Source organism: Algoriphagus ratkowskyi (assembly GCF_002150505.1).
Taxonomy (GTDB): domain Bacteria; phylum Bacteroidota; class Bacteroidia; order Cytophagales; family Cyclobacteriaceae; genus Algoriphagus; species Algoriphagus ratkowskyi.
This window is the reverse complement of sequence record NZ_MSSV01000031.1, coordinates 1-44,382: the sequence shown is the minus strand read 5'-3', so window position 1 is coordinate 44,382 and position 44,382 is coordinate 1. Positions and strand designations below refer to the sequence as shown.

The following is a 44,382-nucleotide window of genomic DNA, read 5'->3' as shown; positions in this document are numbered from 1 at the left end:
GTGTAGCCAAAATTCGAGCTTTTTCATAAAGTCATTAGCAGCTTAAGTACAATAATACGGTTGGTCATTAATTCGTTTTTACAAGTTGCTAAATTCTTTAAAAATAGACTGCGTGCTTCGAATATAACGCTGAGCCTTCTGAAGTGAAAAACAAAAAAAGTCGTCCGCTTTCGCAGACGACTTTTTTATTATTTTGAAATAGTTCAGTTTGTGTTTCACCACAAACCTGAATCATATTATTTGCTAGCGATGAAGCTTACAAGGTCAATTACTTTGTTAGAATAACCCCACTCGTTGTCATACCAAGAAACTACTTTCAAGAAGGTATCAGAAAGTGAGATACCAGCACCTGCATCGAAGATAGAAGTTCTAGAATCGCCTAAGAAATCTGTAGAAACAACATCATCTTCAGTATATCCAAGAATACCTTTCATTGACGTCTCAGAAACTTCCTTCATTTTAGCACAAACTTCAGCGTAGGTAGCTGGGTTTTTCAATCTAACAGTTAAATCGACAACTGAAACATTTGGAGTTGGAACTCTGAATGCCATACCAGTCAATTTACCATTAAGCTCAGGAATCACTTTACCTACCGCTTTAGCAGCTCCAGTAGAGGAAGGGATAATGTTCTGACCTGCGCCACGTCCACCTCTCCAGTCCTTCGCAGAAGGCCCATCAACAGTTTTTTGAGTTGCAGTAGTCGCGTGAACTGTAGTCATCAAGCCTTCTTCAATTCCCCAGTTGTCATTCAATACTTTGGCGATAGGTGCCAAACAGTTTGTAGTACAAGAAGCATTAGAGACGAAAACCATGTCAGAAGTATAAGTATCCTCGTTAACGCCCATTACGAACATCGGCGTATCATCCTTAGATGGTGCAGACATTACTACTTTCTTTGCGCCAGCATCGATGTGACCCTGTGCAGTTTCCTTAGTCAAGAAAATACCAGTAGATTCGATTACATACTCAGCTCCTACTTCACCCCACTTAAGGTTAGCTGGGCTTTTCTCAGAAGTAACACGAATGCTATTTCCATTCACTACCAATGCACCGTCTTTTACCTCTACAGTACCTTTGAAGTTACCGTGAGTAGAGTCGTACTTAAGCATATATGCCATATAGTCCACATCGATCAAGTCATTGATCGCCACTACTTGGATATCTTCTCTTTCTTGTGCAACTCTGAACGCCAAACGTCCAATTCTACCGAATCCGTTTATTCCTACTTTAATTTTGCTCATGATTATTTTTGATTTTATTGTATAGGTTTGATTCTAAAAACTCCCTCATCAGGGTCTATACTGACCTAAAAACTCTGAGGGATGGCTAAGTTATTACAATTATTTGGCTAGCCCAAAATATCTGTTGAGCCACACGCATTCAATCGATTCCGAGGAAAAATAGTTTCTTAAAAATTCTGAAATAACTCATTTCACGTTGATTTTATCTATTTAGAGTGCTGGCTCAATCATTTTTTTTATTTTCGAAAATGCAATTCTCATAACTACGGGCTATATCCGCGAGGTACAAATTATCTCCAAGAAGGTTTAGGAAAAGTAAAAAAATGGAATTAATGGACCGAATTGATTCTATACTTTCTGAATTTAATTTTTTGAGAGATATTAAGCGTTTAAAAATTGATCCATTCAAAATTGCAAAATATCGACATTATTACTCACATTTTTATGAAGAGGACTTTCAATATCTATATAAAACTGACGACTTAATTGACGTTACTTTTGACTTGCGAAAGCTATTATATTGCTGGCTTCAATTCCACTCTTTCCTTCCTTTTTGGTCCAACCTCTTCAGAGTTGCCTTTCCCATCTCCTGTATCCTTAACCCACGGTTGCCCCGAGGGCTATTTAAAGGTTAGACGGCTTTGCCGTCTTTTTTAAACCCAATCTTGACTGGTGATCATCTTAACTTCACTGTTCATTACCATCCCCGAAGTCGCATGGAACTTCTACATCGGCGGCTACCAACCCGCCCAAAAATGGCTTAAAGACCGAAGGGAAGAATCTTAAATTTTGAAGATACTTTGCATTATCAAAAGATTATGAAGGCATTGACCGAGGCGGATAGGGTAATTAAGAAGATTGATGGAGTGAAAGTTCTATAAAGATTATAAGGCCATGGTCACATAAGTTATCTCAAAACATTGAACCAATAACTCCAACTTAAAAGAGGAAGACTATGAAGTTGAACATGAAATCCAGAAAAAAAATGTTCGAATCTGACACTCCACAAGAATGATCTTTCTTTAAACTACCAATCTATAAATGAAATCCCCAATCCTATTGTTGTTTGCCTATGATTATAATCAATCAAAGTCTCACCGTATCCATCAAAAATCTGTAAGTGACCCCTGAGGTTGTTTTTGATCGGAAATACGTAGTTGAACTGTGCCGAACCTCTGTTGGGATTGAAACTTAGGTTGTTTCTAGCAGTCACATACAAACTGTGATTTTTGACAGTATAGACTACAGTGGCCTCCCCTCTTCCGATAAAATCTGTGGCCAAAGGATTTTCATCCTCTTCATCAGGCAATCTGATCCAAGGTCTCAGTACAACCATCCACCTATCTCTTTCCAAGCCCATATGGAAAATTACCCTGTTCCAGCTTCTGGATCTGGGCAGGTCTCGTCCATTGGATTGATGATTTAAGGATACACCGACTGTCCGCCATTTGAAGCCTAACACATTGGCATTTAGGCCAAAATTCAGCATCAGTTCAGGCTCATAATTGAGTTCACGAAATGTACGCGAGAGTTCAGTATTGAATATCTGCCAATGCGCCACTTGTGTATAAGCAATCCACAGGTCTCCATGTCCCCAAAACAGAGACTGTAATACTTTGCTTTTGAAACTCAACTGAAACTTTGCCTCATAATTGTTGTAGGGACTGGCCACCGGAACAGAAAAATCAGGGTTTTCACTTTGAGGCTGAAAGTTGGGATTATTGGACCAGCGACCTGCAGTAATATAAAATGGTTTATAGTAGTTGAGCCTGAAAGTCCCCTTCTTGTCTGCCGAATCCAATTCCCATCTTTGGGAAAGTGTCTGAGAAATGATTTTTTTTTGGGGAGTGATAATTTCCTGCGCCTCTGTCTGGATGGCCGAGAATAATAAAAATAAATAAAATAGATATTTCATGTGTTTATAATTTGTCTTTTATGGCCACATGGAATTTCGCATTATTGATAATCATCCCAGTGTGTGTCGCTAGTGACATGCTCGATTTCATAAATTTTAAATTTTATCCCCCAAAAACTGCAATTCCATTTCGCTGAAGCACATAGCCTTTCCAGCTGATCAATTTATAGTCACTTCCTGCCCAATTTCCCTCATTGGTTTTTTTGATAACCTCAGTTGTCATGGTCGAAACAAAGAAAATCTCCGCTTGTGATTTGTCCTCGTTAAATAGGATATAAACAGGAGATCCTTGAGTAGTTGCACCGTCTTTAAGTGGATTCAACTTGATTTCAAGTTTGGATGGCTCGATGCAATCTCCGGTTAAACTGGACTTTATTCTGCCAAAATCAACAATACAGGAAGCAGCTAACAATTCGCAGTCAGTTGTAGTAAGTGTTATTGAGCCATCAAAAGTTAGGGATTCCGGGACCTTGAATTTGGCAGCATTACCTTTGGTTTCAATTTCTCCAAATCCTTCAATTAGCATCCCATCTTTTAGTAAAAAAATACTTTCGCGGGTGCTTTCTATTCCTTCTGAATGAAAAGTATAAGTCCCAGTCAATTTGTCCCCTATCAATAAACCAGAAAAAGAACCTTGGTTTCTATCTTTTCCAGAAAGGGAATAAATTAATTTGCCTGTAATTGGATTTGCTGCATGTTCTATTTGGAAAGCGATAATGCCAGCATTTCCTTCCATTTTATAACAAGATGCTAAAGCTTGGGATTTAAGATCCTCTTTAGTTTCTATTGATTCCTCTTTAGGGCTTTTACATGAGTAAAAAAATAGAAGAATGGAAAAGAAAATGAGCTGCTTTTTCATAGTTGATTATTTATTTCTCATCATGACAAGTCAATTTTGTTTAATATGTATATCCGCAATTGCACCAGTAAAAAGTCAAAAGCGACTTAATGAAAGGTAAACACTAGCATCGCTGGTACTTCGGTCACCCGTCATCGGTCTTCCAGCCAGTAAGGCAAAGAAAAAGAGGTCACTGGCATCATTATGCGGATAATCAGATTGTTTAAAATCGTCCTCTTATAAACAAATCAGTATTGATATCACCCAAAAGAGATGAATTATCAACAGCAATTCCAAAATGTAATGTTTCTCCAACTTGAGTTCCCAAAGTGATGATACTCCGCAATTCTTCGATTCTCAGCAAATACGAAATGTCTATTTTTTTGGAGAAATTTAAGTTTAAACCAACATCTGTTATCAGGGATCTTTCTTGGGATAGAAAAACTAAAGGAGCAATTCCGAATTTCTCTCCAAGGTAAAACTGAAAGGAAAGCAAAGTATTGAATTCCCTTTGGTTTTGGATGATTGGCTCACCTTCAATATTTACTGAATTTTTAAACAGGTTTTTTCCGGAAACAGCTAAAATCAAACCTTTCCATTGATATTGGATCCCGAGATCGAGATCCGGGGAAAAATAACTACCTCCGATGCTGGATTCAACATCCTGACTTATATTTTCTTCATTGATATTGTCAATATAAAAAGCCGCCCTTGCTCCAAATGTAATCCTGCTGTTTGAAGAAAACTCTTTTGTTTTAGCATATCCAGTATAAATTAAATTTCGGGTATAGAAAGAATAGGAATCATACACATACCCAATACTAATATGATTGTTGGCAGAAATACTTCCTAAATAATTAGCAAAAACATTGATTGGCTTATCATAGACAATATTATCCACCCATTTTTTCTGAAAGTAAAGAGAAATTTCTTGACTCTCCTCATTACTTTCCCAACCTAAAGCTGGATTATAAAAATTCAAATTTCCAAAATATATGCTAGGCCTGAAATCACCTTGACCCTGCGCTCGAAAGGCGAGGCAAATCAAAAATAAGAGTAGGATTTTTTTCATTTTAAAGCGTTAAAATCAATGATTGTATTCAAAACAAAATTGCCCACTTCAGTGTCGTGGTCGCCTCCTGGATAGCTATATAATTTGATATCTCCTCCTCTTTCTCTCAAACCATTAAATGCATCCACAGAATTAAAATACGGGACTATCCTGTCGGCGTCTCCATGGTGTAAAAAAACTTTTCCCAATGGCAGCCAATTGTCATGAGTTGAGTTGTCTTTTAAAACGTTAACCATCTCAATATCTTTTCCGCTGGTAATTCGATCCATAAAGAAAGGATTAAATACTTTTTCGGGTATTTTAGATGGTGCCAAAACAGCTGCGATCTGGCCAAAAACCGGATAGCTGAAGAGTTGATCTGTCGGTCTATTAAGTAGAACTGAAAATTTATTGACAACGTAAACTGTCCAGGTGTAAAGTCCAATATATTCTGCTTGCTTTTCCCTGTTTACAAAAACAAAATTGACGAATTCATAAAAATTATAAGGTCCTGAGAGATTTGAACTTGCCACCACTTCGAATTCATCGCTAAATTCTCTTTCCAAATTCTTATGAGCAGATAAACTTGCTCCAGCACCCTGAGACCAACCTGCCAAAAAGACCCTTTTTTCCGGTTGATAGCCTTTTTCTTCCAAAACATTTCTTGCCGCCCTTATTCCATCTATTATAGAATGAAACAACTCCGGATAATAAACATAAGGATGCTCATATTCACGACTTTTCCCATATCCGATATAATCAGGCATAAACAATGCATAGCCATTGGAAGCGAGGGCGAGACCTATATTCCTAACCTCAACAAAATCATTGCTTCCTCCTCTATAATTGGATGGAATGTTATTGTTTACTACAGAAACATCTAGTGGGAAAAGGGTGCCATGAGTATAATTTATTAGGGGAGGCTCAGCAATATCATCTGGCAGTATCATCAAGCCAAATGCATCGACCGGTTCACCCATATATTCGGTCACATAACTGACAGCATAATAAGTCACATTATGAAGAGCAATATCTTTAGCATCAAAGTCCTCTACCCTTTCTACTATCTGTGCTGCTGTAAGCTTTCCAATTTCTTTGACCTCTATAGCACTTCCTCTTGGTAAAGATGATGGCTCATTGATGTCCTGCTCACAACCAAAAATAAAGACGAAAACAATAATCAGATAAAAATTAACCAAAGATTTTTCTTTCATGGCACTGAATTTTTGGAATTAGGGGGAGGAAGGAACTTATAATTAAAATTTATCTTAATACATCAACATGAAAAAACAACAAAGTAAATCTATTATTTAAAAAAATATAAAAATGACTTTTTGAAATTTACTTATGAATTGCCCGGATGATGGACACTCGGTGTAATCCGCCATCGGGAGTAATTCTATTTCTCAAAATTTCAAATGTTGATATGTACCTCGCGTAACTGATCAAAAAAAAGCCATCCCATTTACTCAGGATGGCTTCTATAGTTTTAAAACAGTATTACACCAAGGTCATCAACACATCATTTAACGTACCACTTGGTCGCATCGCCTGAGAAGCCAAAGCTCCATCTGGTCTGAAATAACCTCCTATATTTAGCGCTACTCCTTGTGAAGTATTCAATTCATGGACAATTACTTGTTCGTTAGCTTCTAAAGCAGTTGCCAGTGTTGAGAATTTAGCCTTCAATTCTGCATCCTTATTTTGCGCAGCAAGAGCTTCTGCCCAATATAATGCGATGTAGAAATGGCTTCCTCTGTTGTCCAACTTTCCGACAACTCGTGCTGGAGACTTATCGTTCTCTAGCCATTTGCCAGTGGCCTGATCAAGCGTTTCTGCAAGTAGTAATGCTTTGTCATTATGGAAAGTTTGTCCCAAATGCTCCAAGGAAACTGCCAAGGCAAGAAACTCGCCTAAGGAATCCCAACGTAAGTGACCTTCTTCTACAAACTGCTCAACGTGCTTAGGTGCAGATCCACCAGCTCCGGTCTCAAACAATCCTCCACCATTCATCAATGGAACAATAGAAAGCATTTTAGCAGAAGTACCCAATTCTAAAATCGGAAATAAATCTGTAAGGTAATCTCTAAGCACATTTCCTGTGACAGAGATGGTATCCATACCTTCTTTTATTCGTGCCAAAGAAAGATTAGTAGCTTCAATTGGAGAAAGGATAGAAATTTCCAATCCAGTCTGATCGTGATCAAGCAAATAGGTATTTACTTTTTTGATCAATTCTCTATCATGAGCACGCTGTGGATCTAACCAGAAAATAGCAGGTGTTCCAGAAAGTCTAGCTCTTGTCACCGCTAGCTTCACCCAATCCTGAATCGGTGCATCTTTTGTCTGGCACATTCTCCAGATATCTCCAGCTTCTACAGCGTGTGAGAAGATCTCCACTCCATTTATATCTAGTACTTTCACAGCTCCAGCATAAGGAACTTCGAATGTTTTATCGTGAGAGCCATACTCCTCAGCTTTTTGCGCCATCAAGCCTACATTCGGAACAGATCCCATGGTTGAAGGATTGAATGCGCCATGTGCCTTACAGAAGTTGATTGTAGCTTCATAAACGCCAGCATAAGATCTATCTGGAATAATCGCTTTAGTATCCTGCAGTTTGCCGGCCTTGTTCCACATCTGACCGGAAGTTCTGATCATCGCTGGCATAGATGCATCGATGATCACATCACTTGGCACGTGTAGATTGGTGATTCCCTTATCTGAATTCACCATAGCCAAGTCTGGGCTATCGGCAAGACAAGCAGCTATATCCGCTTCTACTTCAGTTCTCTGTGGAATGGACAGCTTATCTAAGTTGGCGATTAGATCTCCAAATCCGTTGTTTACATCAATTCCTACTTCATTGAACGTAGCAATATGCTTCGCAAATACTGGCTCGAAAAACACTTTCACAGCATGGCCAAAAATGATAGGATCAGACACCTTCATCATGGTCGCTTTCATGTGAATAGAAAATAGCACGCCTTGCATTTTGGCTTCAGCTTTCGCTTTTCTCAAAAATGCAGTCAAAGCAGAAATGCTCAACGTAGAAGCATCGATTACTTCACCCGCAAGAATCTTCAAGCCAGACTTTAGAATCTCTTTCTGTCCATCAGCTCCATGTAGCTCTATAGAGACTACCGTCTCATGAGCCATCGTATGTGACTTTTCGCTTCCGTAAAAATCACCTTCAGTCATGCTGTCCACGTGAGTTTTAGACTCAGCAGACCATTTGCCCATAGAGTGTGGATGCTTTCTGGCATACTCTTTCACCGCAAGTGGCGCTCTACGGTCAGAGTTACCTTCACGAAGTACAGGGTTCACCGCAGAACCTTTGATTTTATCGTATTTACCTTTTACAGTTTTTTCTTCGTCAGTTTTTGGCTCCTCTGGATAATCAGGAAGCGCATATCCCTGCGATTGAAGCTCCTTGATCGCAGCTTTAAGTTGCGGAACAGATGCAGAGATATTTGGAAGTTTAACAATGTTGGCTTCTGGAGTTTTAGCGATATTCCCAAGCTCTGCCAAAGTATCTGGCAACTGCTGCTCGGGAGTTAAATACTCAGAGAAGTTTGAAATAATTCTACCAGAAAGCGAGATATCACGCGTTTCCACGGACACTCCGGCGGATTTAGTGAATGCTTCTACAATTGGCAAAAGGGAATACGTTGCCAAAGCTGGTGCTTCATCGGTCAGCGTATAAAGGATTTTTGGAGTTTGGTTACTCATGGTTATAAGTTTTCAAAAAGGCTAGTTATACCCCGAATCTTCAGTTGACCGTTCTTAGGTCATATCCATTTCCTTTACTAAATGAATTGGAAAAAGAGGTTCAGGGTCTTAAAATATCGGGGCTAAAATACGGAAAATATCCTTGTTTCAAATTCCACTCGCGTAAAGTGCTGAGTCTCTGAAAAAAGGATTGTTTTACCTGGAAATACCCGCATTTACAAATTGATTACTATTCCCGATTTTGCAGACCGAAGACGGGAGACCGAAGACCGAAGTGGCATCTAAGTAAGTGTATGCAATATTTAAGATGTTTTCTTTTTTCCGGTTGAGAAAAAGAACCTAGATATTATTGGTTATATCACGAATTTAATGGTGTTGACACTTGTTTGTTTTAGGATAACCGTTACCGGAGGTTAGTATCCGGATGGCTGAGCCGTTCGGGATTTTCGGTTTTGGGCTGGTTTGCAAACCGTCAAGAAAATGACTTAGCTCCCGAGGTACGAGAGGACAAGTCGTAAAGAAAATACCCATAGGCATTTTTTGACTTAGGCCAGGCTGTGGGAGGGAGTCACTTTTAGGTGCGCAAGGCAGCACAAAATTCCGCTGTCACATCATTTCAACTTAAAACAAAAGCTGCCTGCGGAAATCGAGCATGACCAGAACGTCACACGCTGTGATGATTACTAAACATGCGAGATTCCATATGGCAATTGAAAAACAAATTACAAACACATGAAAGAAAAGACCGCGGCTCGGTTTTTTTTGCCTGCCCGCCTGTGTGCGGGGTTACTTTTTGGCCGCCAAAAAGTGACAAAGATAAACTTGTAGAAATTGGCTATATGCGCTCGGAAAGTTGAAACTTCGATTAAGTAAAATAGGAATATACCTGTCTATACTTATAGAGTTTTAATATAATACTCTTTTTGCTTCTACACTAAAGTCAAAGTAGAACCGTCTTATTTGACAATAAAGTCATCTGAATCCATCCAAGCTGGGAATTTCTCGCGATAAGAATCAAGCGCTTCCGCATCCAAAGTCAATGAAGAGATCTTATCGCTTTCACCCAAAAACTCGAGCTGAGTTCCTTTAAAATCGTATGCGGCCGAATGTCCATTATACTTTACACCATTCCCGTCCTCTTCTATCCGATTCACTCCTATGGAATACGCCAAATTCTCAATTGCACGAGCTGGCAAAAGTGCATCCCAAGCCGAAACTCTCGCAGCAGGCCATGAAGCCACATAAAAAATCAGATCGTAAGCCAGTTGTCCATCCACCAATCTATTTCTAGACCAGATAGGAAAGCGGAGATCATAACACACTTGTGGGCAAATCTTCCAACCATTGAGCTCAAAAATCGGCAATCTATCTCCTGCGGAAAATGATTGATCCTCATCCGCCATTCGGAAAAGATGTCTCTTGTCATAATGTTGGATAGATCCATCTGGGCTCACCCAAAGCAAGCGATTGTAATATTTTCCATCCACTTTGATGATCGCACTCCCGGTGATCGTAGCCTGTTTTTGTGCTGCCATCTGCTTCATCCATTTACAGATAGTCAGATTCATCGGCTCCGCAAGTTCAGCTGCATCCATGCTAAATCCTGTCGGAAACATCTCTGGCAAAATGATCAAATCCACACCTTTTTCTATCTCCCACAGCTTCTCCTCCAACATCGCCAAATTTGCCACTTTATCTTTCCAATAAAGTTGCGTCTGTACGAGTGCGATGGTGAGTTGGGGAGATTTAATCATTTCAGCGGGTAGATCATTCGGTAATCAGTAGAAACTTTACCCTTGCTGACATCGATCAGCTTGGATTTTACAAGACGTTTTTTCAGGCCTTTTAAGTAATCTATAAATAGAATCCCTTCTAAGTGATCGAATTCATGCTGAATCACACGAGCGGTCATTCCAGAGAACTCTTCCTCTTTCAGATTCCAGTTTTCATCGTAATACTCGATAGTCAAGGTATCTGGACGCGTGATATCTGCATGAATATCAGGAATACTCAAGCATCCTTCCTCAAAGCTGTAATCATCTCCATATTCCTCCAAAATAATCGGATTAATAAACGCTCTTCGAATACCAACTTCCGTGTCATCTTCATCCAGCATCAAGGTGCTGTCGATCACAAAAAGGCTTATTCCTTGGTTGATTTGAGGAGCCGCTAGACCTACGCCCTTGGCATTGTCCATCGTGGCATACATGCTCTTAATAAGCTCATCGAGCTCGGTTCCTTCGGTAATTTCCTCGGCTACTTTCTTCAAAATAGGGCTACCGTAAGCAACTATTGGGTAAATCATTGTTTCTCTAAATAGGATTGTAATATAATCGCCGCGCTTACCTTATCCAGATTACCGGCCTTTTCTTTTCTGTCTTTCTTTTTACTTCCCATGGTGATCATACTCTGCATGGCCATCTTCGAGGTGAACCGTTCATCGACGAGTTCTATTTTTTTATCTGGAAAAGCTTTTGAAAGTCTGTCCTTCATGGTAATCACTTTGGGCGTCATCTCATTATCCTGACCATTCAAACGAGTCGGATATCCAAGGACTAACGTATCTACTTCCTCTTTGTCACAATACTTCTTCAGGTAATCGAGCAAGGTGGAAGTTTCTATGGTCTCCAATGGATTAGCCAACATTTTCAAAGTATCGGTAACGGCCAGGCCAGTTCTTTTGGTTCCCAAATCAATCGCTAGTATTCTTGGCATCAGTTCTTTCTAGATATCTTATGAAATTGGCGCAAAGCCTCTCTCTCCAGCTCAACAGCTTTGGGAAAAAGAAGTTCATCTTCGATTTTTGCATGGATTCGGAGCTCTTGTTCGAAGTTTTGCAGTTCGTGATAAAGAACTTTCATGGTGAGCGGCGCTTCTGCATCTAACGAGTAATCAGCCGTCAAATTTCTGATTCCTTCCATTTCATCGTCGTGTATCTCATGTTGATCTGCCAACTTATGGATGGGGTCTCTTTCTAAAATAGTAATTGCATCAATAAGAGAAAATCTATTTTCCTCAATATCCTGAAGCAATTCGATTCTCTTAAATAGTCTGCTTTCTTCCTCGTGAATATGATGGATAAAATCCTCCACAAATAATGGGAACATAATCCGAAGATCTGCCATCAGGGACGCGAACTTAGGCTCTGGATCTATCCCTGAGATGATATTGGAGAGAAAAGGCAATTCCTGCCGCACAAAATAGTAATGTTTCTTTTTCAAATACGCCACCAAAACTTCAATGGGGTTCAGGTACAACTCCTCATTGGATGGCTCCTTCCTATGCGCCCATGATTCCAATTCGGTAATAAGCTGGCTAGCATTCACTTTATGCTTTTTACAAACCTCCACAAGTGATTGTGTGGGGTATTGATAAAAGCTGATTCCGAAATAATGAAGCACCGATGCAAAGACATAGTTTTCAGAAACTAAGTCCCCCACTAGAGCCTTTTCAAAATCATCCGCAGTTCGCATGTTGCAAAAATAATTTTTTTTAACAGAAAAAAGGGGAATAAATTGAGCCATTATACCTTCCCCTCGTATAAACATTTGTTAGCTTTATCAAAAGACTAGTCTAAAAGAGGGCATTTTTGGGTAAGTTAGAACAACATTAAGAACATATAACCAACTGAAAGAGAAAGTCGTGAGCGAGACAAAAAATACAAAATCCCAAATTCGTCTGCCTATTATTTTGGCATTGGCTATTTCCGCAGGTATCTGGATTGGGGCAACTTTTGCAGAACCCAAGGGAAATCAAAATGACCTTAGAGCTGCACTTTACAGGCTGCAGGAGATCATGACCTATGTCGATAGAGACTATGTGGACAGTGTGAATTCTGGAGAATTAATAGAATATGGCATTACAAAAATGCTTGAGCATCTTGATCCACACACGAGTTATATTCCTGCTAGGGATGCATCCATAGTACAATCTCAACTTGATGGAGAATTTGATGGCATTGGAGTGGAATTCGGTATCATTCGAGACACTATTTATGTCGTGGCACCACTTACTGGTGGCCCTTCAGAAGCACTTGGGATCCAATCCGGAGATCAAATCATCCGTGTAGATGGTGAAACCATGGCTGGCGTGGGCGTAACCAATCGAGACGTATTCGAAAAACTGCGAGGTCCAAAAGGATCTGTAGTCGTAGTGGATATGAAGCGAAAAAACCAAAAGGACCTGATTGAATTTAAGATCACTCGTGATAAGATCCCGCAATACAGCATCAACGCGTCTTATATGGTGGACAACGAAATCGGTTACATTAAAGTGACCAGATTTGCTGCGACTACTTATGAAGAATTTAAAGAGTCAATCGCTGATCTTCAAAGCAAAGGCATGAAGAAATTGGTCATTGACCTTCAAGGAAATCCTGGTGGATATATGGGCGCAGCCATCTACATGGCTGATGAGCTTTTGGGTCAAAAGGCAATCATAGTATCTCAAGAAGGAAAAGTAGAACAATACAATCAAGTAGTCACTGCTTTCAGGCCTGGTATGTTTGAAACTGGACCTGTAATCATCCTTGTAAATGAAGGATCTGCATCAGCATCTGAAATTTTAGCAGGGGCTATTCAGGACAATGATCGCGGTCTGATCGTAGGAAGAAGATCCTTCGGAAAAGGCCTCGTTCAAATGCCAATAGACTTGTCTGATGGTGCTGAGTTAAGATTGACAATAGCGAGATACTACACTCCTTCCGGCAGATCTATACAGAAACCTTATGGAGCAGAATTTGAAGCTTATGAAAACGACTATATGAATCGCTTTAAGCATGGAGAGTTTTTCTCTGCGGATAGTATTACGTTCAATGACAGCTTAAAATACGAAACTGTTAAAGGCCGCACAGTTTATGGTGGTGGAGGAATTATGCCAGACTACTTTGTGCCATGGGATACTACGATGTCTTCAGCTTATGTGAACAGACTTTTCAACTCTGACACACCAAGGGAATACTTACTTGAATTTGTGTCTGAAAACAAGTCCAAATTCAATAATATGACCATAGATCAATACTATGCTGATTATACAATAAGTGATGCGATGCTAGACGAACTAGTAGAATTTGGCAAAAAAAATAAGGTAGAGTTTAATGCAAAGGACTTTAACAAAGCTAAAGAGTACCTCAAAATATTGGTGAAGGCTCACCTGGCAAGACAAATCTATGACGATAGTGCTTTCTATAAAGTGGTCAATGACATCAATGAAGTTTATCAGCAAGCCATAAAACTATTTGGTGAAGCTGAAAAAATAGCTTCTGCTACTGACCTGCGAAAAGCTGCCGAAGAAGAAGAATAAAATTAGTTTTACTTATCAGAAGTAATATCTGAAAGCATCCGCCACGACGGATGCTTTCTTTTTTTTTATACATATTTACTTTCAATCTACCCTCAAATGAGCTAACATTAAGCCCAATAAACAAACCTTAAACCCATGAAAACCTTATTAACCATATTACTAGTAGGAATTACCATGAGCACTTTTGCCCAAATCAAAGTAAATCATATTGCTGTCCACGTGAGTAACCTGAATTCCAGCAAGGAATTCTATCAGAAAATAGTGGGACTAGAGGAGATCGAAGAACCATTTAAAGACAACCTTCATGCATGGTATGACATCGGAGGAGGAGCTGCACTTCATATCATCGAAGCTGCAAATGTTCCTACACAAATCTCAAAAGTGAATCACCTTTGCTTCAGCATGAAAGACATGGATTCATTTATCAAAACCCTCGAAAACACAGATTACCCTTATGAAAGCTGGGTAGGAGAAAAAGGAAAAATAACGGTCAGAGTAGATGGAATCCGTCAAATATATATCCAAGATCCAGATGGGATGTGGCTAGAAATCAATGATGATTATTGATTTTTTACAAAAAAAAACATTTTAAAGCCTGGACTCAAATCCAGGCTTTTTTTTTCGAAGACCTGACTTTCAAAAAGGGCCAAATTTGAATCCTTTTTGAAAAAGCTGAAAATCTAAATTTTGCTGATTAATAAACCGTAATATTCTGCAGTGGATTTCACACTTAAACTTCACATACTTTTTGCTAGAATAGTGTTGGCTAAGCCAAAAAAACTCTTAAAATTAATTTAAAAAACACAGCTATCTCACCGATTCATTTAAGCAGCAACACAACCTCTGCTAGAGATTGTAATTGATATTACCGCATTTTTATTTTTCAGGTTTTTAATATAACAAATTGAAAACCTCGTTTCTCGGCCATCCTTTCTCGACTTGGATACTTTTGTGCCTTGATGTCAACATAGCCTGAACACGCAGCCATATGTACTGACTATCAAATAATTAAAATTATTCTCAAATTTTAAAACCAAAAAATGAAGAAGACTTTTACAGTTTTTGCTTGGCTGATGCTACTCCTCCCTACAGTATTGTGGGCGCAGGTACAAGTCACAGGAAAAGTATCAGACCCGACGGGAGAAGGACTCCCAGGCGTGACAGTATTGGTGAAAGGAACCAATAAAGGAACCATTGCCGATTTTGAAGGCAACTATAACATCATGGCAGAAGAAAGCTCCATACTGGTGTACAGTTTCATAGGATTTGAAGCTCAAGAAGAGGCTATCAGCGGAAGAAGTATTATCAACATTACATTGGCAGATGATAGCAAGGCTTTGGACGAAGTGGTCGTGACCGCGATCGGGATCAAGCAGCAAAAAAAGAAATTGGGCTATGCAACCCAAGAAGTGCCAATGGATGTAATAGCAGAAGCATCGACCTTGAATCTTGGAAATGCACTTTCCGGTCAAATTGCCGGATTGACAGTCAACAATCCAACTGGAATGTTTCAGTCACCCTCTTTTAGCTTGCGAGGCAAAACTCCCCTTATTGTCTTGGATGGGGTTCCTGTGGAAACTGACTTTTTTGACATTTCTCCAGAAAATATTGAGAGCATCAACGTCCTCAAAGGAGGTTCTGCATCTGCGCTTTATGGTGCAAGAGGGAAAAACGGTGCGATTTTGATCACGAGAAAAAATGCCAAAAATGAGGGCTTAACCGTGACTGCCACGACCAATAATATGGTGACGGCAGGATTTACAGTCTTTCCTGAAACGCAGACAGCATATGGTAATGGCTCGAATGGAAAATATGAATTCTGGGATGGTGCCGATGGCGGTATTTCGGATGGAGATATGATCTGGGGACCAAAGTTTGAACCAGGCGTGCTAGTTCCTCAGTGGAATAGCCCAATCAGAAATAAAAACACGGGAGAGGTAGTAGAATGGTACGGAAGTGTCACAGGAACAGTCTATGACGACAAGTCTACCTATGAGCGAGTGCCGACCGAATGGAAACGTCATGATAATTTGAATGATTTCATGAGGACTGGAGTAGTCACTAAAAACGATATTTCTATCGCATATCAGGGTGAAAAAGCTCAGTTGATGTTCTCGGCTAACTACGCCTACCAGCAAGGTCAAGTACCTAACACCTCTGTAAATACCGGTGGATTCAACTTCAACTCCTCTTTTAAACTCAGCGAAAAACTTCAGTTGGATGCAACCTTAGGTTACAATAAAGTATACTCTCCTAACTATCCACGCTATGGATACGGTCCAAAAAATCACATGTACACGATCCTTATCTGGATGGGCGATGATGTAAATGGACAGGATTTGAGAGACCATATGTATGTACCGGGACTCGAAGGTTATAGACAAGCAAACTATAACTATGCATGGTACAACAATGTCTATTTCGCAGCAAATGAGCTTAACCAGGTGCATAACAGGAATGTAATGGACGGTAAGCTGAAACTGAAATATCAAATCATGCCTAACCTGTACGTACAGGGCAGAATCTCTGCTAGACAAAGGACATTATTTGAAGACATGCAAAGTCCTAAGTCATACATGAACTACGGAGACTCTAGAAATGGGGATTACAAGTTTTGGAATGACGATCAGCTAAATCTCGATACTGACTTCTTGGCGGCCTACAACAAAGACTTCAATGAAAAAATCGGATTGACGGTCAATGCAGGTGCTTCCAGTTTTTACAGAAGCTACAAGCAAGCCTATTCTTCCTCAGATGGATTGATCGTGCCTTATGTCTATAGCTTAAACAATACTCAAGGACCGGTACAAGCTTCCAATTACCTGGAGGAAAAAGAAATTCGAAGTGTATATGGTTCCATGGGCGTTGATCTTTGGCAATCCATTTTCCTTAATGTAACTGCAAGAAATGACTGGTCTTCGACTTTGCCTAAAGCAAACAATTCCTATTTCTACCCTTCAGCATCTATCAGTGCGATTGTTTCTGAGTTTATGAACTTGCCAAAAGCGATAGACTTCATCAAAGTATATGGTTCATGGTCTGAGGTATCAAGTGATTTGAGCCCATACAGTATCTACTCTGCTTACAACAAAGAGGTGACTTACGGATCGACTCCTTCAGTTAGTTACCCATCTAGCTTGGTGAATTCGGAGATAATGCCTCAGAAGTCCACGACTTTTGAAGCAGGTTTATCTACTTCATTTGCTAAGAAACGACTGACCTTAGAAGGTACTTACTATAGAATTCTGGACGAAAATCAGATAATTGATCTAAGCATTTCTGAAGCTTCAGGATATTCTTCCAGAAAAGTAAACGGCAATGAATACACCACCAATGGATTTGAATTGATGATGAATTATGCTGCGATTCAGAAGGACAAATTCTCTTGGAACATCGGCGCAAACTGGACGAAATTTGAACGAAAAATCACTGGTATTTATGGTGATGAAGACAATTTTGGAAACCTAAGAGTGGGTGATAGAGCAGATAGCTACTATGCCACTGTTTGGCAGAAAAATGCTGATAGACAAGTGATTCTAGATGCCAACACTGGTCTTCCTACTAGAGATCCTTTCCTAACAAAAATTGGTCATTTGGACCCATCATGGAGATTTGGTATCCAAAACCAGTTCAACTTCAACAAGTTCAGAATAGCAATGGACGTAGATGGCGCTTGGGGCGGACTGATCAGATCATTGACTATTGAGAAAATGTGGTGGGGCGGAAAGCATCCTAACTCAACTCAATACAGAGATGAAGAATATGCAACTGGCAAACCTGTATACGTACCAGAAGGCGTCGTAGTGACCGGTGGTGAGCTGGTAAGAGATGTAGATGGAAACGTACTCTCTGACACTAGAGAATATACTCCAAACACAACTGCAGTGACCTGGCAGACTTGGTCGCAAACCTATCCTTATAGAGCACAAGTGACCGAAGATGAGAACAAGACTTTTGCGAATGTGTACGACCGCTCCTACCTGAAGTTGAGAAGACTATCCGTGACGTATGACCTGATGAACATCATGCAGTCCAAAAAAATCAAAAATCTTGATTTGACTCTTTACGGTTACAACCTATTCGTACTGAAAAAACTGCCTTACCTAGATCCTGATTTTGGCAATGACAACAACCTTCAGGATCCATCCTCACGCTATGTAGGCATGACCTTGAAGGCCGTATTTTAATTGATTTTCAGTCAGACAAACATTGAATATAATGAGAAACATATTAGTTATCCTGTTGCTTTCCATGGTGTTTATTTCCTGCACCGACTTAGAGGAAATGAACATCAATCCAAATCTTCCAACTGCAACTCACCCGCAACTTCTGCTTACCAATGTGGAATGGGAAGTTTTCAGAGCTTACGGAGGTACTTCAGCGCTATACGCGCAGAAAATGCTTGTTCAGACTGATGGAGAAAACTCCAATCAGTATTACAAATGGGATAGAGGTAGTTTTGATCCCTATTCTGTCTTGAGAAATGTGACCAAAATGATCCAAGAAGCTGAGCGAATCAACGATCCTTCCTACGTCGCCTTGGGCAAATTCTTCAGAAGTTACTATTTCTATAATTTAACTTTAAATTTTGGCGATGTTCCTTATACAGCTGCGCTAAAAGGTGAAATAGAAGAAGAATATGCGCCTGTATACGATGAGCAGGAAGTAGTATTCAAAGGCATTTTGGCTGAATTGGAAGAGGCAGAAACAATCCTTGCAAGTCAAAACACAATCATAGCTGGAGACATCATCTATAGCGGAAACGTGCTTTCTTGGAGAAAACTGATCAATGCTTTCCGCCTGAAAGTCCTAATGACTTTATCTCCAAAATCAGAATCAGGAGAAATAGACTTCAGTAAATTCAACACTATTTTCACCAATAGTCCATTGATGGAAAGTGAAGCTGAAAGTGGTCAATTAGTATTCCTAGATCAGCAAAACAATCGCTACCCAGATTTCAATAGTAGCGGGTTCAGTTCTGGGATGTATATAGACTCTACCTTTATCCAGAGACTTCAGGTAAGAAAAGACCCAAGACTATTTATCTACTGCACACAGACCAAATCTGCCAAAGAAGCAGGAAAGGCAATCGATGATTTCTCTTCTTACGAAGGTGGTGACCCGGCAGCACCTTATGCAGAAGTCAATCAGAAAGCTACTCAGGGCAACGTATCTAAAGTAAACGACCGATACCATAGAGATCCAGTTAACGAGCCTTATAAGCTTTTGGGATACTCTGAGCAGCAACTGATATTGGCTGAGGCAGCAGTTCGAGGCTGGATCAGCGCAGATGCAGAGATGCTTTACAAAGATGGGGTAAAAGCTTCTTTCAAATTTTACGAAATGTATTCTGAAGAATACAGCAGTTATGTAGATGCTGAGGCTGCGATGATGTACCTAAGTGAGCCGATAAATGACTTTTCAAAAGCCATGAGTGATACCGAAAAAATCGAGCTTATCGTAATGCAAAAGTATCTACAGTCCTTCTTTCAAATGCAGTGGACCTCTTTCTATGATCATCACCGAACTGGATTCCCTACTTTCAGAAGACCTATAGGCGTAGAGATTCCTTATAGATGGATTTACCCACAGTCAGAATACAATTACAATGCTGACAATGTAACCTCTGCTATTACCAAGCAATTCGGGGCTGGAAATGACAACATTCATCAAATGACCTGGTGGATTAAGTAACAAACACTCCGTTTTTATAAAAGTGGACTTTCCTCGACACGAGTGAAAGTCCACTTTTTTTTTCTACTGATCAGTCAAAGTCAATTGTTAAACATGCCTTAAGCGCTCATCCTTTTCATTATTAGGCATAAAAAAACCCGGACTTCCATCCGGGCTTTTGAATTTTATTTCTCGTAAATATCTTGTGGCCAGCTGTCATTACCCAGATTGATATCTGGAAGGATCTTATTTGGATCCACTACAACAGACTTCACTTTCTTGTCGGTTTTCAACAAGTAATTCCAAGTATCTCCTCTTTGCCAGATTTCTACAGGAAGCATTTTCAACTCAGTTGAACCGTCTTCGAAAGTAATTTCCATTTGTACCGGCATCGGCATGTCACCTTTATTCTCTAAGACGACTACATAGTTTCCTGCATATGGAATTACTGAAACCACTCCTAGGTCTATATTTCCTGTTCCGTAGAACCACCCCTGCCAGAACCAAGACAGATTCTCTCCAGCTACATTCTCCATGAGATTAAAGAAATCTGTAGGTTGTGGATGTTTGTAAGCCCACTCCTTAATATAAGACTTAAATGCGTTATCAAAACGCTCATGACCCAAGATATACTCTCTCAACATCAAAAGACCCATTGCGGGCTTCCTGTAGGCAAGCATACCAAGGTTACTAACATTCACTACATCCGGATAAGTATCGATTCCTTCCCTAGTTTCGCTGGTAAAGAAGTTTAAATATCTACGCGTTTCATTCAATGCAGATGGATATTCGCCGTCATTGAAAGCTAAAGTGCTGTAGTGATTGATAAAGCTATTGAAGCCTTCATCCATCCATGCGTAGCGACGCTCATTTGTGCCCACGATCATTGGAAACCAGTTGTGACCAAATTCATGGTCAGTTACTCCCCAAAGTCCTGCACCTTTTGAATTATAGCTACAGAAGTTCAATCCTGGATATTCCATCCCTCCTATATCTGCTGCTACGTTAGTCGCAGTAGCGTAAGGAAATTCGAACCACATAGATGAATAATGCTCGATAGAAGCTTTGCTATATTCCGTTGATCTTGCCCAAGCTTCTTGTCCATCTGATTCTTTTGGATAGGCAGACTGAGCCAAAACTGACTTTCCACTAGGCAAATTGATTTTCGCAGCATCCCAGATAAATGCTCTGGAAGAGCCAAATGCGATATCACGGCTATTCTTGATCGCGAAGTGCCAAGTGACAGTTCCGTCCTGCTTAGGTCTCGTTAATTCAGTATTACCAATCTCATCCGCAGTGATTAACATAATCGTAGAATCACTTTTTTGTGCAGCAGCATAACGATTCTGAAGTTCCTTACTCAATACCTCTTTAGGATTCAAGAGCTCACCAGAACCAACCACGATGTGATCATAAGGAACAGTCACTTTATAATCGAAATTGCCGTACTCTAGATAGAATTCTCCTGCACCTAAATAAGGCTCCACATTCCATCCTTCTATATCGTCGAATACAGCAACTTTTGGATACCACTGCGCAAAAGCGTAGATCCAGCCATCTTCTACTTCAAGTCTTCCCATTCTATCCATTCCTTCTACTGGAACTTTGAAGGAGAAGTCCATTGAAACCGTTGCTACTCCACCTTTCGCTGGGATTGGTTCATTGAACCATACCTGCATTCTCGTGTCAGAATCAATATACTTAGAAGATACTGATCCTTTAGAACCAACTTTTGCCTTAAGATTAGTTACATCAAAACCCCCATCAGTATCGCCATTGTAGCGATTACCTTGAACGGGCGTAGTTAATGTACCGCGAGAATCCTCCTTAAATCTATTTTGCTCCATTTGCATCCAGATGAAATCCAGAGACTCAGGACTATTATTGGTGTAGGTAAGGGTAATATTACCTGAAAGGGTGTGAGCCTGATCATCTAGCGTAACTGCAATCTGATAATCAGCTTTGTTCTGCCAGTACCCTACATTTGGTTTGCCTGAAGCAGATCTCGTGAAAGTACCCTTACGGTTAATAAATTCACCAAATTGTTCTTGGTTATTTTCCTTTACTTCTTGAGCAAAAGAATTGCTGATTCCTGCGAGCATAGCTCCGGCAAAAAGCAGCTTAACTATAATTTTCCTGCGCATACTATATTTTGATTTAGCCGCAAAAGTAAGAATTGCGTGCTTAAGCTCCAGTAGATTTTACATAGAAGCATGCTCTTTAACGAATTTTTAGAAATATATCCTTATTGCAAAAAGCATATTTTCAGCCCACTTTTGGGTTACTATTTACAATCATCAAATGAAAAAATTAGTACTACTAGTATCTGCATTGGCTTTTTCTTCAGGGCTATATGCGCAATCTGACACTACTACTCAAGATTTAGGTGAAGTTTTAATCCAGGAGAACCGGATTCAACTCCCATTCTCTAAGCAAAACAGGAATATCTCTCTCATCAGTAAACTCCAGATAGAAACTACCCCTGCCAGAAGTTTAGCTGAAATTCTATCATTTGTACCGGGAGTTGATATTCGTCAAAGAGGGGTTACCGGAGTACAATCAGATGTAAGTATACGTGGTGGATCCTTTGAGCAGACGCTTATGCTTCTCAATGGCATTAAGCTAAGTGATCCTCAGACTGGGCATCATATGATGAATATCCCAGTTCCCTTGGTCAATATTGACAGAGTGGAAGTGTTGAAAGGTCCAGCATCAAGAGTATTCGGGCAAAATGCCTACGCAGGAGCGATCAATGTGATTACTGAGTTGAGTGATAAAAGATACGCTAGAGTGCAAGGCTATGCGGGTGACTTTGGAATGAAGGGAATAAACTTTGCCGGTTCACTTCCAGTGGGGAATTACAATCAAAACTTGGCGATCTCTTACGATGACTCGAATGGACATTGGTACAATTCGGATTACCAAGTCAGTAATATCTTCTACGAAGGGGGTGTTGATCTCAATGAGAAAAATGAATTGAAGGGCATGATAGCCTATACTGACCGTAGCTTTGGTGCCAATGGATTTTACTCCAGTGCATTTCCAGATCAGTGGGAAAGCGTACAAACAACCTTGGCTTCACTAAGTCACTCTTTAACACTAGAGAACTTTTACCTAAATACCCGAGGTTATTTCCGCAGAAATGCTGACGAATATGTGCTCAAGAAAAATGAGCCAGAATTCTACCAAAACAATCATACTACAGACGTTTTTGCTTTGGAGGCCAACGGAAATTTTGAATCCAAATTTGGCAAAACTGGCTTTGGGCTAGAGACAAGAAAAGAAGCCATCGAAAGCACTAATCTTGGTAGCCGTGATCGAGTGCTGACAGGGATATTTTTAGAACAGATGGTCAACTTCGGTTCAAAAGTAGATTTACGGGCTGGAGTATATTCTAACTATTATTCTGAATATGGATGGAAGCATTTCCCAGGAGCAGAAATTGGTTTTCAGGCTACATCTGACCTGAGGCTTTACTCAGGCTACGGTATAAGCTATAGAATCCCTACCTACAACGATCTGTACTATAAGGGCCCGACCAATATTGGAAATGATCAACTTGAGCCGGAACAGGCACAAAACTTTGAAATCGGAGCAAAGTGGTCTAAATCCGGATTATTCGCTGAACTAGTATATTTCAACAGAAGTACTGACAATCTTATCGAGTGGACAAGATCTGACGCAGACACACCTTGGCAGCCGCAGAATTTCAGTGAAGTCATATTCAACGGTATTGAAGCTTCTTTCAATTACCGAGTAAGTCCAACTGGTAGAAGAGTGCAGATCAAGGAATTTATGTTTTCTTATAACTACATAGATGCAGACCTGATCAATCAACCAGGAATAGAAACTCGCTATTCTTTGACGGCTCTTAAAAATCAGGTAATAGGCGGTGTTCTAGTTGGGATTGGCAAAAAGCTGGAGTGGAACACTAAAATGAGAAATGTGGAGCGCATGAATCAGGACCCTTATTTCCTACTTGACATACGAGTGGATTATAACCGAACCGGAAAAATCGGATTCTTTGCCGAAGCATCCAATATTACTAACACAGATTATATCGAATCGGGTACTGTTCAAATGCCAGGCCGTTGGTTTCGTGCTGGATTCATGTTGAATTTGGAGTAAAAACAAGGAACTTTAAACTAAAAATAGACTGCTTCAGAATGGAAGCAGTCTATTTTTTTGATCAAAAAAAAATCCCGAAAATTTCGGGATTGAATGTGGGAGTTGAGGGATTCGAACCCCCGACCCTCTGCTTGTAAGGCAGATGCTCTGAACCAACTGAGCTAAACTCCCAAGAAATTTTCTATTGAAGCTCTGAACCTCCCGATAGCTATCGGGATGAGCTAAACTCCCAAGAAAAGGTATTTATTTCCCTCGTGCGGAAAATGATTTAAAATGTGGGAGTTGAGGGATTCGAACCCCCGACCCTCTGCTTGTAAGGCAGATGCTCTGAACCAACTGAGCTAAACTCCCATCTTTGTAGCCCTTTCCGTACTTAAGGGAATGCAAAGGTAATTTCTATTTCCTCTTAAGCAAATACATTTTGAAACAACATGTCTAATGTATTGAAAATGAGAAAGAATATTTACAAAATATTTTCAGAAAGAATAATTATAAACTCTAAATATCAAACTTAATCCCCTGCGCCAACGGCAAAGTGGATGAGTAATTGATCGTGTTTGTCTGACGACGCATATAAGCTTTCCAAGCATCAGAGCCGGACTCTCTTCCTCCACCAGTTTCCTTTTCTCCCCCAAAAGCTCCACCTATCTCTGCACCTGAAGTTCCGATATTCACATTAGCAATTCCACAGTCAGAACCTGTCACGGATAGAAATGCTTCAGCTTCCCTCATATTCGTAGTCATTATAGCTGAAGAAAGCCCTTGAGGTACGCCATTTTGCATCGCAACAGCTTCTTCAAGCGTACTATATTTCAACAAATACAGAATCGGGGCAAAAGTCTCATGTTGTACGATCGCAAAGCTATTCTCCGCTTCATAGATCGCAGGCTTCACGTAGCAACCTGACTCATAACCTTGGCCCGAAAGCATACCGCCTTCGACAACTGTCTTCCCTCCTTCTTCAATAACCCTCTTAATTGCTTCTTCATACATTTTCACAGCATCTTGATCGATTACTGGACCTACATGATTCTTTTCATCAAGCGGATTCCCAATCACCAACTTGCTGTAAGCAGAAGCCAATCTTGTTTTCACTTCCTCATATACATTTTGATGAATGATCAATCGACGGGTGCTTGTGCATCGCTGGCCAGCTGTACCTACAGCACCAAAGAGCGCCCCACGAATAGCCATATCCATATCAGCATTTTCTGTAATGATGATGGCATTATTCCCACCTAATTCCAATAAGGATCTCCCCAATCTTCGTCCAACTGCTTCGCTTACCAATTTACCCATCCGAGTAGATCCAGTAGCAGATATCAAAGGAATTCTGGAGTCATTAGACATCAATTCGCCTATTTTATAATCTCCTATTACCAGTGAAGAAATACCTTCAGGCATGCCATGTTTTTCAAAAACTTTAGCTGCTATTTTTTGACAAGCAATTCCAGATAATGGAGCTTTTTCCGAAGGCTTCCAAATGCAAACATCTCCACAAACCCAAGCCAAAGCTGCATTCCATGCCCAAACCGCAACTGGAAAATTAAAGGCTGAAATAATTCCCACAACTCCTATAGCGTGCCATTGCTCATACATGCGATGACCAGGTCGCTCAGAATGCATGGTTAAACCGTACAATTGCCTAGAAAGTCCCACTGCAAAATCACAGATATCAATCATCTCTTGAACCTCACCTAGTCCCTCCTGATAAGATTTACCCATCTCGAAAGAAACTAATTTACCTAGATCTTCCTTCGCTTCTCTTAGTGCATTTCCAATTTCCCGAACCACTTCACCCCTTTGAGGAGCTGGTATGGTTCGCCAATGCAAAAATGCTTGTTGAGCTTGAATCATAACCTGCTCTAAGGTCTCACTAGATGCTAATTGTACTTTCGCGATTTCTTTGCCATCGACTGGAGAAAATGAAGAAATTAAGGATTCGTTAGAATCTATCCATCGAGATCCTGTGGACACTCCGGAGTTTTCAGACTGAATACCTAGTCTTTTTAACGATTCTTGAATACCGAATTGATCTGAATTTGACATTATGCGTAGGTTTTTAAACTTTTAATAAATAGTGTTGCTAAGAGATGGTGCTCTTGTTTGTTAATAATCTATATTTTTAGAAAGAATTCTCATAGGATTTATTTTATAAAATTTTCGCGAAAAACTCTTACTCACCTCAAACTTATAGATGAAATTTAAGCGATAGTTACCTGTATTGACAGATTGGTCGAAAGGCTGGTTCACCATCAGATTTAGGTTTTTGTATACGTAATTGACATTCACTGAGAAGCGACGGTCATTGTAGCCAAAAAAGCCTCTAAGGAGATATGTAGGTACTCCACCCCACTTTTTGAAGGACACAGTGTCTCTACTCCATTCGGAGAAGCCTACGCTATAATTAACAGAGGCAACACCTGTAAGGAAAAATCCATTCCAAAAAACAAGCGTCCCTGCCAAACCTGCATTAGGTCCAAACTGAAGATATCGAGAACTATCAAAATTAAAGTTGGCCACATTTTCGGTTGTTGGCAAAAACAGAGAGTCTGCTTTCGCGTTTCCAACGTACCCTTCAAAGCCTATAAAAGGCGAAATAGCAGATTTTTTCTGTATCCTTGTTTGGCTAAAAGCGGCTGCAAGGGAAAGCTTGTCACCCCAAAATAAATAATTCGCATTTAGCCCTACAGAATTCATTTTAATATCCTCCCTCAAATACTTTTCTCCGGAGTTTTCGAGGTATTTAGAATCAATGGTGTATCCTCTGTAAAACTGACCATACAAATCAAAAATCCACTTTTGAGGATATGCATGGACTTGTAGATCAAGATAAGCAGGCCAATTGTCCTGACGATCTTGATTCATAAAACCAAAAGGAACTGCGATATTCAACGTAAAAGTTTGGTAGCTGAATCCGAGCCCGAGATTCAAACCAGAGTTCGGCTCGAATAAATAGGTCCGGTTTTCATTTGGAACTCGCACAGCTAAATCTGTGAATTTGTGTGTCAAAAAAAGCCTTGCAGCAAATAAATGATCTGTAAGCTCTATATATGATGTGTCAAGATTTGAATCGCCATCCTGCGCATTTACATTTGAAAAGAGAAAAACGATTCCCAAAATAATTAAGTAAACCTTCTTGGCGTAGACCATAAATCATCTGATAGATTTTAAAGTCTAAAAGTTCACTATAAATTCCTCAAAAAAAAACCCGGATTGTTATCCGGGTCTTTCTGAAACAAATTGAGTTGGAAAAATAAATTACTTTACTAACTCGAGTGTAAAAAAATCAAATATTTACGAAAAGTTGTTTAATCACCAGTTTAAAGTAATGAATTAGAACCTATTAAACAAATTTTAAAACAACTTTAAACCTTAATACAACACATATACTTTGATATTTTCATAAAACCAAAATCTTCCTACTGCACATATCTGAATTATGACTTTTGGAGGCAGTTGCCCGAAACCGTCCCCATTCAATTTAAAACAGCTTTTCCTTTAAGAATTTAAACTTGGGAATTGGAGAGTATTCATAAAATAGATGCAAATACGCTTACCTGCATTAAGAAATTATCCTTTATTTCGTAGAGAAAAATTTTAAAGACTGTTCGGTCTTTTACTCTTTTGCAAAGATGAGTAGTAATCTTCTTAACTTGATTTGAACCAGTAGGCATAATATAATCATGTGCTAGGCTGTTGGTTCTACATTTTCCACAATGCATTTAAGTTGAGATCGAAGCATTCTGTCTTCCCATCTTTGAAATCCAACAAAACATGACTTTCGGAAGCTCTATGGTAATTCAGGCAAATTCTGTTTTTTTTTACCCAAAGTATATTTAATTCACATTACACTTATGTCAGACTCACTAGTTTCAGTCATAATCCCGGTTTATAACGGCGAAAAATATCTAGAAGAGACTATTCAATCTGCCCTTGCCTCTACTCATAAACCACTTGAGATCATAATCGTAAATGATGGATCTACTGACGGTTCAGTCGCCATTGTCACTAGATTTTCAAAAGAGAATAGTCATGTAAAACTTATTTCTCAAAAAAACGCAGGGGTTTCAGCCGCTCTAAATACTGGCTGTAAAGCAGCCATAGGCATTTATCTATTCCCACTGGGAGCTGATGACTTAATTTCAGAAGATTACTTATCTGAAGCTGCGAATATTTTAGATTCACAGCAAGAAGTTAAAGTCGTTTATTCTGAGGCGGAAAAATTTGGCGAGTTTGGAAGAAAACACTGGAAGCTCAAGCCATTCAGCAGGAACTTATTAGCGCGAGATAATATGATTTTTGCTTGCTCACTATTCCGAAAAACGGACTGGGAGGTTGTTGATGGCTTCTCAGAGGACATGAAGATGGGAAGAGAAGATTGGGAATTTTGGATTAAGATCCTCAAAAATGGTGGAGAAGTAGTCAAATTACCATTCTTGGGTTTTTTCTATAGAATTCATTCAGGAAGCAAACGTAAAAAGACCGGAACTAACCAAAAGAAACGAGAGCGAATAGCGTATTTGAATTCCAAACACATGGATTTCTTTCAAAAAGAACTCAATGGCCCACTACGTTTCCAGCGGACTTGGTCCAAACCGTACAACTCATTGCTGAAATTTCTGGGCAGACTCTAATTAAATCTTATCCATACCTTTCCAAAATTTCAGAAAGTAGTATTTCAGGGGATTACTATATTTCAATTGCTTCCAAGGACGGCTAGCATGTGGCCTATGCCACACAGGTGCATTCATCAGCACGTGATTTTTGAATCCCAGCTCGATTGATTTCTTAGAGATAAAGGTATCGTACCAATCTTTAGCTTCGTCTAAGCCCATGAAGTCATATTTTTTCAAAAAGTCAGTCGAGAAAAGTGTACAGCAAAAGCTCAAACTTCTGTTCGTGTCAATCACAGATTCTTTCACACCTTTAAATTTCAGATAAGGGAAATTCACTTTTCCTTTTTCATCAATCGTAACAGAGCCTACTAAACCAGATTTAGGGTTTGTCTTCTGAAAACTCAGCAATTCAGCAATAGTTTGCGGCTTCACAACCACATCAGACTCGATCACCAAAAGTGGCAGTTTAGCTTCGTTAGCTATTTTTTGAGCTATTTGAAGTACAAGCTTATAATTTGGAGAAGGATGATCCGTAATATCTTCTAGATTGATTAACTCAAATCCAATCGCTGACTTATTTTGGGATAAACCTATTTTAGTCTCCTCTGTACTGAAATCATTAAAAATTATATGCCTCACTCCTACTGAAGAATCAGCGATTGCTCTTGCAGTATCCAAGGTTGTGTCAAGAGAATTTTTGACGGGTGTGATTACGATTACTTCAGCCATAGGGTAATTTTCCTCAAAAATAGGCCTTTCTTTTCAGGCAAAAAATAACCCCAGCATTTGCCGGGGTTAAGAAATACTATATCAAGCTAGCTCAGCAAGTGCTTTTTTCATTCTACTAAGTGCCTCTACCAAATCCTCGTCAGAGGCTGCATAAGAAAGCCTAATACACTCTGGTGCTCCAAAAGCCGCCCCAGTCACTAAAGACACGTAGGCTTCTGCTAAGAGATATAAGCAAAGATCATCAGCATCTTTTACATCATGACCTTTGGCAGACTTGCCGAAGAATGCAGTCACGTCTGGGAAGAAATAGAATGCTCCCTCAGGCACATGAGTTTTGATACCTGGAATGTCTTGAAGTAAATCCAAAACCAGACCTCTTCTTCTCAAGTAAGCATTCGCCATTTCAGTAGTTGGTGTTTGATCTCCAGAGATACCAGCCAATGCTGCTCTCTGCGCAATACCGGTTCCTCCTGAAGTAAATTGACCTTGCATCTTTTCCACTGCTTTGGCAATAAATAAAGGTGCGCAGATGTATCCAACTCTCCAGCCAGTCATTGCATATCCTTTAGAGAAACCATTTACTGTGATCGTTCTGTCAAACATTCCAGGAAATGATCCGATGCTGTAGTTTCTTCCTGCGAAGTTTATTTTCTCATAGATCTCATCTGCGATCACCATGATATTCTCATGCTTTTTCACCACATCTGCGATAGCTTCTAGCTCTTGCTTGCTAAATACTGAACCTGTAGGATTACATGGGGAGGAATAAATTACGGCTTTAGTCTTTGGAGTGATTGCAGCTTCCAATTGAGCGGCAGTTGCTTTGAAGTTATTCTCCAAGGTTCCTTCGATCAATACAGGGACGCCACCAGCTAACTTTATGATTTCAGCATAACTCACCCAGTAAGGAGAGAATATGATTACCTCATCGCCTTCATTCACCATGCACATGAATACATTGGCGATAGAATGCTTGGCTCCAGTAGAAACAACGATGTTTTCAGCTTTAGCTTCAGCGATCTCATTCTCTTCGCGAAGCTTCTTTGCGATAGCTTCTCTCAAATCCTGATATCCCGCTACAGGAGGATATGAAAAGTACTTTCCTTCGTCGATTGCATCTTTTGCAGCCTCTTGAATATGCTTGGGAGTCTTGAAGTCAGGCTCACCTAAACTAAGGCTGATGATGTCAACTCCTTGTGATTTCAGCTCTCTTGCTTTTTTTGCCATGGCAAGAGTGGCTGATTCCTCCATATTGATTATCCGGTCTGATAAAATAGAATTCATTGTTTGAGCGTTTTTATTACAAATTCCTCAAAAATAGAGAGAAGATTATAAAATCTAAACAATCGGTGGCTTTTGATCTCGAAATGTTATTTTTGGATAAAATACACCGAAGTATATTGCGTTTTTCTTATCGATGAGTAGATATTATATCAGTTTTATTTTCCTCCTACTTTTTAGTAGATTTTCTTTTGCCCAAAAAGAAGATGCAAAATCCAAATCAGATCCTGATTCCACAGGCTTGGTGAATTCTCGATTGCTACCCACAACTATGCCTTTGTTGCTTTTTGATGATACGAAAGAAAAAGAAGAAAAGAAGGAGAAAAAGAAGAAGGCTAGGAAAAACGAATGGTTCGGAATAAAAACCAGAAAAGGCTATACCCGCCAGGAGATTCGTGGTCAACAAATCTTCGAGCACTTCAATTATACAGAAGCCACACGTAATCCAGACCCATATATTCGAGACATCTATTGGTTTGACGCTCAGGAGAAAAGCATTAATACAAAGCAATACGTGACTGGAAAAGGCTACCTCTTACACGGTCCTTATGAGCGTGTGATCAATGAGGAAATAGTCGAAAGTGGTATGTTCTACTACGGAACCAAACACAAAACTTGGATGCTATTTGATTCAAATAACATCCTGCAAGACAAAAATCATTTTGAGGCAGGCTGGCCTAGAGAGTCTAGAACCAAGTACTTCAACCAAACCACCAAGACAATTCAAGAAATCATACCAGTACAATATGGACTAGAGGAAGGGAATTATTTTTACTTCTATGAGGACAAGCAAGTCGCCGTGACGGGGGAATATCAATACGGTGAAAAAGTTGGCCTGTGGACAGAATATTGGGATAACAACAACACCAAAGCCGTGAGAAAGCGAGAGATTCAGTATCAGGAAGCTGCTTACACGAAAAATTTCCGCCCTTATATCCGTGCAGAGTGGGATAAGGACGGAAATCTCGTCTATAAAAAGGATAATTAACCTTTAGTTATCTCTGAATTTAAACTGCTGACCTCCTACTGAGGCTTCGTACATCAGACCGCCTTTGGTTCGTGTAAATACAGCAACTCCATCAATATATTTAGCATTTAACGAAGCTCCTGAAGCTGCAGCTACAGCAGATACTTGTGCAGACATTTCTACTTTACTATTTTGAAAACGCTCGAAAGCCGCTTCATTTTCTAAAAACACAACTTCAGAATATACCTGTCCACCAGCTTGAAATCCGATAGTGACCTGAGTCATTTTTGCAAATCCAACATTATTTCCTCCTTGATACGCTACTCCATTGCCAGCAGCGCCTCCGATTCCAAATCCACCTTTCCCAACATTTGGTAAAATAATATAACCGTAAGCAGAGTCAAACAACTCTTGCATACTTGGATCGTCTTCCAGAAAAGCAGCTTTTGCGTCTGCAGAATCTTCGATAATTTGCTGATCTTTCTTTTCACTTTGGGCGAAACTTGCCATTGCCAACAAAACAAAAAAGAAGGTAACTGTTACTTTTTTCATATAGTTATAATTTATTTTCAATGGTCATATGTAACCTAGCATGATTGATAACATCACTCTTTGAGAGAGTCTTCATCATACTCGATTTCATCATTATTAAAATAAGAACTGTGATAATTGTTTAATAGAAAGCATCTTCAAAATGCCTAAAATTGACTTTTCCGGTCCGATCCCTGTACACTCCAATTATATCAAAGCGAATATCTTTATGCCAGTCATGTTGATAGATAAACTGGTCAGCGGCTTTGATAATCAGCTTACGTTTGACCGAATCGACAAACTCTTCTGCAAATCCGAAGCCAGTTCCCGATCTGAACTTAACTTCAACAAAAATTAACAATCCACGATGCTTCATGATCAGATCTATCTCCGCGTGACTGTGCCTATAATTTTTCTCTATAAATTCGTAGCCTTTACTCACCAGCCAGTCAGCAGCTTGTTGCTCGGCAAGTTTTCCAGAATCATTGTGCTCAGCCATCTTGGATATTTGTTTAATTTTGAAAAATCAATGAATGAGCCTGTAGTTGACTCCTCTGAAAAGTAAATCCCTCGGGACTATCCGATGAATGAAATTATTAATAAAAAAGTAGAATTCCGAGATCTTGGACAGCTTGATTATCAGCAGACCTGGGATTATCAGGAGCAATTATTTGCAGAGACTGTTGCACTCAAAATCAGCAATCGCACTTTGGCGCCAGCAGATCAAGCTTCTAGTAAAAATTACATTTTATTTGTAGAGCATCCTCACGTCTACACATTAGGGAAAAGTGGTAAAGAAGAGAACCTGCTTTTAGATGAAAATGGACTTAAAACTCATCAGGCCCAATATTACAAAATCAACCGAGGTGGAGACATCACCTATCATGGCCCTGGCCAATTGGTTGGTTACCCGATTTTGGATCTTGATAATTTTTTTACAGATATCCACAAGTACCTACGCTTCCTAGAAGAAGCAATTATCTTGACACTCGCTGATTATGGAATAGCGGCAGGTAGAATAGATGGATTAACAGGCGTATGGATCGATCACTTGGAACAGAAGAATCCCAGGAAAATCTGTGCTATGGGGGTAAAATCCAGCCGCTGGGTTACCATGCACGGTTTTGCCTTCAACATCAATACAGACATCAGTTACTTTGGCCACATCATCCCCTGCGGAATAAACGACAAAGCAGTGACTTCGCTTCACTTAGAATTAGGCAAGCCTGTAGACATGTTAGCTGTTAAGGAAAAGGTGAAACGGCATTTGATAGACTTATTTGAAATGGAGGAATTATAAGAATTATGAAAAAGGACATTGATTTTCACCCTGTGACAGGGGTAAAACTGGCGATTGCAAAAGAAGAAACTGCGACAGGTACAGAATGGGCGGTTTATATTATCAACTTGAATCTGATAGAGCTTACGAATGTAATGATCACCTCCAAAGGCTATGGAGAAATAGACGGTGAAGTCAAAAAAACATCAGTCTTGCGACACGTGATAGAAAATTTAGGTGAACAAGCTGTAGCTAAAGTTGAATCGATAGATCCTTCATTTTTCGTTTTGAGCAATGAGTTTTGGGTGAGCTACTATATTTTGGATCAAATTTTTGATAAAAAGTTTATCTTTACTCCAGGCAGTTTTGATTCCGGTTTTATAAAGTTAATTCCGGAAATTGGCCTAGAAGGAGTTCTTCACTCATAACTATCGCTTATGGCAGATTTTTTTGATCAACTGAATGATATCCTGTTTCTAGATATAGAGACTGCCTCATTGACTGAGAGATTTGAAGAATTGCCTGAGCGAATTCAAGAAGAATGGCTTAGGAAAGAGCGAAACATTCAAACTATAGAGAATAATCACGAACCGGGCTCCTTATATTTTGATCGAGCAGGAATTCATGCCGAGTTTGGACAGGTAGTTTGTATCGGTGTAGGCTATTTCCAATGGAAAAAGAAAGATAAAAAACTGGACTTCAGATCTAAATGCTATGCAAATGATGAAGAAAAGGAACTTCTTTTGGAGTTTAAAGCTTTGTTAGAGAAGAAAAAATGGGTTCTTTGCGCGCACAACGGGAAAGAATTTGATTTCCCATATCTCTGCCGCAGAATGCTTATCAATGGAGTAGCATTGCCAGAACCATTACAGATCTCAGGGAAAAAACCTTGGGAAGTGCGCCATCTTGATACGATGGAACTTTGGAAGTTTGGAGACTATAAACATTACACCCGCTTGGAGCTTTTAGCTTCAGTTTTTGGGATTCCATCTTCGAAAGATGATCTTGACGGAAGTCAGGTCAACACTACTTTTCATCTGGAAAAAGACATAGAAAAAATTAAAAAATATTGCCTAAGGGATGTGGAAGTCACAGCTCGCGTATATATGGCGATGAATCCGCAAATGGACGATATAGAAATAGAAATCATCCATTTAGAAGATTCAAATAATGAACACAAAGATTAATGGGCGCAGGGACATAAATCTTTTTACCTTAACCATAATCAACAACCCAAATCATGGGAAGAAACTCAAACAAAAAAAACACAAGTAAAAATCAAGGAGGACAACAAACAGATGCAGCCAGTTTGGCTCGTCGTATCCTTCAATTTTTAGACGCTAATTTCGGAGAAGAATTCAACTCCAAGCAAATTATTAAGAAGCTCGAAATTCGAGACGCACTCACTAAAGGAGGCGTAGAGCCAGTACTTAGCAAACTCGTAGAAGCAGGCTCAGTTTCTAGAAATCCACGAAATTATTACTCATCTACACAAGACCCTGAATTTATCGAGGGAATCGTAGACTTTGTAAATCCACGCTTTGCTTTCATCGTACCCCTCGATCCTGAGAAAGTAGATGGAGATATATTGATCAAAGAAGCCGACCTCAAGCAAGCTCTCGACGGAGATAAAGTCAGAGTGATGACTTATCCATTGAAAGGGAAAACTGGACGTGTAGAAGGCAAGGTGCTAGAAGTGGTAGAACGAAGTAGAGACGAGTTTGTAGGCCGAGTGGAAATATCCCCTCGTTTTGCATTCATCGTTCCAGATTTCAAGAAAATGCACAAGGACATCTTTGTTCATAGAGGAGCCTTAAATGGCGCTGTTCATGGTGAAAAAGTAATTGTAAAACTTACTGAGTGGAGAGATGGTGACAAGAATCCAACAGGAGAAGTCATCCGTGTACTCGGCAAAGCGGGTGAGCATGAGGTAGAGATTCACTCCATCATGGCAGAGTTCGGATTACCATTCGAATATCCAGAGGAACCTGAGAAGGAAGCAGAAGCTATTTCTGAGAAAATCACGGAGAAAGAAATTAAGAAGCGAAAGGATTTTAGGGATACCTTAACATTCACCATTGACCCAGCGGATGCAAAGGACTTTGATGATGCTATTTCCTATAAGAAATTAGAAAACGGCAATCATGAAATCGGTGTCCACATCGCTGATGTAACCCACTATGTACAGCCTAAAACAGCATTAGAGAAAGAAGCTTATAACAGAGCGACCTCTGTTTATCTGGTGGATCGTACGATCCCAATGCTTCCTGAGCGATTGAGTAATGGGCTTTGCTCACTTCGTCCTAATGAGGACAAATTAACTTTTGCCTGCGTATTCGAAGTAGATGATGAAGCGAATGTGAAAAAGCATTGGATTGGCAAAACTGTGATACATTCTGACCGAAGATATGCTTACGAAGATGCACAAGAAAATATTGACAATCAGTCTGGAGATTATTTTGAAGTGCTGACCTTACTTAATGTGATGGCTAAGAAAGTCCGTCAACGCAGATTCAAGCATGGTGCGGTTAATTTCGAAACAGTAGAAGTTAAATTCAAACTGGACGAAAAAGGGACGCCGCTTGGCTTGGTAATAAAAGAACGAAAAGATATCCATAAGCTTATTGAGGAGTTCATGCTTCTCGCCAATAAATATGTGGCTGAGTTTATATTCAATAAAAATAAAGGAAAAGACACCTTTATTTACCGTACACACGACTCTCCAGACATGGAGCGATTGGACACGTTTTCCGGATTTGCAAAGCGATTTGGACACGAATTCGATATTGAAAATGCGAATGCTATCTCTATAGCGCTAAACAAACTGATGGAAGATATACAGGGTAAACCTGAGCAAAATGTCTTGGAGCAGCTTGCAATTCGAAGTATGGCTAAAGCCAAATATACTACCGAGCCAAAAGGACACTTTGGACTTGCCTTCGCTCATTATTCTCACTTCACTTCTCCTATCCGTCGATATCCAGACATGATGGTTCATCGATTACTTGAGCTTTATCTAGACAATGGCAAATCTCCAGATGCCGAAGCTTGGGAGCAGAAAAGTGTGCATTCATCAGAACGGGAAAAACGTGCAGCAGATGCCGAGAGAGCCTCGATCAAATATAAGCAAGTGGAATTTATGTCTCTTGCTGAAGACAAAGATTACGATGGAATTGTAGCTGGAATAACTGAATGGGGAGTTTTTGTAGAGATCACGGAGACGAAATGCGAAGGTATGATTCGTGTTCAGGATATGGATGACGACTTCTACGAGTTTGACCAGAAAAACATGCGCTTAGTTGGTTCGAAAACAAAAAAAATGATCACTTTGGGCGACAAAGTGAAGGTCAGAGTAGTTAACACTGACATTGACCGTAGAACGATAGATTTGGAATTTGCTGATAATGACAAAAAGAAAACACGCGCACGAGTTATTAGGTAAGCTGGAGCTATTCATCCAGAACCTCCCTAGTACACTGGAATTAGGGAAAGAACCCCGAGAACTTTATGACCCCATTACCTATATCCTAAGTCTGGATGGGAAAAGAATACGACCATTGCTCAGTTTATTGGCCTACGGGATTTATAAGCACAATCCCGAGGATATCCTAAGTCAGGCAGCTGCAGTGGAAGTATTTCACAATTTCACGTTGATGCATGACGATATCATGGATGATGCTCCTCTCAGAAGGGGGAAAGATGCTGTACATATAAAATGGAATGAAAACGTCGCAATTCTTTCTGGAGACGTAATGCTTGTGAAAGCCTATGATTTACTGTTGACTACTCATGCTGAAAGACTGGGAAAGACAATTCGATTGTTTAACAAAATGGCTTCAGAAGTATGCGAGGGCCAACAGTTCGACATGAATTTTGAATCCATGGAAGCTGTCCAAGAAGAGCAATATATCAATATGATTCGCTTGAAGACTGCTGTACTTTTGGGATTTGCATTGCAAATGGGTGCTTTGCTCGCAGGAGCAGAGGAAGAGGAAGCTCAAAAACTATATGATTTCGGAGTGAACGTCGGAGTAGGTTTTCAACTGAAAGATGATTTACTAGATGTTTATGCAGATCAAGCCAAATTTGGCAAGCAGGTGGGCGGTGATATCATTTCTAATAAAAAGACATTCTTACTTATAAAAGCGCTTGAATTAGCAAAAGATGAAGATGCTGACTCATTGAACTATTGGTTATCTCAAACTGAATTCGACAAAGAGGAAAAAGTACTTGCAGTGTGCAAGATTTATGAAAACCTTGGAATTAAGGAGCTTACAGAGTCAAAAATGAATTCATATTTCGAAGCTGGATTTGCTCAATACGATGCTATACTATTCAAAAATGAGGACTATTTCCTCGAATTAAAGAAAATAACACAGGACCTAATTCACAGAGAAAAATAAAAAATGACTTTATCAATCACAGTTGTCCTGATTATTATCACAGCGATCAGCAGTTATTATGGAATCAATAATGCAGCATATATGGAACGCTGCATGTTCACGCCGTATAAAATCAAGAGAAATGGTCAGTGGGATCGATTCGTAACTTCTGGATTTATTCACAAAGATTACATCCACCTTTTCTTCAATATGTTCACCTTCTACTTCTTTGGAGGAATAGTAGAGCAGGTACTTGCTTACAAGTTCGGAGTAATTTTGGGTGGAATAGTCTATGTGCTATTCTATATCTTGGGAATAGTAATTTCCGATATCCCAACCTATTTAAAAAATCAAGACAATAGCTATTATAGAGCATTGGGAGCTTCAGGAGGAACTGCAGCAACAGTTTTTGCCAGCATTATCATCCTACCCCTTTCAGACATCTGTTTATTTGGAATACTATGCTTACCAGGATTTATATTAGGCGTACTATTTCTTCTTTATTCTTATTTCAAAGGAAAAAATCAAGATGATGCAATCAACCATGATGCACACCTTTATGGAGCTATTTTCGGAATTGTATTCATTCTTATTATCTCACCGGAAAGTGCAACCACATTCGTAGATCAAGTGATGAGCTATAGACCTTTTTAAAAATACCTAACATCACAAATTGCCCGTCTGATATTTTATTAGTCGGGCTTTTTTTTTGCTAAATACCCATTTCTAACCACGAAGAACACGGCAAGTAATATAGAGAGCACAACTAAACATCTCTCTTCCCCCCATTGGCGTAAGTTCCTTAATATGTTTCTGTTCATTTTCGAGGCTAGCCATTCAACCTATCAAGCAATTTTTTTAACGTTTACAAAGTCTTGATTATGAATGATTAATTATGTCTAATTTAAGGCCTCAAAGCGAATTCTTCAATACGCTAAAGCTTGACTAAGAGTAACCCAGCCAATAATAGAACAAGCCATATATCACGAATTTTCATATATTTTATATGTAAACTGTGCGCTCTGTATAAACCTCTGTGACCTTGGCGGTATAAGTTTTATAAAAAATCAGGACAAAAAAATAGCTCCTTCAAATGAAGGAGCTATCTAATTGATTGTTTGCTTAATATTAAGCTTCAGCAGGCAATACGCTAACGTATGATCTGCCATCGAATTTCTTTCTGAAGGTAACAACACCATTAGATGTTGCGAACAAGGTATGATCTTTTCCAAGTCCTACGTTCTCACCTGGGTGATGCTTAGTACCTCTCTGTCTTACGATAATATTACCAGCGATTACTACTTCGCCACCAAATTTCTTCACACCAAGTCTCTTGGATTGTGAATCTCTACCGTTTCTGGAACTACCGACGCCTTTCTTATGTGCCATGGTTATTTTCTTTTATAGTTTTCGAAAAAGAAAACTTAGAGTGAAATAGTTTGTATCAATACTTTAGTGAAGTCTTGTCTGTGACCGTTCTTCTTCTTGTAGCCCTTACGGCGCTTCTTTTTGAAGACGATGACTTTATCACCTTTTACATGATCTAGGACTTTCCCAGATACCAATGCTCCTTTTAGAAGGGGAGCTCCTACAGACACAGTTCCATCAGCTTCTGCTAATAGTACCTGGTCGAATTCCACGGAAGCGCCAGTTTCAAGGTCTAGCTTTGGAGCATAGACGAACTGATCTTGTGTTACTTTGAACTGCTTACCTGCGATGTTTACAATTGCGTACATAATTCTAGATTCTTTTGAAATCGGAGTGCAAATATAGGAAAGTTGATTGAAACAAAAAAACTGGCTTCCGAAATATTTTCAGAGCACTTAATCAACTCCTAGAGATCACGCAATGCGAATCAAAATCACCTTAATAATTCCCTATTTAAAGCCTATTTTATTTCAGGAATTTGCAAGTGATTCATAAGGACTTTCACTCAATTGCCTGATTTCCATAACAATAAAATGTAAAATAATCTTGATTAAACACTTGAACGTGATTCAGTAACGCGCTTGAATTCTGGTTGAATTTTTTTTTTACTATTATTTCGAAATATTTCAATCGCATGGAATCAGTCCATTTAATTTATTTAAAGCTACATCAACAGAACTATAAATTACTAATAAATAGAAGGATATACGATTTATGACTTTCGTTCAAAAAAGGCATATGTGCCATACTCCCGAGGTTTTTTTTACCATTTATCATTCACATATTTGCTCTAAGGCTGCTTTAAAAAAGCAATCATTCTTTCCCCCAGACCTAGGAAACATTTATTTAATCAAGGGCATATCAATTACGATTACAAAAACTAAGTAGCAATGCAGAACGAACCAATTTTAGTAGAGAATAACAATCGCTTTGTTTTATTCCCCATCCAGCACAATGACATTTGGCAATACTATAAGAAAGCAGAGGCAAGCTTTTGGACCGCCGAAGAAATTGACTTAGGTCAGGATATGGTCGACTGGAAAGCATTAAATGATGGCGAACGTCATTTTATTTCTCATGTGTTGGCATTTTTCGCTGCCAGTGATGGAATCGTGAATGAAAATTTGGCTGAGCATTTCATTTCTGAAGTTCAATATACAGAAGCTAAATTTTTCTATGGCTTCCAGATTGCTATGGAAAACATCCACTCTGAGACGTACAGCCTTCTTATTGATACATACATTAAAGATGCGGTGGAGCGTGATAAATTACTCCATGCTATAGAACATATTGATTGTGTTAAGAAAAAAGCTGATTGGGCATTGAGATGGATTGACAACGGGAATTTCCAAGAGCGTTTGATCGCTTTTGCTGCGGTAGAAGGTATCTTTTTCTCAGGTTCTTTTTGCTCTATATTTTGGTTGAAGAAAAGAGGACTAATGCCTGGACTTACCTTTTCTAATGAGTTAATCTCTCGTGATGAAGGATTGCACTGTGACTTTGCCTGTCATCTATACACTAAACATTTGAACAATCAACTTCCAAAAGAAACGGTAAGAGGGATTATAAGAGATGCGGTAGAAATTGAAAAAGAATTTGTAACTGATGCACTTCCTGTGAGACTTATAGGAATGAATTCAGATCTGATGTGTCAGTACATTGAGTTTGTAGCAGATAGATTGTTAGTTGAATTAGACTGTGAAAAAATATGGAACAGCACAAATCCATTTGACTTTATGGATATGATTTCTCTTCAGGGAAAAACTAATTTCTTCGAAAAAAGAGTTGGTGATTACCAAAAAGCTGGAGTAATGAAATCTACCGAAGGAACAGATGATTCTCCAAGATTCTCCATTGGTGAAGACTTCTAACTAACCCAAAATTATTTCCTCAAAAAATCCCAAAGAAATGCTAGTAATAAAAAGAGACGGAAGGCGTGAATCAGTACGATTCGACAAAATCACAACAAGAATTGAGAACCTCTGCTATGAATTGGATTCTCGTTTCATTCAACCTATTGATGTAGCCAAAAAGGTGATTGATGGATTGTTTGATGGCGTATCCACTACTGAGTTGGATAACCTAGCTGCGGAAGTATGTGCATCATTAACTGTGAAGCATCCTGATTATGCGATCTTGGCAGCCAGAATCGCTATCTCCAATCTTCATAAAACTACTAGCCAATCCTTTTCAAATACTATGAAAAGGCTTTATACACATGTGAACCCTATTACCAATGAAAATGCAGCATTGTTGGATCCTGAGGTTTATGGCATAATTAAAAACAACGCAGTGAAACTTGATGCTGCGATTGATTACAATAGGGATTTTGGGTACGATTATTTTGGATTCAAGACTTTGGAGAGAAGTTACTTGATCAGGTTAAATGGCAAAGTTGTAGAACGCCCTCAGCATATGCTGATGCGAGTGGCGGTAGGAATTCACAAAGAGGACATGGCGTCTGTGATTGAAACGTATAACCTACTTTCTGAAAAGTGGTTTACGCACGCTACTCCTACCCTTTTCAATGCAGGTACTCCAAAGCCCCAGCTCTCTTCTTGCTTTTTGCTTACCATGAAAGATGACAGCATAGATGGGATTTATGATACGCTAAAGCAATGCGCTAAGATCTCCCAGTCAGCTGGAGGGATTGGACTCTCCATTCATCATGTACGAGCTAAAGGATCCTACATTAAAGGCACTAATGGAGTTTCCAATGGCATTGTGCCAATGCTGCGGAATTTCGACATGACAGCTCGTTATGTGGATCAAGGCGGAGGAAAACGAAAAGGAAGCTTTGCTATTTATCTTGAACCTTGGCATGCTGATATCAAAGACTTTTTGGAACTGAAGAGGAATCATGGAAAGGAAGAAATGAGAGCTAGAGATCTATTCTATGCACTTTGGATTCCAGACCTCTTCATGAAGCGTGTTGAACAAAATTTGGAATGGTCATTATTTTGTCCACACGAAGCACCAGGACTTTCTGATTGCCACGGAGAGGAATTTGAAAGACTCTATGAGAAATACGAGAGAGAAGGTAAGGCGCGTGAGACGATCAAAGCACAGGAGCTTTGGTTTGAAGTACTAGAATCTCAAATCGAGACGGGTACACCTTATATGCTTTATAAAGATGCTGCAAATAGTAAATCAAACCAGAAGAATTTGGGAACGATTAAATCGTCCAATCTGTGTACAGAGATCATCGAGTACACAGCGCCCGATGAAGTAGCTGTTTGTAATTTGGCCTCTATTGCTCTTCCAAAATTTGTAATAGCTGGACCAGATGGGAAATTATTCTTTGACCATCAAAAATTATATGAAATCACCAAAGTTGCAACCAAAAACCTAAACAAGGTAATTGATGTAAACTACTATCCAGTTGAAGAAGCGCGAAGATCAAATTTCCGTCATCGTCCAATTGGTTTGGGAATTCAGGGTCTTGCGGATGCCTTTATATTGCTTCGTATGCCTTTTGATTCTCCAGAAGCTAAAGGTTTGAATGAGGATATCTTTGAAACGATGTATTTTGCAGCCGTGGAAACTTCCATGGAATTGGCTAAAATTCAAGGCACCTATGAAACTTATGAAGGATCTCCAGCATCTAAAGGTGAATTGCAATTTGATCTTTGGGGAGTAAAACCAAGGTCGGGAAGATGGAACTGGTCAGAAGTAAAAGAAAAGATTAAGAAGTATGGCATGAGAAACTCCCTGTTGATGGCTCCAATGCCCACAGCTTCGACTTCACAGATCTTAGGTAACAATGAGTGCTTTGAGCCATACACCTCAAATATCTACACGAGAAGAACGCTTTCTGGAGAGTTCATCATTGTCAATAAACATTTGATGAAGGACTTGATTGCGCTTGGATTATGGGATGACACGATGAGAAATAGATTGATCTCAACCAATGGTTCTGTACAAGATGTGCCAGGAATCCCACAGCATATTAAAGACCTCTACAAAACTGTTTGGGAGATCTCACAGAAGATCATCATTGATATGTCTGCAGATAGAGGAGCTTACATATGCCAGTCTCAAAGTATGAACGTATTCATGCAGGATCCTAACTTTGGTAAGTTGACATCCATGCATTTCTACGCTTGGAAAAAAGGACTTAAGACAGGCATGTATTACTTGAGATCACAAGCTGCTGTAGCGGCAATTAAATTCACTTTGGACAAGACAGGGTTTGAGCCAAAAGTGGAAAAAGCTCAGCAGGAAATAGTAGAAGTAAAATCACAGAAACAAGATGCAATAGCATGTTCATTAGATGATCCAGATGGATGTGAAATGTGCGGAAGTTAAGCGTACAAGTAAAATGATCAATAAAGAGCGTTTGAGAAATCAAGCGCTTTTTTTGTGTACCTTAAAACCTAAAGAACCCAACTATGGAAAGTAAGATGATTGAGAAAAAGTTGAAAAATCTGAAAGCTAATACTCCTGCACAATTTGGAATAATGACGCCTCAACACATGGTGGAGCACCTGACCATCACAGTTAAAATAGCATACAACAGAATCAAAATTCCGGAATTTGAACCAAGTGAAAAGCAAAAATTCCAGAAAAGAGCACTTCTGGATTCAGACATGGATTTCCCGCGCGGAGTACTCGCTCCAGGCACCAATGCTGGAGATTTGATGCCTTTACGAAGCTCGAACTTAGATGAAGCTAAGCAGCAACTCATAGAGAGCATAACTGCCTATAATGAGTTCTTTGAGTCCGACACAAATGCTACTACTGTCCATCCGAGGTTTGGAATGCTAGATTATGCAGAGTGGGAGCGTTTTCACCCAAAGCATGTGGCCCACCATTTCAAGCAGTTCGGAGTCTGGTAATAATGCACTAATAAATACTTATAGAGAGCAAGAAAATTGAATAAATAGGTGATCTAAAAACAGAAAGACTCTCAGTTTCTGAAAAGACTTCAAAACACCTACGTTGATAAGCTTTCTCTGTCTTTTACAACTCTCAATACTCTAGGCAATTTTCGAAAAAGTATATAAAACCAAAAAGCCTTTCAGTTTCCTGAAAGGCTTTTGAATAAATGAGGCGGCGACCTACTCTCCCGGGTGTAACCCCAGTACCATCGGCGCTGCAGGGCTTAACTTCTCTGTTCGGGATGGGAAGAGGTGGGACCCCTGCGCTAGGCCGCCTAAATTGGAAGACTTCAGTAGCTAGTAGCAAGTAGCAAGATCTCTTTCGTATCTCAACCAGTCCTTGACTCGCATGCTGCGTCTAATATTTTAAGTTCTTCGGTCTTCGGTCTTCTGACTTCGGACTTTTT

The 44,382-nt window shown here is 39.6% G+C and carries 37 protein-coding genes, 2 tRNA genes and 1 rRNA gene; 18 read left to right on the top strand and 22 right to left on the bottom strand.

Annotated elements, in window-relative coordinates; all coding sequences use genetic code 11:
* Positions 1 to 236 precede the first annotated feature (236 nt).
* Positions 237 to 1,241, bottom strand: coding sequence for a type I glyceraldehyde-3-phosphate dehydrogenase (gene gap / locus BVH02_RS20080; protein ID WP_086503261.1), 1,005 nt, complete (start codon positions 1,239 to 1,241; stop codon positions 237 to 239).
* A gap of 272 nt (positions 1,242 to 1,513) precedes the next feature.
* Here gap and BVH02_RS22090 point away from each other — a divergent pair, with 272 nt between their 5' ends.
* Entirely contained in the window at positions 1,514 to 1,876 is a 363-nt protein-coding gene (locus BVH02_RS22090) for a HEPN domain-containing protein (RefSeq protein ID WP_394363997.1), read from the top strand.
* 37 nt (positions 1,877 to 1,913) lie between these two features.
* Positions 1,914 to 2,027, top strand: coding sequence for a type ISP restriction/modification enzyme (locus BVH02_RS21835; protein ID WP_223271933.1), 114 nt, complete (start codon positions 1,914 to 1,916; stop codon positions 2,025 to 2,027).
* Between the two features lie 241 nt (positions 2,028 to 2,268).
* On the opposite strand, the gene BVH02_RS20075 is transcribed toward BVH02_RS21835, so the two are convergent.
* The 9 genes from BVH02_RS20075 to BVH02_RS20035 form a co-directional block, all read right to left on the bottom strand.
* Positions 2,269 to 3,156 carry a phospholipase A gene (locus BVH02_RS20075; protein ID WP_086503260.1) on the bottom strand — a complete coding sequence of 296 codons (888 nt, stop codon included), beginning with the start codon at positions 3,154 to 3,156 and terminating at the stop codon, positions 2,269 to 2,271.
* A gap of 103 nt (positions 3,157 to 3,259) precedes the next feature.
* Entirely contained in the window at positions 3,260 to 4,015 is a 756-nt protein-coding gene (locus tag BVH02_RS20070) for a hypothetical protein (protein WP_086503259.1), read from the bottom strand.
* A 202-nt stretch (positions 4,016 to 4,217) separates the two neighbouring features.
* Positions 4,218 to 5,066, bottom strand: coding sequence for a type IX secretion system membrane protein PorP/SprF (locus BVH02_RS20065; protein WP_086503258.1), 849 nt, complete (start codon positions 5,064 to 5,066; stop codon positions 4,218 to 4,220).
* On the bottom strand, positions 5,063 to 6,259 hold the full coding sequence (locus BVH02_RS20060; RefSeq protein ID WP_086503257.1) for an alpha/beta hydrolase family protein: 1,197 nt from the start codon (positions 6,257 to 6,259) through the stop codon (positions 5,063 to 5,065). The genes BVH02_RS20065 and BVH02_RS20060 overlap by 4 nt, the downstream gene beginning before the upstream one ends.
* A gap of 286 nt (positions 6,260 to 6,545) precedes the next feature.
* Positions 6,546 to 8,777 carry an NADP-dependent isocitrate dehydrogenase gene (locus BVH02_RS20055; RefSeq protein WP_086503256.1) on the bottom strand — a complete coding sequence of 744 codons (2,232 nt, stop codon included), beginning with the start codon at positions 8,775 to 8,777 and terminating at the stop codon, positions 6,546 to 6,548.
* A gap of 956 nt (positions 8,778 to 9,733) precedes the next feature.
* Positions 9,734 to 10,531, bottom strand: coding sequence for an amidohydrolase (locus BVH02_RS20050; RefSeq protein ID WP_086503255.1), 798 nt, complete (start codon positions 10,529 to 10,531; stop codon positions 9,734 to 9,736).
* Positions 10,528 to 11,082 carry a peptide deformylase gene (def, locus tag BVH02_RS20045; protein ID WP_086503254.1) on the bottom strand — a complete coding sequence of 185 codons (555 nt, stop codon included), beginning with the start codon at positions 11,080 to 11,082 and terminating at the stop codon, positions 10,528 to 10,530. Before def ends, BVH02_RS20050 begins: the two co-directional genes overlap by 4 nt.
* Positions 11,079 to 11,492, bottom strand: coding sequence for a Holliday junction resolvase RuvX (ruvX, locus tag BVH02_RS20040; RefSeq protein ID WP_086503253.1), 414 nt, complete (start codon positions 11,490 to 11,492; stop codon positions 11,079 to 11,081). Before ruvX ends, def begins: the two co-directional genes overlap by 4 nt.
* Positions 11,492 to 12,250 carry a hemerythrin domain-containing protein gene (locus tag BVH02_RS20035; RefSeq protein ID WP_086503262.1) on the bottom strand — a complete coding sequence of 253 codons (759 nt, stop codon included), beginning with the start codon at positions 12,248 to 12,250 and terminating at the stop codon, positions 11,492 to 11,494. Before BVH02_RS20035 ends, ruvX begins: the two co-directional genes overlap by 1 nt.
* Before the next feature lie 169 nt (positions 12,251 to 12,419).
* On the opposite strand from BVH02_RS20035, the gene BVH02_RS20030 reads away from it, so the two are divergent.
* The 4 genes from BVH02_RS20030 (at position 12,420) to BVH02_RS20015 (ending at position 19,772) form a co-directional block, all read left to right on the top strand.
* Positions 12,420 to 14,078: a S41 family peptidase gene (locus BVH02_RS20030; RefSeq protein WP_086503252.1), complete on the top strand. Its 1,659-nt coding sequence runs from the start codon at positions 12,420 to 12,422 to the stop codon at positions 14,076 to 14,078.
* 135 nt (positions 14,079 to 14,213) lie between these two features.
* Positions 14,214 to 14,645, top strand: coding sequence for a VOC family protein (locus BVH02_RS20025; RefSeq protein WP_223271932.1), 432 nt, complete (start codon positions 14,214 to 14,216; stop codon positions 14,643 to 14,645).
* Positions 14,646 to 15,118: 473 nt separating this feature from the next.
* Positions 15,119 to 18,265 (top strand): SusC/RagA family TonB-linked outer membrane protein, encoded by a 3,147-nt coding sequence (locus BVH02_RS20020; protein ID WP_086503250.1) that lies wholly within the window; start codon positions 15,119 to 15,121, stop codon positions 18,263 to 18,265.
* Between the two features lie 31 nt (positions 18,266 to 18,296).
* The gene (locus BVH02_RS20015; RefSeq protein WP_086503249.1) at positions 18,297 to 19,772 is read left to right on the top strand and encodes a SusD/RagB family nutrient-binding outer membrane lipoprotein; all 1,476 of its coding nucleotides are present in this window, start codon (positions 18,297 to 18,299) and stop codon (positions 19,770 to 19,772) included.
* Between the two features lie 164 nt (positions 19,773 to 19,936).
* Here BVH02_RS20015 and BVH02_RS20010 read toward each other — a convergent pair whose 3' ends face one another.
* Positions 19,937 to 21,895, bottom strand: coding sequence for a M1 family metallopeptidase (locus BVH02_RS20010; RefSeq protein WP_086503248.1), 1,959 nt, complete (start codon positions 21,893 to 21,895; stop codon positions 19,937 to 19,939).
* Positions 21,896 to 22,052: 157 nt separating this feature from the next.
* Between BVH02_RS20010 and BVH02_RS20005 the strand changes: the two genes are divergently transcribed.
* Complete coding sequence (locus tag BVH02_RS20005) at positions 22,053 to 23,879, top strand: TonB-dependent receptor (protein ID WP_086503247.1); 1,827 nt, start codon at positions 22,053 to 22,055, stop codon at positions 23,877 to 23,879.
* Positions 23,880 to 23,975: 96 nt separating this feature from the next.
* Here the strand turns inward: BVH02_RS20005 and BVH02_RS20000 are convergent.
* From BVH02_RS20000 to BVH02_RS19985, 4 genes are all read right to left on the bottom strand, one after another.
* Positions 23,976 to 24,050, bottom strand: a tRNA-Val gene (locus BVH02_RS20000).
* Positions 24,051 to 24,155: 105 nt separating this feature from the next.
* Positions 24,156 to 24,230 (bottom strand) — tRNA-Val (locus tag BVH02_RS19995).
* 147 nt (positions 24,231 to 24,377) lie between these two features.
* Positions 24,378 to 25,928, bottom strand: a complete 1,551-nt coding sequence (amaB, locus tag BVH02_RS19990) for an L-piperidine-6-carboxylate dehydrogenase (protein ID WP_086503246.1) — start codon at positions 25,926 to 25,928, stop codon at positions 24,378 to 24,380.
* Positions 25,929 to 25,988: 60 nt separating this feature from the next.
* Positions 25,989 to 27,032, bottom strand: a complete 1,044-nt coding sequence (locus tag BVH02_RS19985; RefSeq protein WP_086503245.1) for a DUF4421 domain-containing protein — start codon at positions 27,030 to 27,032, stop codon at positions 25,989 to 25,991.
* A 704-nt stretch (positions 27,033 to 27,736) separates the two neighbouring features.
* Between BVH02_RS19985 and BVH02_RS19980 the strand changes: the two genes are divergently transcribed.
* Positions 27,737 to 28,516 carry a glycosyltransferase family 2 protein gene (locus tag BVH02_RS19980; RefSeq protein WP_086503244.1) on the top strand — a complete coding sequence of 260 codons (780 nt, stop codon included), beginning with the start codon at positions 27,737 to 27,739 and terminating at the stop codon, positions 28,514 to 28,516.
* Here BVH02_RS19980 and BVH02_RS19975 read toward each other — a convergent pair whose 3' ends face one another.
* Both BVH02_RS19975 and BVH02_RS19970 read right to left on the bottom strand, forming a co-directional pair.
* Positions 28,517 to 29,227: a glycosyltransferase family 2 protein gene (locus BVH02_RS19975; protein ID WP_086503243.1), complete on the bottom strand. Its 711-nt coding sequence runs from the start codon at positions 29,225 to 29,227 to the stop codon at positions 28,517 to 28,519.
* Between the two features lie 81 nt (positions 29,228 to 29,308).
* A complete protein-coding gene (locus tag BVH02_RS19970) occupies positions 29,309 to 30,511 on the bottom strand; it encodes a pyridoxal phosphate-dependent aminotransferase (protein WP_086503242.1) in 1,203 nt (400 codons plus the stop codon).
* Between the two features lie 133 nt (positions 30,512 to 30,644).
* On the opposite strand from BVH02_RS19970, the gene BVH02_RS19965 reads away from it, so the two are divergent.
* Positions 30,645 to 31,496 carry a toxin-antitoxin system YwqK family antitoxin gene (locus BVH02_RS19965; RefSeq protein ID WP_086503241.1) on the top strand — a complete coding sequence of 284 codons (852 nt, stop codon included), beginning with the start codon at positions 30,645 to 30,647 and terminating at the stop codon, positions 31,494 to 31,496.
* 3 nt (positions 31,497 to 31,499) lie between these two features.
* On the opposite strand, the gene BVH02_RS19960 is transcribed toward BVH02_RS19965, so the two are convergent.
* On the bottom strand, positions 31,500 to 32,027 hold the full coding sequence (locus BVH02_RS19960) for a YSC84-related protein (protein WP_086503240.1): 528 nt from the start codon (positions 32,025 to 32,027) through the stop codon (positions 31,500 to 31,502).
* Positions 32,028 to 32,148: 121 nt separating this feature from the next.
* A complete protein-coding gene (locus tag BVH02_RS19955; RefSeq protein WP_086503239.1) occupies positions 32,149 to 32,505 on the bottom strand; it encodes a YraN family protein in 357 nt (118 codons plus the stop codon).
* A gap of 84 nt (positions 32,506 to 32,589) precedes the next feature.
* Between BVH02_RS19955 and lipB the strand changes: the two genes are divergently transcribed.
* From lipB to BVH02_RS19925, 6 genes are read left to right on the top strand one after another with little or no spacing between them, the layout of a single operon-like run.
* Positions 32,590 to 33,306 carry a lipoyl(octanoyl) transferase LipB gene (gene lipB, locus BVH02_RS19950; protein ID WP_086503238.1) on the top strand — a complete coding sequence of 239 codons (717 nt, stop codon included), beginning with the start codon at positions 32,590 to 32,592 and terminating at the stop codon, positions 33,304 to 33,306.
* A 5-nt stretch (positions 33,307 to 33,311) separates the two neighbouring features.
* Positions 33,312 to 33,713: a hypothetical protein gene (locus BVH02_RS19945; RefSeq protein WP_086503237.1), complete on the top strand. Its 402-nt coding sequence runs from the start codon at positions 33,312 to 33,314 to the stop codon at positions 33,711 to 33,713.
* Between the two features lie 9 nt (positions 33,714 to 33,722).
* Positions 33,723 to 34,472, top strand: coding sequence for a 3'-5' exonuclease (locus BVH02_RS19940; RefSeq protein WP_086503236.1), 750 nt, complete (start codon positions 33,723 to 33,725; stop codon positions 34,470 to 34,472).
* A gap of 53 nt (positions 34,473 to 34,525) precedes the next feature.
* A complete protein-coding gene (gene rnr / locus BVH02_RS19935; protein WP_086503235.1) occupies positions 34,526 to 36,727 on the top strand; it encodes a ribonuclease R in 2,202 nt (733 codons plus the stop codon).
* Positions 36,690 to 37,688 (top strand): polyprenyl synthetase family protein, encoded by a 999-nt coding sequence (locus tag BVH02_RS19930; protein ID WP_086503234.1) that lies wholly within the window; start codon positions 36,690 to 36,692, stop codon positions 37,686 to 37,688. The genes rnr and BVH02_RS19930 overlap by 38 nt, the downstream gene beginning before the upstream one ends.
* Positions 37,689 to 37,691: 3 nt before the next feature.
* Positions 37,692 to 38,321, top strand: a complete 630-nt coding sequence (locus BVH02_RS19925; protein WP_086503233.1) for a rhomboid family intramembrane serine protease — start codon at positions 37,692 to 37,694, stop codon at positions 38,319 to 38,321.
* 474 nt (positions 38,322 to 38,795) lie between these two features.
* Here the strand turns inward: BVH02_RS19925 and rpmA are convergent, their stop codons facing one another.
* A complete protein-coding gene (gene rpmA / locus BVH02_RS19920; RefSeq protein ID WP_086503232.1) occupies positions 38,796 to 39,056 on the bottom strand; it encodes a 50S ribosomal protein L27 in 261 nt (86 codons plus the stop codon).
* 35 nt (positions 39,057 to 39,091) lie between these two features.
* Positions 39,092 to 39,403, bottom strand: coding sequence for a 50S ribosomal protein L21 (gene rplU / locus BVH02_RS19915; RefSeq protein ID WP_086503231.1), 312 nt, complete (start codon positions 39,401 to 39,403; stop codon positions 39,092 to 39,094).
* A gap of 582 nt (positions 39,404 to 39,985) precedes the next feature.
* Here rplU and BVH02_RS19910 point away from each other — a divergent pair.
* The 3 genes from BVH02_RS19910 to BVH02_RS19900 all read left to right on the top strand — a co-directional run bounded on the left by BVH02_RS19910 (position 39,986) and on the right by BVH02_RS19900 (position 43,933).
* Entirely contained in the window at positions 39,986 to 40,966 is a 981-nt protein-coding gene (locus BVH02_RS19910) for a ribonucleoside-diphosphate reductase small subunit (RefSeq protein ID WP_086503230.1), read from the top strand.
* 37 nt (positions 40,967 to 41,003) lie between these two features.
* Positions 41,004 to 43,403: a ribonucleoside-diphosphate reductase subunit alpha gene (locus BVH02_RS19905; protein WP_086503229.1), complete on the top strand. Its 2,400-nt coding sequence runs from the start codon at positions 41,004 to 41,006 to the stop codon at positions 43,401 to 43,403.
* Between the two features lie 83 nt (positions 43,404 to 43,486).
* Positions 43,487 to 43,933 carry a DUF1569 domain-containing protein gene (locus tag BVH02_RS19900; RefSeq protein ID WP_086503228.1) on the top strand — a complete coding sequence of 149 codons (447 nt, stop codon included), beginning with the start codon at positions 43,487 to 43,489 and terminating at the stop codon, positions 43,931 to 43,933.
* Positions 43,934 to 44,142: 209 nt separating this feature from the next.
* Here the strand turns inward: BVH02_RS19900 and rrf are convergent.
* Positions 44,143 to 44,254, bottom strand: a 5S ribosomal RNA gene (gene rrf, locus BVH02_RS19895).
* Positions 44,255 to 44,382 lie beyond the last annotated feature (128 nt).

Bases quoted from the DNA above. Each gene is read 5' to 3' on its own strand.
- BVH02_RS19975 (WP_086503243.1), bottom strand. From the start codon at position 29,227: ATGGCTGAAGTAATCGTAATCACACCCGTCAAAAATTCTCTTGACACA.
- rpmA (WP_086503232.1), bottom strand. From the start codon at position 39,056: ATGGCACATAAGAAAGGCGTCGGTAGTTCCAGAAACGGTAGAGATTCA.
- BVH02_RS20050 (WP_086503255.1), bottom strand. From the start codon at position 10,531: ATGATTAAATCTCCCCAACTCACCATCGCACTCGTACAGACGCAACTT.
- BVH02_RS19945 (WP_086503237.1), top strand. From the start codon at position 33,312: ATGAAAAAGGACATTGATTTTCACCCTGTGACAGGGGTAAAACTGGCG.
- def (WP_086503254.1), bottom strand. From the start codon at position 11,082: ATGATTTACCCAATAGTTGCTTACGGTAGCCCTATTTTGAAGAAAGTA.
- BVH02_RS19930 (WP_086503234.1), top strand. From the start codon at position 36,690: ATGACAAAAAGAAAACACGCGCACGAGTTATTAGGTAAGCTGGAGCTA.
- BVH02_RS20065 (WP_086503258.1), bottom strand. From the start codon at position 5,066: ATGAAAAAAATCCTACTCTTATTTTTGATTTGCCTCGCCTTTCGAGCG.
- BVH02_RS20055 (WP_086503256.1), bottom strand. From the start codon at position 8,777: ATGAGTAACCAAACTCCAAAAATCCTTTATACGCTGACCGATGAAGCA.
- BVH02_RS19900 (WP_086503228.1), top strand. From the start codon at position 43,487: ATGGAAAGTAAGATGATTGAGAAAAAGTTGAAAAATCTGAAAGCTAAT.
- BVH02_RS19955 (WP_086503239.1), bottom strand. From the start codon at position 32,505: ATGGCTGAGCACAATGATTCTGGAAAACTTGCCGAGCAACAAGCTGCT.
- BVH02_RS20075 (WP_086503260.1), bottom strand. From the start codon at position 3,156: ATGAAATATCTATTTTATTTATTTTTATTATTCTCGGCCATCCAGACA.
- BVH02_RS20025 (WP_223271932.1), top strand. From the start codon at position 14,214: ATGAAAACCTTATTAACCATATTACTAGTAGGAATTACCATGAGCACT.
- BVH02_RS19970 (WP_086503242.1), bottom strand. From the start codon at position 30,511: ATGAATTCTATTTTATCAGACCGGATAATCAATATGGAGGAATCAGCC.
- BVH02_RS19910 (WP_086503230.1), top strand. From the start codon at position 39,986: ATGCAGAACGAACCAATTTTAGTAGAGAATAACAATCGCTTTGTTTTA.
- BVH02_RS19925 (WP_086503233.1), top strand. From the start codon at position 37,692: ATGACTTTATCAATCACAGTTGTCCTGATTATTATCACAGCGATCAGC.
- BVH02_RS20035 (WP_086503262.1), bottom strand. From the start codon at position 12,250: ATGCGAACTGCGGATGATTTTGAAAAGGCTCTAGTGGGGGACTTAGTT.
- BVH02_RS19960 (WP_086503240.1), bottom strand. From the start codon at position 32,027: ATGAAAAAAGTAACAGTTACCTTCTTTTTTGTTTTGTTGGCAATGGCA.
- BVH02_RS20020 (WP_086503250.1), top strand. From the start codon at position 15,119: ATGAAGAAGACTTTTACAGTTTTTGCTTGGCTGATGCTACTCCTCCCT.
- BVH02_RS20005 (WP_086503247.1), top strand. From the start codon at position 22,053: ATGAAAAAATTAGTACTACTAGTATCTGCATTGGCTTTTTCTTCAGGG.
- lipB (WP_086503238.1), top strand. From the start codon at position 32,590: ATGAATGAAATTATTAATAAAAAAGTAGAATTCCGAGATCTTGGACAG.
- BVH02_RS19965 (WP_086503241.1), top strand. From the start codon at position 30,645: ATGAGTAGATATTATATCAGTTTTATTTTCCTCCTACTTTTTAGTAGA.
- ruvX (WP_086503253.1), bottom strand. From the start codon at position 11,492: ATGCCAAGAATACTAGCGATTGATTTGGGAACCAAAAGAACTGGCCTG.
- BVH02_RS19905 (WP_086503229.1), top strand. From the start codon at position 41,004: ATGCTAGTAATAAAAAGAGACGGAAGGCGTGAATCAGTACGATTCGAC.
- BVH02_RS19980 (WP_086503244.1), top strand. From the start codon at position 27,737: ATGTCAGACTCACTAGTTTCAGTCATAATCCCGGTTTATAACGGCGAA.
- gap (WP_086503261.1), bottom strand. From the start codon at position 1,241: ATGAGCAAAATTAAAGTAGGAATAAACGGATTCGGTAGAATTGGACGT.
- BVH02_RS20015 (WP_086503249.1), top strand. From the start codon at position 18,297: ATGAGAAACATATTAGTTATCCTGTTGCTTTCCATGGTGTTTATTTCC.
- amaB (WP_086503246.1), bottom strand. From the start codon at position 25,928: ATGTCAAATTCAGATCAATTCGGTATTCAAGAATCGTTAAAAAGACTA.
- BVH02_RS20070 (WP_086503259.1), bottom strand. From the start codon at position 4,015: ATGAAAAAGCAGCTCATTTTCTTTTCCATTCTTCTATTTTTTTACTCA.
- BVH02_RS20010 (WP_086503248.1), bottom strand. From the start codon at position 21,895: ATGCGCAGGAAAATTATAGTTAAGCTGCTTTTTGCCGGAGCTATGCTC.
- BVH02_RS19940 (WP_086503236.1), top strand. From the start codon at position 33,723: ATGGCAGATTTTTTTGATCAACTGAATGATATCCTGTTTCTAGATATA.
- rnr (WP_086503235.1), top strand. From the start codon at position 34,526: ATGGGAAGAAACTCAAACAAAAAAAACACAAGTAAAAATCAAGGAGGA.
- rplU (WP_086503231.1), bottom strand. From the start codon at position 39,403: ATGTACGCAATTGTAAACATCGCAGGTAAGCAGTTCAAAGTAACACAA.
- BVH02_RS19985 (WP_086503245.1), bottom strand. From the start codon at position 27,032: ATGGTCTACGCCAAGAAGGTTTACTTAATTATTTTGGGAATCGTTTTT.
- BVH02_RS20060 (WP_086503257.1), bottom strand. From the start codon at position 6,259: ATGAAAGAAAAATCTTTGGTTAATTTTTATCTGATTATTGTTTTCGTC.